At 54.9% G+C, this 56841-nt stretch carries 56 protein-coding genes, 1 riboswitch and 1 other annotated feature (1 of these 58 running past the window's edge); of the genes, 34 read left to right on the forward strand and 22 right to left on the reverse strand.

The annotated features are described in order from the left end of the window. Positions 1 to 79 precede the first annotated feature (79 nt). The 3 genes from ytvA to KHA84_RS11990 all read right to left on the reverse strand — a co-directional run bounded on the left by ytvA (position 80) and on the right by KHA84_RS11990 (position 3705). Entirely contained in the window at positions 80 to 859 is a 780-nt protein-coding gene (ytvA, locus tag KHA84_RS11980; RefSeq protein WP_213423752.1) for a YtvA family blue-light photoreceptor, read from the reverse strand. A 210-nt stretch (positions 860 to 1069) separates the two neighbouring features. Further along, positions 1070 to 2521, reverse strand: coding sequence for an SLC13 family permease (locus KHA84_RS11985; protein WP_213423753.1), 1452 nt, complete (start codon positions 2519 to 2521; stop codon positions 1070 to 1072). Further along, positions 2518 to 3705: a glycerate kinase family protein gene (locus KHA84_RS11990; RefSeq protein ID WP_213423814.1), complete on the reverse strand. Its 1188-nt coding sequence runs from the start codon at positions 3703 to 3705 to the stop codon at positions 2518 to 2520. The genes KHA84_RS11985 and KHA84_RS11990 overlap by 4 nt, the downstream gene beginning before the upstream one ends. 304 nt (positions 3706 to 4009) lie before the next feature. Between KHA84_RS11990 and KHA84_RS11995 the strand changes: the two genes are divergently transcribed. Next, positions 4010 to 4801 (forward strand): HAD family hydrolase, encoded by a 792-nt coding sequence (locus KHA84_RS11995; protein ID WP_213423754.1) that lies wholly within the window; start codon positions 4010 to 4012, stop codon positions 4799 to 4801. 50 nt (positions 4802 to 4851) lie between these two features. On the opposite strand, the gene serA is transcribed toward KHA84_RS11995, so the two are convergent. After that, complete coding sequence (serA, locus tag KHA84_RS12000; RefSeq protein ID WP_213423815.1) at positions 4852 to 6471, reverse strand: phosphoglycerate dehydrogenase; 1620 nt, start codon at positions 6469 to 6471, stop codon at positions 4852 to 4854. Then, a complete protein-coding gene (locus KHA84_RS12005) occupies positions 6471 to 7631 on the reverse strand; it encodes a pyridoxal-phosphate-dependent aminotransferase family protein (RefSeq protein WP_213423755.1) in 1161 nt (386 codons plus the stop codon). Before KHA84_RS12005 ends, serA begins: the two co-directional genes overlap by 1 nt. 63 nt (positions 7632 to 7694) lie before the next feature. Next, positions 7695 to 7916, reverse strand: a binding site (T-box leader). Positions 7917 to 8267: 351 nt separating this feature from the next. Between KHA84_RS12005 and KHA84_RS12010 the strand changes: the two genes are divergently transcribed. Next, the gene (locus tag KHA84_RS12010; protein WP_213423756.1) at positions 8268 to 8885 is read left to right on the forward strand and encodes a hypothetical protein; all 618 of its coding nucleotides are present in this window, start codon (positions 8268 to 8270) and stop codon (positions 8883 to 8885) included. Positions 8886 to 8942: 57 nt separating this feature from the next. Here KHA84_RS12010 and KHA84_RS12015 read toward each other — a convergent pair whose 3' ends face one another. Continuing rightward, entirely contained in the window at positions 8943 to 9119 is a 177-nt protein-coding gene (locus KHA84_RS12015; protein ID WP_336511147.1) for a TspO/MBR family protein, read from the reverse strand. 231 nt (positions 9120 to 9350) lie between these two features. On the opposite strand from KHA84_RS12015, the gene KHA84_RS12020 reads away from it, so the two are divergent. The 3 genes from KHA84_RS12020 to KHA84_RS12030 all read left to right on the forward strand — a co-directional run bounded on the left by KHA84_RS12020 (position 9351) and on the right by KHA84_RS12030 (position 11658). Beyond that, positions 9351 to 10199: an STAS domain-containing protein gene (locus tag KHA84_RS12020; RefSeq protein WP_213423758.1), complete on the forward strand. Its 849-nt coding sequence runs from the start codon at positions 9351 to 9353 to the stop codon at positions 10197 to 10199. A gap of 137 nt (positions 10200 to 10336) precedes the next feature. Then, positions 10337 to 11212: a KPN_02809 family neutral zinc metallopeptidase gene (gene ypfJ / locus KHA84_RS12025; RefSeq protein WP_213423759.1), complete on the forward strand. Its 876-nt coding sequence runs from the start codon at positions 10337 to 10339 to the stop codon at positions 11210 to 11212. Positions 11213 to 11412: 200 nt separating this feature from the next. Beyond that, entirely contained in the window at positions 11413 to 11658 is a 246-nt protein-coding gene (locus tag KHA84_RS12030; RefSeq protein ID WP_213423760.1) for a hypothetical protein, read from the forward strand. Positions 11659 to 11859: 201 nt separating this feature from the next. Here KHA84_RS12030 and KHA84_RS12035 read toward each other — a convergent pair whose 3' ends face one another. Next, positions 11860 to 13344 (reverse strand): peptide MFS transporter, encoded by a 1485-nt coding sequence (locus KHA84_RS12035; protein WP_213423761.1) that lies wholly within the window; start codon positions 13342 to 13344, stop codon positions 11860 to 11862. A 414-nt stretch (positions 13345 to 13758) separates the two neighbouring features. Here KHA84_RS12035 and KHA84_RS12040 point away from each other — a divergent pair, with 414 nt between their 5' ends. From KHA84_RS12040 to KHA84_RS12070, 7 genes are all read left to right on the forward strand, one after another. Next, on the forward strand, positions 13759 to 14979 hold the full coding sequence (locus KHA84_RS12040) for a carboxylate--amine ligase (RefSeq protein WP_213423762.1): 1221 nt from the start codon (positions 13759 to 13761) through the stop codon (positions 14977 to 14979). Positions 14980 to 15227: 248 nt separating this feature from the next. Further along, positions 15228 to 16292, forward strand: a complete 1065-nt coding sequence (gene cax / locus KHA84_RS12045; protein ID WP_213423763.1) for a calcium/proton exchanger — start codon at positions 15228 to 15230, stop codon at positions 16290 to 16292. Positions 16293 to 16376: 84 nt separating this feature from the next. Further along, positions 16377 to 16532 (forward strand): Fur-regulated basic protein FbpA, encoded by a 156-nt coding sequence (locus tag KHA84_RS12050; protein WP_213423764.1) that lies wholly within the window; start codon positions 16377 to 16379, stop codon positions 16530 to 16532. Between the two features lie 51 nt (positions 16533 to 16583). After that, the gene (locus tag KHA84_RS12055; protein ID WP_213423765.1) at positions 16584 to 18044 is read left to right on the forward strand and encodes an amidase family protein; all 1461 of its coding nucleotides are present in this window, start codon (positions 16584 to 16586) and stop codon (positions 18042 to 18044) included. 79 nt (positions 18045 to 18123) lie between these two features. Next, complete coding sequence (cuyB, locus tag KHA84_RS12060; protein ID WP_213423766.1) at positions 18124 to 18831, forward strand: cysteate racemase; 708 nt, start codon at positions 18124 to 18126, stop codon at positions 18829 to 18831. A 109-nt stretch (positions 18832 to 18940) separates the two neighbouring features. Next, the gene (locus KHA84_RS12065; protein WP_213423767.1) at positions 18941 to 20164 is read left to right on the forward strand and encodes a DEAD/DEAH box helicase; all 1224 of its coding nucleotides are present in this window, start codon (positions 18941 to 18943) and stop codon (positions 20162 to 20164) included. Further along, on the forward strand, positions 20161 to 21078 hold the full coding sequence (locus tag KHA84_RS12070; protein WP_213423768.1) for an SGNH/GDSL hydrolase family protein: 918 nt from the start codon (positions 20161 to 20163) through the stop codon (positions 21076 to 21078). The genes KHA84_RS12065 and KHA84_RS12070 overlap by 4 nt, the downstream gene beginning before the upstream one ends. Positions 21079 to 21259: 181 nt before the next feature. On the opposite strand, the gene thiT is transcribed toward KHA84_RS12070, so the two are convergent. Then, positions 21260 to 21823, reverse strand: coding sequence for an energy-coupled thiamine transporter ThiT (gene thiT / locus KHA84_RS12075; protein ID WP_213423769.1), 564 nt, complete (start codon positions 21821 to 21823; stop codon positions 21260 to 21262). An 87-nt stretch (positions 21824 to 21910) separates the two neighbouring features. Next, a riboswitch (TPP riboswitch) is annotated at positions 21911 to 22017 on the reverse strand. A gap of 107 nt (positions 22018 to 22124) precedes the next feature. Between thiT and KHA84_RS12080 the strand changes: the two genes are divergently transcribed. Further along, positions 22125 to 22466, forward strand: a complete 342-nt coding sequence (locus KHA84_RS12080; protein ID WP_213423770.1) for a magnetosome magnetite crystal formation protein family — start codon at positions 22125 to 22127, stop codon at positions 22464 to 22466. A gap of 67 nt (positions 22467 to 22533) precedes the next feature. Then, positions 22534 to 23289: a type I methionyl aminopeptidase gene (gene map / locus KHA84_RS12085; protein ID WP_213423816.1), complete on the forward strand. Its 756-nt coding sequence runs from the start codon at positions 22534 to 22536 to the stop codon at positions 23287 to 23289. Between the two features lie 49 nt (positions 23290 to 23338). Here map and KHA84_RS12090 read toward each other — a convergent pair whose 3' ends face one another. After that, positions 23339 to 24082: a hypothetical protein gene (locus KHA84_RS12090; protein ID WP_213423771.1), complete on the reverse strand. Its 744-nt coding sequence runs from the start codon at positions 24080 to 24082 to the stop codon at positions 23339 to 23341. 167 nt (positions 24083 to 24249) lie between these two features. On the opposite strand from KHA84_RS12090, the gene KHA84_RS12095 reads away from it, so the two are divergent. Both KHA84_RS12095 and KHA84_RS12100 read left to right on the forward strand, forming a co-directional pair. Next, entirely contained in the window at positions 24250 to 26052 is a 1803-nt protein-coding gene (locus tag KHA84_RS12095; protein WP_213423772.1) for a M3 family oligoendopeptidase, read from the forward strand. 6 nt (positions 26053 to 26058) lie between these two features. After that, positions 26059 to 26604 carry a GNAT family N-acetyltransferase gene (locus KHA84_RS12100; protein ID WP_213423773.1) on the forward strand — a complete coding sequence of 182 codons (546 nt, stop codon included), beginning with the start codon at positions 26059 to 26061 and terminating at the stop codon, positions 26602 to 26604. Positions 26605 to 26933: 329 nt separating this feature from the next. Here KHA84_RS12100 and mreBH read toward each other — a convergent pair whose 3' ends face one another. From mreBH to KHA84_RS12125, 5 genes are all read right to left on the reverse strand, one after another. Then, positions 26934 to 27938 carry a rod-share determining protein MreBH gene (mreBH, locus tag KHA84_RS12105; RefSeq protein ID WP_213423774.1) on the reverse strand — a complete coding sequence of 335 codons (1005 nt, stop codon included), beginning with the start codon at positions 27936 to 27938 and terminating at the stop codon, positions 26934 to 26936. A gap of 251 nt (positions 27939 to 28189) precedes the next feature. Beyond that, on the reverse strand, positions 28190 to 28342 hold the full coding sequence (locus KHA84_RS12110; protein WP_213423775.1) for a hypothetical protein: 153 nt from the start codon (positions 28340 to 28342) through the stop codon (positions 28190 to 28192). Positions 28343 to 28503: 161 nt separating this feature from the next. Next, on the reverse strand, positions 28504 to 29736 hold the full coding sequence (locus tag KHA84_RS12115) for an aminopeptidase (RefSeq protein ID WP_213423776.1): 1233 nt from the start codon (positions 29734 to 29736) through the stop codon (positions 28504 to 28506). Positions 29737 to 29841: 105 nt separating this feature from the next. Further along, positions 29842 to 30063 (reverse strand): DUF1128 domain-containing protein, encoded by a 222-nt coding sequence (locus KHA84_RS12120; RefSeq protein WP_213423777.1) that lies wholly within the window; start codon positions 30061 to 30063, stop codon positions 29842 to 29844. Positions 30064 to 30174: 111 nt separating this feature from the next. Then, entirely contained in the window at positions 30175 to 31560 is a 1386-nt protein-coding gene (locus KHA84_RS12125) for an alanine/glycine:cation symporter family protein (RefSeq protein WP_213423778.1), read from the reverse strand. A 201-nt stretch (positions 31561 to 31761) separates the two neighbouring features. Between KHA84_RS12125 and KHA84_RS12130 the strand changes: the two genes are divergently transcribed. After that, a complete protein-coding gene (locus KHA84_RS12130; protein ID WP_213423779.1) occupies positions 31762 to 32307 on the forward strand; it encodes a YtxH domain-containing protein in 546 nt (181 codons plus the stop codon). Between the two features lie 26 nt (positions 32308 to 32333). Next, positions 32334 to 33311 (forward strand): YihY/virulence factor BrkB family protein, encoded by a 978-nt coding sequence (locus KHA84_RS12135; RefSeq protein ID WP_213423780.1) that lies wholly within the window; start codon positions 32334 to 32336, stop codon positions 33309 to 33311. Positions 33312 to 33348: 37 nt separating this feature from the next. On the opposite strand, the gene KHA84_RS12140 is transcribed toward KHA84_RS12135, so the two are convergent. From KHA84_RS12140 to KHA84_RS12150, 3 genes are all read right to left on the reverse strand, one after another. After that, positions 33349 to 35193 (reverse strand): heavy metal translocating P-type ATPase, encoded by a 1845-nt coding sequence (locus tag KHA84_RS12140; protein ID WP_213423817.1) that lies wholly within the window; start codon positions 35191 to 35193, stop codon positions 33349 to 33351. A 241-nt stretch (positions 35194 to 35434) separates the two neighbouring features. Then, entirely contained in the window at positions 35435 to 35614 is a 180-nt protein-coding gene (locus KHA84_RS12145; RefSeq protein ID WP_213423781.1) for an SE1561 family protein, read from the reverse strand. A gap of 406 nt (positions 35615 to 36020) precedes the next feature. Next, positions 36021 to 36407 carry an OsmC family protein gene (locus tag KHA84_RS12150; RefSeq protein WP_213423782.1) on the reverse strand — a complete coding sequence of 129 codons (387 nt, stop codon included), beginning with the start codon at positions 36405 to 36407 and terminating at the stop codon, positions 36021 to 36023. Between the two features lie 82 nt (positions 36408 to 36489). Between KHA84_RS12150 and KHA84_RS12155 the strand changes: the two genes are divergently transcribed. Then, positions 36490 to 37659, forward strand: coding sequence for an MFS transporter (locus tag KHA84_RS12155; RefSeq protein WP_213423783.1), 1170 nt, complete (start codon positions 36490 to 36492; stop codon positions 37657 to 37659). A gap of 214 nt (positions 37660 to 37873) precedes the next feature. Here KHA84_RS12155 and KHA84_RS12160 read toward each other — a convergent pair whose 3' ends face one another. Then, positions 37874 to 38668, reverse strand: coding sequence for a polysaccharide deacetylase family protein (locus tag KHA84_RS12160; protein WP_213423784.1), 795 nt, complete (start codon positions 38666 to 38668; stop codon positions 37874 to 37876). 49 nt (positions 38669 to 38717) lie between these two features. After that, the gene (locus KHA84_RS12165; protein WP_213423785.1) at positions 38718 to 39617 is read right to left on the reverse strand and encodes a TIGR01777 family oxidoreductase; all 900 of its coding nucleotides are present in this window, start codon (positions 39615 to 39617) and stop codon (positions 38718 to 38720) included. A gap of 110 nt (positions 39618 to 39727) precedes the next feature. On the opposite strand from KHA84_RS12165, the gene recX reads away from it, so the two are divergent. The 3 genes from recX to KHA84_RS12180 are packed head-to-tail and all read left to right on the forward strand — an operon-like array spanning position 39728 to position 41142. Beyond that, positions 39728 to 40546 carry a recombination regulator RecX gene (recX, locus tag KHA84_RS12170; protein WP_213423786.1) on the forward strand — a complete coding sequence of 273 codons (819 nt, stop codon included), beginning with the start codon at positions 39728 to 39730 and terminating at the stop codon, positions 40544 to 40546. Continuing rightward, entirely contained in the window at positions 40539 to 40868 is a 330-nt protein-coding gene (locus KHA84_RS12175; RefSeq protein ID WP_213423787.1) for a YfhH family protein, read from the forward strand. The genes recX and KHA84_RS12175 overlap by 8 nt, the downstream gene beginning before the upstream one ends. Positions 40869 to 40872: 4 nt before the next feature. After that, a complete protein-coding gene (locus KHA84_RS12180; protein WP_213423788.1) occupies positions 40873 to 41142 on the forward strand; it encodes a YfhJ family protein in 270 nt (89 codons plus the stop codon). Between the two features lie 51 nt (positions 41143 to 41193). On the opposite strand, the gene KHA84_RS12185 is transcribed toward KHA84_RS12180, so the two are convergent. Continuing rightward, positions 41194 to 42180 carry a metal-dependent hydrolase gene (locus KHA84_RS12185; protein ID WP_213423789.1) on the reverse strand — a complete coding sequence of 329 codons (987 nt, stop codon included), beginning with the start codon at positions 42178 to 42180 and terminating at the stop codon, positions 41194 to 41196. A gap of 113 nt (positions 42181 to 42293) precedes the next feature. Between KHA84_RS12185 and mutY the strand changes: the two genes are divergently transcribed. The 9 genes from mutY to nikC all read left to right on the forward strand — a co-directional run bounded on the left by mutY (position 42294) and on the right by nikC (position 52092). After that, positions 42294 to 43346: an A/G-specific adenine glycosylase gene (mutY, locus tag KHA84_RS12190; RefSeq protein WP_213423790.1), complete on the forward strand. Its 1053-nt coding sequence runs from the start codon at positions 42294 to 42296 to the stop codon at positions 43344 to 43346. Between the two features lie 153 nt (positions 43347 to 43499). Beyond that, positions 43500 to 43754 (forward strand): gamma-type small acid-soluble spore protein, encoded by a 255-nt coding sequence (locus tag KHA84_RS15535; protein ID WP_213423791.1) that lies wholly within the window; start codon positions 43500 to 43502, stop codon positions 43752 to 43754. A gap of 137 nt (positions 43755 to 43891) precedes the next feature. Further along, positions 43892 to 44437: a nucleoside tri-diphosphate phosphatase gene (ntdP, locus tag KHA84_RS12200; RefSeq protein ID WP_092095774.1), complete on the forward strand. Its 546-nt coding sequence runs from the start codon at positions 43892 to 43894 to the stop codon at positions 44435 to 44437. A 58-nt stretch (positions 44438 to 44495) separates the two neighbouring features. After that, positions 44496 to 46253 (forward strand): ABC transporter ATP-binding protein, encoded by a 1758-nt coding sequence (locus KHA84_RS12205; RefSeq protein ID WP_336511149.1) that lies wholly within the window; start codon positions 44496 to 44498, stop codon positions 46251 to 46253. A gap of 229 nt (positions 46254 to 46482) precedes the next feature. Beyond that, complete coding sequence (locus KHA84_RS12210) at positions 46483 to 47499, forward strand: ABC transporter ATP-binding protein (RefSeq protein ID WP_213423793.1); 1017 nt, start codon at positions 46483 to 46485, stop codon at positions 47497 to 47499. Then, on the forward strand, positions 47474 to 48493 hold the full coding sequence (locus tag KHA84_RS12215) for an ABC transporter ATP-binding protein (protein WP_213423794.1): 1020 nt from the start codon (positions 47474 to 47476) through the stop codon (positions 48491 to 48493). Before KHA84_RS12210 ends, KHA84_RS12215 begins: the two co-directional genes overlap by 26 nt. Continuing rightward, positions 48490 to 50106: an ABC transporter substrate-binding protein gene (locus KHA84_RS12220; protein ID WP_213423795.1), complete on the forward strand. Its 1617-nt coding sequence runs from the start codon at positions 48490 to 48492 to the stop codon at positions 50104 to 50106. Before KHA84_RS12215 ends, KHA84_RS12220 begins: the two co-directional genes overlap by 4 nt. 73 nt (positions 50107 to 50179) lie before the next feature. Then, positions 50180 to 51184 (forward strand): ABC transporter permease, encoded by a 1005-nt coding sequence (locus tag KHA84_RS12225; protein WP_213423796.1) that lies wholly within the window; start codon positions 50180 to 50182, stop codon positions 51182 to 51184. A 17-nt stretch (positions 51185 to 51201) separates the two neighbouring features. Next, positions 51202 to 52092, forward strand: coding sequence for a nickel transporter permease (gene nikC, locus KHA84_RS12230; protein WP_213423797.1), 891 nt, complete (start codon positions 51202 to 51204; stop codon positions 52090 to 52092). 209 nt (positions 52093 to 52301) lie between these two features. On the opposite strand, the gene KHA84_RS12235 is transcribed toward nikC, so the two are convergent. Further along, the gene (locus KHA84_RS12235) at positions 52302 to 53390 is read right to left on the reverse strand and encodes an FUSC family protein (RefSeq protein WP_213423798.1); all 1089 of its coding nucleotides are present in this window, start codon (positions 53388 to 53390) and stop codon (positions 52302 to 52304) included. A gap of 88 nt (positions 53391 to 53478) precedes the next feature. Next, positions 53479 to 54774 carry a glutamate-1-semialdehyde 2,1-aminomutase gene (locus KHA84_RS12240; RefSeq protein ID WP_272875298.1) on the reverse strand — a complete coding sequence of 432 codons (1296 nt, stop codon included), beginning with the start codon at positions 54772 to 54774 and terminating at the stop codon, positions 53479 to 53481. A gap of 126 nt (positions 54775 to 54900) precedes the next feature. Between KHA84_RS12240 and bcp the strand changes: the two genes are divergently transcribed. The 3 genes in view from bcp to KHA84_RS12255 are tightly spaced (at most 13 nt apart) and all read left to right on the forward strand, a layout consistent with a single transcriptional unit that may run on beyond the window. Further along, positions 54901 to 55380: a thioredoxin-dependent thiol peroxidase gene (gene bcp / locus KHA84_RS12245; protein WP_213423800.1), complete on the forward strand. Its 480-nt coding sequence runs from the start codon at positions 54901 to 54903 to the stop codon at positions 55378 to 55380. 13 nt (positions 55381 to 55393) lie between these two features. Next, positions 55394 to 56341, forward strand: a complete 948-nt coding sequence (locus tag KHA84_RS12250) for a D-2-hydroxyacid dehydrogenase (RefSeq protein ID WP_213423801.1) — start codon at positions 55394 to 55396, stop codon at positions 56339 to 56341. A gap of 2 nt (positions 56342 to 56343) precedes the next feature. Next, positions 56344 to 56841 carry the 5' portion of a cob(I)yrinic acid a,c-diamide adenosyltransferase gene (locus KHA84_RS12255; RefSeq protein WP_213423802.1) on the forward strand. Its footprint extends 54 nt past the window's final position, so 498 of the gene's 552 nt are visible here — the first part of the coding sequence; it begins with the start codon at positions 56344 to 56346; the stop codon falls past the right edge of the window.

Raw genomic sequence — 56841 nt, forward strand, 5'->3', positions numbered from 1 at the left:
GCGCATGGCTTAGCAACGTCTAAAATACCCCTTTCCGCAAAACATGGGTTGCGGAAAGGGGTATTTGTATCGGGATGGTTCAGGAAAAAGAGCCGGCGACCTTTGCGGTTTCCACCGCCTGTTTAAACGAGGAGAAAGCGGTGAGCGGGCGTTCCGATCCCGCCTCCGTGGCAATATCCCGTGCCGCTTTGGGAGAAATCCCGGTGACGAACAGCCGGCAGCCCATCAGCCTCAGGACATCCTGGATATGCAGCAGGTCAAATACGGGTGTATCCTCATCCCAATAAAGTCCCGAAATATCGATGATCACCGAATGGGAGTGGTGTTCCTGGACGTATTCGCTCAACTTGACCGTCAACCGGCGATAGCGCTCGACACTCATTTCCCCGTTCAGGGAAATGGCCGCGATGCCGTCATCGATTTCCAGGACCGGCAGCGAGAGGCGTTCAATTTCACGTTCCTTTTCTTCCAGGCGCTTTTTCTGATGAATCTCCACTGTGACATCCGTCTGGGTGCCGATGAAGAAAAGACGTCCACCGGCACGGACAGGATCGATATGCACACGGTTCCAGAAAGGAGTGCCGTCTTTCTTATAATTTTTCAGGGTGACAGTGACGGAATTTTCTTGTCTGATCGACTCACGCATCTTCTCCACGGCTTCAGGGTCGGTATCTTTGCCCTGAAGAAACCGGCAGTTGTGGCCGATGGTTTCATCAAGAGTATATCCGGTCAATTTCTCGAATGTTTTATTGGCATAGATGATGGGGTGGTCTTCCTGTGAAGGATCGGTAAAAAGCGCGGCAGCCCGGCTGCCATCCAGCATGGCTTCCAGGAGTTTGATTTGAGTTTCCGGATCCATTCGTCTGATGATGCATCCCTCCAAAGTCTATCGTCTCGACTGTGTCTTATCGTAGCACAGTTCAGTAGAGAACTCAGACAAATATGAAAGTTTTTGTTGGTTCTATGGAATTTGCGGCTTGTGGGATGGTGTGCTTTCATTCACTGAAACTCTGCCCGGCTGATAAAGAAAGAAGCATGCAGCCGGACTCCGGGTGCACGCTTCCCTTCCTTATAACCCGAGCCCCGTCCACTTCCAGTAGGTGAAGTAGAACAGCACCATGATTGCGATATAGGCTGGCGCGAGAAGGCTGCTGAGCTTTGCCAGATCCCTGGCGCTGAAGGAGCCATCACCTTCCTCGTAAAACAGGAGCAGTGCCTTGGAACTGACCGGCATCGTCAGGCAATAGTTCATGCCGATCAGCCCCAGGAATACGGCTGCGGCCGGATCGGCGCCGATGCTTTTCGCAGTCACGATCAGCGTCGGCACCAACACCACGGCGCGAGTTGTGTGTGACGTGATGTAAAGGTGGCTCGATACCGACACCGCGGCGAGAATGAGAACAAGCAGCCACTCGGGAGCCTGGCCGGCAGCCAGAAGCAGTCCGGACAGCTTTTCTTCGGCCACACTGACGACACCTGTCTGGATCAGGGCTGTGCCAAGTGCCGTAGCGGCGGCTACAAAGAGAATCAGATTCCAGGAAACCGACCGGATCCCGTCTTTGAATGACAGAATTCCATATCCGGGAACCATCGCCAAAGCGGCCCCTGCCATCGTTACAAACGCAATCCCGTAGCCATGGAGGCCGTCCGTCATCCAGCCGAGCAACATGACAGAAATCAGAAGGAGTGTCCGCTTTTCCGGATCGCTCATTTTTTCCGGGGTTTGCGGTGCGGGCAGGGAGTCTTCCGGAACACTGGCTTCCGATTCTCTTTTCGGCCACATCGTCAGCCGGATGGCCGCGACCGTGACCACTGTTGCGGCCGCAGCAAAAGGCACACCCCAGACCAGCCAGCGGACAAAAGAGATCGACTGTCCGGAAGCCGTTTCAAGCAGCCCGATCCCGATCAGGTGTGAACCCGCTCCCAGAAGTGTCGCGGATGTGCTCATCAGGATCACCGAAGGGGCAAGGACCGAAAGAACCTGCCGTTCTCTGGGAGAAAAGCGGTTGCCGAGCTGGTTGAGAATGGGTCTGGCAAGCGCCGCCCGCCCGGACGTGGACGGGATGAAAAACGAAGTAGCGAAAAGCAGTGCGGTCAGCGCGTTCAGCAGGCTGCCTTTTTTCTCGAAGCGGCGAAGTGCCGAATGGGTCAGCCGGTCCGCAAGTCCCGAACGCGTAAAGGCTTCTCCGATGACAAAGGCCCCGATCATCAGCCAGACTACAGGCTCGGCCATCGACTGATAAAGCAGATCCGGTTCGCCCGCTTTCATCAGGATGATGAAGAGGACGAGGGAGAGGGCCACATACCCAGCGGGAAGCCGGGTGGCGGCCCAAAGGGTCATGGCGGACAAAAATGCAAAAAGTGATATTTTGGCATCATATCCGAGACTGCCCGCCGGCACGATGAGTGCGGCATACAAAAGGTGAAGACCGGAAACCACGAGTACCGGCTTCGGTACTTTTTCTAACGATTCCGCTGTCCAGGACCTCTGCTTCCGGTGAAGTTCTGCACGGGTGGTCATTGCGCAGCAACCCCGTAAACCATCCTGCTTTTCTCGGCAATCGAAAGGCCGATGGATATCTGCCGGATCACGCACTCCGTTGTGTCTTCAATCCATTTCGGGGCTTTCAGGATCGATTTCTCCAGTGTTGTCGGCTTTTGGATGATGCTCATATACGCATCGATGCCGGCATCATAGTTCAGGTTTGCCCCTTTTCCGATCGTCCCGGCGATGGCGACGACCGGGATATTGTACTGTTTGGCGATGCGGGCGACTTCAGCCGGAATCTTGCCATCGGGCGTCTGGAAGTCGAGGCTTCCTTCAGCTGTGATGACGAGGTCCGCACCTGCAATGACCCGCTCCATATTGATGTACTGGCGGATGATGTCGAAGCGGGAATGCAGACGGGCGCCGGTAAAAGCGGCAAGGCCCGCGCCAAGCCCGCCCGATGCGCCGCTGCCCGGCTGGAAGCGCACATCTTTGCCTAGTACATTCATGATCATCCCAGCATAGTGCTCAAGTGCCGCAGCCAACTGTCCGACCTGCTCGGGCGTCGCGCCTTTTTGCGGGCCGAACACACGGGCGACACCGCGTTCGCCGCATAGAATGTTCCGGTGGTTGCAGGCCACATCGATTTGGACCTGCTCCAGGCGAGGGTCGATGCCGGAAACGTCGATCCGCTCTGCCTTGGAGAGGTCGCCGCCCCCTGCGATGGACACAGACAGGCCATGCTGATCAAGAAAGCGGACACCCAGTGCCTGGGCCATCCCGGCGCCGCCGTCCGACGTACCGGAATCCCCGCATCCGATCAAAATGCGCTCCGCACCCGCGTCCATTGCCGAGCGGATCAGTTCACCGACGCCATAGGTCGTGGTCAGGAGCGGATTCCTCCTGTCACGCGGAACGAGGGAAAGCCCGGCAACCGCGGCCATTTCAATCACGGCGGTTTTGATTCCATGCTCCGTAAACAGCCCGAAATAGCTTGGCACGGGTTCCCCGACCGGCCCGGTGACAGTTCGGTAGAGCAGCTTTCCGTTTTTCAATTTTGTGATCGCCTTTGCGAAACCTTCTCCGCCATCGACCATCGGCAGCATTTCCACCTGGATCCTGCTCCCGGCCCGTCTCGCACCTCTTGCCATTGCTTCTGCCACTTCTTCTGCTTGCATGCACTCTTTGAATCCTGAAGGCACCATTACAATTTTCATATCCATTTGAATTCCTCCCGTTTCTCTTTCATGTCATCGCCACTTTAACCGCTGAAGGGAAGAATCCACTGAGAGAATCATGAGGAAATGATGAGAAGGATAAAAATGGGGCTAACGGACCGGAAGGAAGGAGGTGCAAATTGAAATTTATCTGAAGCAGGCGGACCAAAGAGGTACATGTGATGAATCCAATCAGTACAATTATCAGGAGCTGATAGGAGGGAGAGCAGAACATTCCAACTTTTACGCCGGCTTAACCTGAAATCCGGTATAATGGGTAGCAGTAGAAAGGGGGGCGTTCCCGATGATCCGGACGATTATTTTCGACCTGGACGATACGATTCTGTGGGACAAGAAAAGCATCCAGACGGCATTTGACCGCACATGCGAGTTTGCAGCGGAAAAAGCAAAGGTGGATCCGAAAAACCTGGAGGAAAAAGTGCGTGAATCGGCACGGGAACTTTATTCCTCGTATGATACATACGAATTCACCCAAATGATCGGCATTAATCCGTTCGAGGGTCTTTGGGGATCGTTCGAAGATCCGGGCGATGATTTCCGCCGCATGCGCGACATCATCCGCACTTACCAGAAAGACACGTGGACAAAAGGGCTGAAGAAAGTCGGCGTGGAAGATTACGAGCTGGCGAATGAACTGGTCGCCAAGTTTATCTCGGAACGCCGGAAAGCTCCGTTCGTCTATGAGGAATCGTTCGAGGTATTGGAAACCTTGAAAAACGACCACCGGCTCGTGCTTCTTACAAATGGTGCGCCGAGCCTGCAAAATGAGAAACTGACCATCACGCCTGAGATTTCACAGTACTTTGACCTGATCGTCATCTCGGGAGACTTTGGACGCGGCAAGCCGGATGCTTCGATTTTTCATCATGTCCTTGAACGAACGGACACGCGTGCCGAAGAAGCGCTCATGGTCGGCGACAACCTGATGACCGATATTCTCGGCGCAAACCGGGCCGGCATCCGCTCCGTCTGGCTGAACCGCGAAGGCAACGAACCGCACGCGGAAGTAAAACCGGCCTACGAAATCAGCCACCTCGGCCAACTCGCCGACGTGATCAGTGACGCAAACCGATAAAGAAAGCCAGAAAAGGCTCCCGCTTGCTGCGGGAGCCTTTTTTCCTTCTATTAAAGATCAATCGTCCGGACTGCGTGGATGTCTTCGATTTCGAGGAGTCGGCCGACTTCTTCGGGTTTGACTTCATTGTCGACGGTGATCATCATGATTGCATCTCCGCCTGCAGTTGAACGGCCTACCTGCATGGTCGCGATGTTGATGTTTTCTTCTGCAAGAAGGGTGCCGACACGGCCGATCGCACCCGGCTGGTCTTTGTGCTTGATAAGAAGCAGATGGCCGGCCGGAACGACGTCAACGACATAATCATCCACTTTGACGATCCGTTCGCCGAGCACGTTGAGCAGTGTGCCCGACACGCTGTGCGTCTCGTCACCGGCTTTCACCTCTACGGTGATCAGGTGCTGGAAGCCCTTTGTCTGTGCAGATTTATGCTCGGTGACCCCGATGCCGATCGAATCGGCGAGGTACTTTGCGTTCACGTCGTTTACATGTGTGCCGAGGTTGCGCTTCAGGATTCCTTTCAGCGCATTGCGCGTGAGCGGGCGGACGTCGAATTCGGCCAGGTCGCCGGCATATCGGATGTTCACTTCGGTCAGCGGCTTGTCGGCCAGGTGAGAGATGAAGGCGCCGAGATCTTCGGCCAGGTCGAAGAACGGCCCGATTTTTGCCAGCACCTCGTGCGACACGGACGGCATGTTGACCGGATTGCGTACCGGATTGCCGCCGAAGAAGCGGACGACATCCCGGCCTACATCAATCGCAACGCTTTCCTGGGCCTCGATTGTGCTCGCGCCGAGGTGAGGCGTGGCGATGACCTGAGGCAGGTCGAGCAGGCGGTGGCCTGTGAATGGTTCGGTCTCGAATACATCGAGCGCCGCTCCCGCGACTTTGCCCGATTCGATTGCATCATAAAGCGCAACCTCGTCGATAATGCCGCCCCGGGCGCAGTTGATGATGCGCACGCCGTCTTTCATTTTGGCAAACCGGTCCGCATTGATGAGGTGGCGGGTTTCCTTCATGAGCGGCGTGTGGACGGTGATGAAGTCGGCTGCGGCCACGACTTCATCCAGCGTGCCGACTGCAATGCCCATTTCCTTGGCGCGCTCTTCTGTCAGGAACGGGTCATAGGCGATGACCGACATGCGCTGTCCCTTGGCACGGCGGGCGACTTCCGCGCCGATCCTGCCGAGGCCGACGACGCCGAGCGTCTTTTCCTTGAGTTCGACCCCGACGAACCTTTTCCGGTCCCATTTGCCTTCCTTCAGAGATAGGAAGGCTTGGGGAATGTTCCGGGCGAGGGCGGTCATCATGGCGATCGTATGCTCCGCGGCAGAATTTGTGTTGCCGTCGGGCGCATTCACAACGATGATGCCTCGCTCGGTCGCCGCTTCCAGGTCGATGTTGTCGACGCCGACACCGGCGCGTCCGATGATTTTCAGGTTGCCGGCCGCTTCGATCACTTCGCGGGTCACCTGGGTCTGGCTGCGGACAAGAAGAGCATCAACTTCTTTCACGGCAAGGAGGAGTTCAGCAGGTGTCATGCCGGTCCGGATCTTGAGTTCGACGCCTTCCGCTTCACGGAGCGGCTGAAGCCCTTCTTCGCTGAGCGGGTCGCTGATGAGGATGACGGCGTTTTTCACTGCGTTTTCCTTTTCGATTGTTGTAGTCATCATTGTGGATCCCCTTTCCCTAAATAAATCTGCTGAGCTGCGGCGACGCCTGTGCCAAGCTGAATGTTCTGCCCCGCTTTTTGAATGCCGATTTCGATCAGTGCAAGTGTCTGGAGCACATCACCCGGAGATGCATAGCCCATATGCCCGATCCGGAAGATGGCATCCTTCAGGTGTTCCTGGCCGCCTGCGATGACAAGGTTAAATTCTTCCTTGAGCACTTTTCGCAGCTTGGCGGCATCGAAGCCATCCGGCCGGACCGCCGTGACGGTCGGGGAGGCGTCTTCGTCATTGGCGAGAAGCGGGATGCCGAGTGCCTTGAACGCGGCGCGGGTCATGTCTTTCATGAGTTCGTGCCGGGCGATGACTTCCCCGAATCCTTCTTCCTCGATCAGCTGGAGTGCCTGCTCGAGACCGTAGAGGAGGGAAGTGGCAGGAGTGAACGGCGTCGAGTCTTTTTTCAGGTTATCCCGGTATTTCGTGAAGTCGAGATAGAAACCGCGGCGCGGGTTCGCCTCGATCACTTTCCAGGCGCGGTCGCTGCAGGCGGCGAACATGAGGCCGCCCGGGAGCATCATCGCTTTCTGGGAGCCGGTGACAAGAATGTCGATTCCCCATTCATCCATCTTCGATTCAACACCGCCGATGCACGAAACGCCATCGACGATAAACAGTGCGTCCGATTCATCATGGACCGTTTTCGCCAGTTCGGCCACCGGGTTCAGAACTCCGGTTGACGTCTCGCAGAAAGTGGCGAAGACTGCTTTGGTTTCCGGGTTCTTCTTTAAAGCTTCGCGGATTTCGCCGGGCGAGACCGAATGTCCCCATTCCGTTTCAATCTCATGGACGGTCACGCCGTAAGCATCGAGAATCTTCACGAAGCGCCTGCCGAAGGCGCCGGTGACGGCAACAATGACCTCATCGCCTTCGCCGACCGTGTTGACGACCGCCGCTTCAAGTCCGGACGTTCCGCTTCCCGCGAAAATCATCACGTCCTGTTCTGTGCCGAACACGTTCTTGAGTCCCGGGCGGATACGCCGGATCAGTTCGGCCGTCTCGCTGGCACGGTGCCCGACCATCGGCTGCGCCATCGCGCGCTGCACGCTCGGCGGTACCGGAGTCGGTCCTGGAATTCGAAGAAATTGTTGGTCTTTCAGCATGTCTGTTTCCTCCTCGGTCTGATGAAAATTGAATGAAAAAAGCCATTCGTCCCCCTGCAGTCTGCAAGGGGCGAACGGCATTTAGCCACGCGGTGCCACCCTCATTCACCGCCGGAATCCGGCGGTCTTCATTGACATGGATAACGGCCATGACCGGACAGGCTTACTTGGTTCAGCCCGCCAATATCAGGAGCGGAACGTCCGGGGTGGATCGCCGGTTCGCACCATCCACCGGCTCTCTTGGGATCCCCGATCCCGGACGCATGTCTCCTTCAAAATTGTTGAACGATTGCTTAAGTTGTGACTATCATAACACGCTGAAATCGGATGTCAACCCATCATTCGTGTTTTGGAGGGTTGAATTTCTTGTGACTCACTTTTGTAAGGGTTTTCACCTTGAAAACATATCTTTATCGTCATTTCATTCTTTAATGTTCGGTTTTAGCGATTCAAACATCGGGGCAGGACGTTCGATAGAAATCTTGATCGGCTGCCGCCCGCCAGCACTGGGCAGTTGGCATGCTTTACTCGATTGACTCTTTTTCGCACTGATCAGAATCCGTTGGCTTGAATTTCCGTGAAGCGGGAATACCAAGAAAGATCAGAGGATTTTACAGGCGAAAGGAGTTTATCACGTTGGAAAATGTCATTGTAGGTTATTTCAGCGAAGAGCAGGCCGCGCTTGATGCACTGGCTAAACTGGAAAGTATGCAGAATGCGGGAGGTGAGACGCAGATTGCGCAGGTCGGCATTTTCAAGAAAGATCATGGAATGATCAGCCTGCGCCGTTCATTCGATTCGGGAGCGGAGGCGGATGAATCCATTATTGGCGGAATTATCGGAGGCATCACTGGTGTCGTTGCCGGGCCTGTCGGAACGCTGCTCAGCGTTGGTGTCGGAGGCTCTGTCGGCACGGAGGAAAACGCGCCTCACATGATGCCTGACGCCAATCTTTTCTGGTCGATGACACTGCGGATGAAGGACGAGCATATCGCCATCATCGCGGTTGTGCAGGAATTGGACCAGACACCGGTTGACCAGCTGTTCGGCGGCTACAACGTTGTTACCGAGCGGTTCGGCGCCGCGGAAGTCCAGGAAGAGATCGAGCATGCCCGAAACCTTCAGGACCGGCTGGAAAAAACCGTCCGCGATGAACTTGCGGCAAAACGGACGGCCCAGCGAGACAAAAGAGTACAGGATCTGAAAGTTACCGTAAAATCGGATTTTGCCAACCTGATGGCTGAACGGCAATAACCACGATATCTATAAACAATCCGGCACGCTCCACGCAGGAGACGTGCCGGATTTTGCTTACTTCCAATCATTCTTTTTCCAGATGGAGGCATTCAGCGCAAGCGCGTACAAAACCCACCCCATATAAGGGATGATCAGCATTCCGGCGGTCTTGTCTACCTTGTAGACGCGTTCCGCTGTCAAGGCGATGGCGCCAAGCAAGATCGTCTGCCATTCCGGTTGGCCAGCCAGCACACTGCGGCGCCGCCGAAAACCGGCCCGGCGAGGCCGGAAGCCCATTTTTTGCCGTCAATCTTTCCGTTGACGTGAAACCGTTCCATCGGATCCCTTCTTTCTAAGTTTATACGTCTCTGCCCCTGTCCGCATTAGGGCTTGTCGCCTGCTCTGAAACGAAACGAAGATAATGGTAGACTGAAGAAACAAGGGCAATGTGAAACACTAAGCGGAGAAGGGGGAAATGTTCTGATGAAGACGCTCAACGAAAAGCTTTACGAAAATCTGCTGGAGAATGCGGATAAAATGACCGACGAGTGGCTGTCGAATCGCATACTTAAACTTGGCTCCGTCTATTCGGCGGCAGCCGGCGATGATGCGGTCAAGATGCTCCGTAAACAAAATCGGCTGACGATCCGTTCCATCGCAACCCGGTTATCAGGCCAGACAGGCCAGTTTGAGGCGATGAAAAGAAAATGGGCGGAGTTGGTGGCGGAAAGCCGCATCAGGAGCAATACGCCGATCCATGAAGTGTTCGACGCAGTCATGCGGTTCCGCACGGTCTACTGGTCATTTATCGAACGGTTTATTCGCGCGAATAATGAAGAGGTCCAGCGTACGGATGTCCTGAGGTGGGGCAGCGAGATGAATCAGGCTTTTGACGAGCTGTTCCATGAGTTCTCCAGAAGCTATCATGAAATGACAGAAGAACGGCTGATTGCCCAGCAGACGCTGATCCGGGAGCTTGGTACGCCTGTCATCAAGATTGACTGGGAGAGGGGCATTCTTCCGCTGATCGGTGACATTGACACCGATCGGGCACGTATCCTCAAGATGACCGTTCCTGAACGTTGTGCGCAATTGGATATCATCCATCTGTTCATCGACCTGTCGGGCGTGTCCATTATCGATACGATGGTTGCCCAGCAGATGTTCGAGTTTACCCAAATCTTGAGCCTGCTCGGTATCCGTTCCACTATCACAGGAATCCGTCCCGAAATTGCACAGACATCCATCCATCTTGGGCTCGATTTCAACTCAATTGCCACCTACAGCTCTCTCCAGCAGGCGTTGGAAAATACCCCTGATTCAAAAAGGTAGATCGAGGAAATCCGCCGTCCGGCACTTCCCGGAGTCGTCCGATACAGTAAATCCTCACCTCAAGTATGACCCGGGCGGTTTTTGGGTAAAGGACAATTAACAACAGCCGCAACATGATCGGACGGGGAGGAAGCATCATGAAGACCAGAGGCAGAAGACGCAGTTCAAATATCGAGGACCGCAGAGGGCAGGGCGGAGCGGGCGGTTTAGGCGGCCCGGTTGCAATAGGAGGCGGAGGTCTCGGGATTGTCGGAATTATCTTGTTTCTGCTGTTCGGAGGCGGTCTGGACGGCCTGTTCGGGGTGGGCGGTTCTGACGAGTCCGGAGCGGGCATCCAGGACGGCGGCAGCGGTTATGTGGAAACTGCAGAGGAAGAGGAACTTGCTGACTTTGTGGCCGTCGTTCTCGCAGACACCGAGGAAATCTGGGGCGAGGTCTTCGAGGAAAACGGAATGGCCTACCAGGAGCCGACACTGGTCCTGTATACCGGAAGCGTCCAATCGGCCTGCGGATTTAACAGCGCTGCGGTCGGCCCGTTTTACTGTCCGGGAGACCACAAGCTCTATATCGATTTGAGTTTTTACAACGAATTGAAAAACCGCTTTAATGCGCCGGGAGACTTTGCCATGGCGTATGTCGTAGCCCATGAGGTCGGCCACCATGTCCAGACGCTTCTCGGCGTCAATGAGGAAGTGAACCGGATCCGCCAGCGGGTGAGTGAAGAAGAGTACAACCGCTATTCGGTGGCAATGGAACTTCAGGCCGATTACCTGGCCGGTGTCTGGGCAAAGCATGCCCAGGAAAAAGGATATCTGGAGGAAGGCGATTTCGAGGAAGCGATGAATGCGGCCAGCGCCATCGGGGACGACACCATCCAGCGCCGCGCCCGCGGATACGTGGTACCGGAAAGCTTTACCCACGGATCCTCGGCACAGCGGATGGAATGGTTTAACCGCGGCTTTAAATACGGTGACCTCGATCACGGCGACACCTTCAGCGAACTTTTGAAATAACAGGAAAAGACGTCCGGCCCAAATGAGGCCACTGAAAAGCTATTTGAATATCCTATGGGCTAAAAAGAGCCACCATTGTTATCCGGTTTCCGGATGAAATGGCGGCTCTTTTTATATGGAAACACCAGAAAGTCACGTTATAGTCCCTTCTTTGTGTCCAACAGTTTCAAGATTCTTTTCAGATTGACTGAGAATATTGCATGATCCGCAGATTTATGACCGACACGGGCATTTTCATCTTCAGAGGCTCGCAATTGCTCCACGTCATCAGCAACGATTTCTTTCAGGCGGTTCAGCCGTTCCTTGACCTTAGGGACATTCGGAAGGGTTTCCTCCTGTTCGATGACGTCGATCAGTTGGTGACAATAGTCCAGCTCATCGTCAGTACATCGGACAGGTTCCTATATATCTTGAGATATTTATTGATTGAAGCGGAGGGTGCTTGACTCCTTGTCGGGAAAAGTGGGCCAGGCGAGACCCCGCAGGACCCCGCAGAGGTCTGAGGAGGCTCGCGGACCGCCCGCGGAAAGCAAGCACCCGCAGCGGAAATCAACCGGATGCTATAGAAAGGAGCCGCCACGCTGAATGACGGCTCTTACTTCGGACTTTTTCAGCGGTCCCGCCACAATGGCCGGACATCTTTCGCATTAGTCTTTGATGAATCGGACGATTTTCGGAGCAACGAGGAAAAGGATGATCCCGAGGACAATCGACAGTCCTCCGATGGTTCCGAAGTAAAGGGTTTCCGTTTCCGGTGTGTTCAGCTTGACGATCTGGGCGTTGATCGCCTGTGCTGCTGCGTTTGACAGGAACCAGAGGCTCATCGTCTGTGCGGAAAATGCCGCAGGCGCCAGGCGCGTGGTAGCGGCAAGGCCGACAGGCGACAGGCAAAGCTCACCAAGGACAACAAGGAAGTAGCTCAATACAAGCCACATCGGGTTGACGAGCGCGTCTCCACCGCCGAGCATGCCCGGAAGCAGGATTACGAGGAACGACAGGCCCGCAAACAGGAGTCCGAATGAGAACTTACGCGGAATCGATGGGTTCCGGTCACCCAGACGTGTCCACATCCAGGCAAACACCGGTGCCAGGACGATGATGAACAGCGGGTTTAGCGACTGGAACCAAGCCGGCGAAATCTCGAAGCCGAATGCGTGAAGGTCTGTCCGCTTATCCGCGTACCGCGCGAGGATCGTCGAGCCCTGTTCCTGGATGGCCCAGAACATCACCGACGCGATGAACAGCGGGATATAGGCGATCAGCCGTGACTGCTCTGTCGGTGTCGTCTTCGGACTGCGGTACATGACGATGAAGTAAAGAGTCGGAATCAGGATCCCGAGCACACCTACAAGCGCGATGACACCTTCGATTGTGACCCAGCCCTGCGGAATCATCACAGCCAATACAACTGCGATAACCACCAGGCCGATGATCGTGTATTTGATCCAATTTTTCTTTTCTTTAGAAGAAAGCGGGTTCGGCACCTGTGTGCCGGCAAGACCGAGATTTTTCTTTTTTGTCATGACAAACATGACCAGTCCGATAAACATCCCGACAGCTGCTACGGCAAATCCGAGGTGGAAGCTCGTTTTCATGAGTTCCCCGACGATGAGCGGTGCAAGGAAACCGCCCAGGTTGATCCCCATGTAGAAGATGGAGAAGCCTGCGTCAAGGCGGTGGTCATCCTTCGGATAAATCTCCCCGACAACACTCGATACGTTCGGTTTCAGGAGACCCGTACCGATGACAATCAGCACCATCGAGACGAAGAACAGAGCGATATTTCCCGGAATGGCAAGGGCGATATGACCGAGCATGATAAGGACTCCGCCATAAAATACGGCTTTTGATGTACCGAAGACCCGGTCGGCAAGCCAGCCGCCAATAATACCGGACATGTAGACGAGCGATCCGTAGATCGACATGATCGAAAGGGCAAGCGGTTCACTCAGGCCAAGGCCGCCTTCCGAAACTTCGTAATACATATAGAATACGAGGATGGCCCTCATCCCATAGTAAGAAAAGCGTTCCCAGAATTCCGTGAAGAAAAGAGTGAACAGTCCTTTCGGGTGTCCGAAGAACCCTTTTTGAGGGACACTCTCCACAATTTCACGGTGCGATAGACGCGACATATTGTGCTACCTCCTTAATTGTAGACCATATTATACTACTCCCCGCATTTTCAATTGTCAAAAATAATTTATTCCAATAAATATGAGAGAATTAAAGGGGATTCTGAATAGAATAATTATACTTGAATAATTAAAACACAAAATCAGCCCTATTATTAATAATAAATATCCTTATGAATCCGTAAGATGAAGCAGTCGTCAACATCTGCTGCAGCCAGGCGGCTTTACCTTTCTCCCGGAAATCCCCTTTGCTCCGTTAAATATGGCTTTTAGAGATGGGCGTGCCGCTGATAGAAGTGATTGGTGGATAAACGAGTAATCATTGACGAATTAAAACCTATTTCATATGATTGAGTGGAATTTAAAGCGTCGGCAGCTAGCAGAAGAGCGGATCGGCGTGAGAGGGGTCCATTAATGAAAAGCAAGTCTGAATCAACCATTCAATTCATCCCGGTCATCGTAGGAGGCAACAGGGGTGCATACAGCCTGGCGCGTGCATTTTACGAAGCCTACCATGTGAAGACGAATGTGATTAGCCCCATGATCATCGGGCCAATAAAAAATTCCAAGATTCTAAAAAACTATGTACAACCGGAAATCAGCCAGCCCGATCGTTTTTTTGAAACGATCGGAAAAATCGACCGGGACTTTCCAGGAATGAAGAAAATTATCCTTGGTGCGGATGACCGCTACGCCGAGATGCTTGTCCATCTTCAGCACAACTTTCCGGAGCATTGGATTGTTCCGTACGTCTCCGAAGAAGTATTTGAACGGGCAACCAATAAGGAAAGTTTTTACGCGGCGTGTGAAAGAGCCGGCGTGCCTTACCCGAAGACATTGGTGATTACGGAATTCGAAGAGAAGTTGCCCTTCGAGTTCCCGATTGTGATGAAGCCTGCTGACTCGCCGTCCTACCAGGCGCTCTATTTTGCAGGAAAAGAAAAAGTGTTTTTTGCGAAATCCGAAGACGAGTATCGCCGATTCTACCGGATGATGAGAGAAGGCGGCTACCAGAAGCCGATTGTGCTGCAGGAATATATACCCGGTGATGACCGGTCGCTTGCCGTGGTAACGGCATATACCTCTCCTGAAGATCGGGAAGTCAAGCTGATCGTGTTCGGTCAAATCCTGCTGGAAGACCACACTCCTTCAGGCATCGGCAATCACCTCGCCATCCTTGCAAGGCCGGAAGACAGCGTCGCGGAAGACGTGCGGAAACTGATCGCCGAAACTGAGTTCACCGGATTCTCGAACTTCGACCTGAAATATGATGAGAGAACAGGCAAGTACGTGTTCTTCGAACTGAATGGCAGGCTCGGTGTCAGCAATTACTACGTCACAGCAGCCGGGCATAACCCGGCGACCTATTATGTCGATGACCGGATCAGAAAGCTGAACCTCGGCGCGGTCGTGAACAAAGAGGAAGCGCTTTTCAATGTCGTACCGAAACGTCTACTCCTGAAGCAGATCAAGTCGGCGAAGCTCCGTTCGAAAGTGAAAATGCTTTACAGGCGGGGGCGGGCGTTTCATCCGCTAAAGGCGGACTTTGAGACCAATCTAAAGCGCAGGGCGGTCGTCTGGGCCTCCACAGTGAATTACTACAGGAAGTTCCGGAAGCATCCTCCGAAAGTTTAAAACACTGCCGAAGTCACACCACCCTACCCGGCCAATTCAAGCGGCCTCAGTCCTGTATCTATAGGACTGGGGCCGCTTAGCTGTTTTCAGGGCAACCCCGCTTTGGTCATACATAGCATGATACCGCTTTTCCGCCTGATTTGGGGTCGCCTGCTGACTGCTCTTGATTGAAGGCCCCAACTGATGTTATTACCCAAATGCAGCGGGGTATAGTTCACCATACGGCCGAGGTAACGGAGGGAATAGAGTTGAATAAAATCTTCACAATCGTTTCTTTCATTGGTGTCCCGCTCGTAGTAGCGGGCTCTTTCCTGCACTGGACCAGTCTGGTGATGTTCATTCTTTGCTGTGTGAGCATCATCGGCCTGTCGGCGATCATGGGGAGGGCGACGGAATCGCTCGCCATCATTTCGGGACCGCGGATCGGCGGGCTGCTGAATGCGACGTTCGGGAATGCGGTCGAGCTGATCATTTCGATCTTTGCGCTCAAGGCGGGACTGATCGGCATTGTGCTGGCTTCCCTCACCGGTTCGGTGATTGGGAACCTGCTTCTTGTGCTCGGGCTGTCATTTTTCCTCGGCGGGCTTAAGCATAAGCGGCAGAACTTCAGTTTGCGGGATGCCCGCTATAATGCCGGGCTCCTGATTTTTGCCATCATTGTTGCGTTCGTCATCCCGGAGATTTTCTCCCAGGGGATGGATGACCGGGGCACCATCAGCCTGAGTGTCGGGATCTCGGTGATCATGATCCTCCTTTACTTGGCGGGTCTGTTCTTTAAGTTGGTCACCCACCGCGGGTTCTTCACGGGTTCCGACAAAGAAAGTGGCGGCAAGCCGGAAGAAGAGGAAGAAGCGGAATGGTCAAAGGGCAAGGCGATCCTCGTTCTGCTGATGGCAACCGCCGCAGTGGCATTTGTCTCCGAAAACCTTGTACATACATTCGAGGATATCGGAGAGCGCTTTGGCTGGTCGGAGCTCTTTATTGGGGTCATCATCGTTGCCATCGTCGGAAATGCTGCGGAGCATGCCTCTGCCCTGATCCTGGCTGTCAAGGACAAGATGGATGTATCCGTCGAGATTGCCGTCGGTTCGACACTCCAGGTCGCGATGTTCGTAGCACCTGCCCTTGTTCTCGTCTCGCTGATGATGCCGGTCCAGATGCCGCTGGTGTTCACTGTTGCGGAATTGGTTGCGATGATTACGGCAGCACTTCTTACGGTCGTCATCACGCTGGATGGGGAGTCAAACTGGTTCGAGGGGCTGACCCTGCTTGCCGCCTATCTGATCATGGGCATCGGGTTCTTCTTCCTTTGACCGATGGAACAAATCCGGTTTCGTTTTCGTCCAATCGGGGAATTATGAAATCGGTATCATCATGAGCAAGGAGAAGAATGCACCATGAGAGAATTGCAAGAAGGTCCGATGGATGAGAAAAAGCAGTCCATCATCGATAAACTGGTGGATGAAGGGGTTTTCAAGATTGACGGCAAGCAACTGTACGAGCTGCCTATTTATACATTGCTGAAACAATATACCGAACTGCAGGAACAATAATCATTGCCGGACGGCCATCAGCCGGCCGGCTTTTGTTATGGAGGGATGAGGATGCACAACGAACGACTGGAACGCATCCGGGACAAATGGCTGGATGAGGCAAGCATCCGGGAGATGCAGGTAAAGATGGAGAAAGGGGAGGTCACGGCCGAGGAACTGACGATTATGTATCTGTCCCGGATTTCGGAATATGGCCAAAATGTCAATGCCGTCCTCGAAGTGAACCCTGACGCACTCCAGATCGCCAAGAAGCTTGACTATGAGCGAAAGATGAAGGGCGTCCGTTCGCCGCTCCACGGCATCCCGATCCTGCTAAAGGATAATATGGACACCGGGGATAAGATGCACACCAGCTGCGGGTCGCTTGCCCTAGCAAACCATTACGCGGCGGAAGATGCCTTCCTCGTCAAGAAGCTGAGGGAAGCGGGGGCGGTCATTCTCGGTAAAGCGAACATGACCGAATGGGCCAACTTCATGTCCGACAAAATGACGAACGGCTACAGCTCAAGGGGCGGACAGGTCAAAAACCCTTACGGCCAGTTTGACTGCGGGGGCTCAAGCTCGGGATCGGCCGTGGCCGTTGCTGCAAATCTGGCGGCAGCATCGATCGGTACCGAAACAACCGGATCCATCATCGAACCGGCCGTGCAAAACAGCCTTGTCGGAATCAAGCCGACTGTCGGCGCCATCAGCCGGACGGGGCTCATTCCGCTATCCATCACGCAAGACATTGCCGGCCCGCTTGCCCGGACCGTGGAAGACGCGCTGCTTGTATTCCGTGAAATGATCGGTGAGGATCCGGCAGACCCCGTCACTTCCCTGAGTAGTGTATGGGAGGGGCGCGACTGGGAAGCCTGCCTTGACCCAGACGCGCTAACGGGAACACGGATCGGTGTCGCCCGCAACATTTTCGAAAATGAAGCCGACAGTGAGATTCAGGAAGTGTTCGACCAAAAGCTGGAAGTCCTAAAAGCGTGCGGTGCGGAAATCATCGAGGACATCGATCTCGGCGTTATGGAAGATGACCTGGGCTACGATGTGCTCATGCACGAATTCAAGGCGGCTGTGAACGCCTACTTGGGCAGGACGCCTGCAAGCAATCCGATCCGGACCCTATCCGACGTGATTGAATTCAACAGCCGGCATCCGGAGGAAACGCTGAAGTACGGCCAGAACATGCTGGAGCAGTCGGACCGGACTTCGGGGACATTGACGGAACGGGCCTACTTGGAAGCGCTTGAGCGGAACCGGCATCTGTCATCCGAGGTGGCACTGGAACGGGCATTCCGGGAACATGACATCAGCGCGCTTGTCTTTCCCCACTACCACGGGCTCAGCTTTGGCGCCGCAGCCGGATATCCTGGCGTTGCGGTTCCGGCAGGAAAGACGGAGGAAGGCGAGCCATTCGGCATCGCTTTCTATGGCAGGGCGTTTGCAGAACCGCTCTTGATCAGTTTTGCCTATGCCTTTGAGCAACGGGAACACGGGCGGATCAAGCCACCGAATGAGTGATGGCATTTCTATCGGAACGAATGCCTTCTGTGATATAATTTACACCCATAAACTGATAGACAGCAAAGGATTGGACAACATGGAGAAGAAAACACTTGGAATCCTGGGAGGAGTCGGACCGCTCGCCACTATGTATATCGGGGAGATGATAGTCCGGCATACGGATGCCGATCGTGATCAGGATCACGTGGACATGGTGATTACAAATAATACCGCCATTCCTGACCGTACAGCCTTCATCATCGATCCGGAAATGACTGACCCGGTTCCTTTTATTGTACGCGATACAGAGAGACTTGCTGCGGCCGGAGCGGATATGATTGCTATCCCATGCAATACCGCCCACACATTCTATCGGGAAATCGCAGCTGTTTCACCGGTGCCGGTTCTGAATATGATTGAAGAAACGATAAAACGTGCCGCTGAAGAGGGAGCCGAGACGCTAGGTATCCTGGCAACAGACGGAACGATCATCAGCCGGGTTTACCAGGATGCGTGTGAATCCAAAGGAATCATGCCAGTATTGCCGGATGCAGATATTCAGGAAGCCGTCATGTCAATAATTTATGATTATGTAAAGGCTGGACGCCCGGCAGACCCTGCTTTGTGGGCGAAGGTGGAAGAGAATATGAAGGAAAAAGGCTGTGACAAGATCGTGCTTGGCTGCACCGAATTGTCGATTGTAAAAAAGGAGCTGTCGTTGAATGAACATTACATCGATTCGCTTCTCGTCCTTGCAGAAAAGGGCATACTGGCATGCGGCCACAGTCTCAGAAAGCATAAATAAAGATCATGCGGATGGTAAACGTTCTCTGCCATCCGTTTTGTATATCGTTGATTAATCCGGAGAAACACTGGAATGGAGAAAAATATTGTTGTGAAACGGGGAATGGAAGATGAATTGGATTGAACGGCTGGAACCGCAATTCCGGGAAAAATGGACATTTGAAGAGGAGATGCCGATCCAGTCCAAGATGATTCCTGCGATGATCGACGGACGGGACATCGTGGCGAAATCGCCGACCGGATCGGGCAAGACGCTCGCCTATGTAATCCCGCTATTGACGCTCGCTGACGGAACGTCAAAGAAAACGGAAGCGCTTGTGATGGCGCCATCGCAGGAACTCTGCATGCAGATCGTCGAAGTATTCCGCGAGTGGACGGAAGGCACCGATGTCACGGTCACGCAGCTGATCGGCGGCGCGAACAAGCAGCGCCAGATCGAAAAGCTGAAAAAGAAGCCGACGATTGTCGTTGGAACGCCGGGGCGCGTCTGGGAACTCGCCAATGACCGGAAGCTGAAAATGCACGACATCCGCCACATCGTCCTGGATGAAGGTGACCAGCTTCTCGGGCGCGACCACCGGACCGATGTCAAGTCGCTGGTCGCAGCCGCGGCATCCGACTGCCAGGTCGCGGTCGTCTCGGCGACGATCACCGATGAGATCCGGCTTGTTGCAGAGCGTTTCATGGATGACCCGCTACAGCTGAGCGTGACTGCCGAAGAGCTTCCGAAAAAGGGGAAAATCACCCATTCCTATATCAAGGTCGACGAGCGCGATAAAACAGACCTGATCCGCAGGCTTTCCCATGTGGAAGGTTTGCGGGGACTGGCCTTCATCAATAACACGGACCAGCTCGTCATGAAAGAGTCGAAGCTGAAGTTCCAGGACGCGCCGGTTTCCGTCCTCCACTCCGGTATGAACAAGATGGAGCGGAAACAGGCGCTGGACGGATTCCGGGACGGCACAGTGCGCATCCTGATCGCGACCGATGTGGCTGCCCGCGGCCTCGATATTACAGGCCTCACGCATGTGATCCATGTCGATGTGCCCCGCACCGAGGAGCAGTACACGCACCGTTCGGGCAGGACAGGCCGCGCAGGCGCCGACGGTGAAGTGCTGTCGTTTGTATCCTATCCGGACGAAAAGACATACCGGAAGCTGACCCGTGCACTGCCCGGCAAACCGGTCCAGAAAGTCTGGCACAAGGGAGGCCTTATTGAAGGCTCATCCAAGACCGTGCAAGCTGCAGGTGCCGGAAAACCCGCGGGCAATGCCGGGAAAGGCCAGCGCAGCGGACAGAGAAAGGAAGGGAACAAGGGCGGAAAACGGCGATGAGGCGGCTGGTGCTCCTTGTCGGCACGCTGTTGTTGCTATTCCCGCAGCCAGGTCCCGCACAGGCAGCCGCTCCGGCATCTTATGTGGCACTCGGCGATTCGCTGGCTGCAGGGCAGACGCCGAACCGCGCGATTGACCTCGGCTACGCGGACATGATTGCGATGAAGCTGCGGCAGCACATCGGACTCGCCTTTTATTCGAAGGACCTCAGCTATCCGGGATTCACGAGCGGCCAGGTGCTGGAGCGGATCCGGTCTGATGAAGCTCGGCCTGTTCTGGAAAGGGCCACACTGATCACCGTTTCCGCGGGCGCCAATGACTTGCTCAGCCTCGTGCGCCATGATCCCAGATCCGGCACGCTCGCCTATGACCGGATACCGGCAGATTATGCGCTGAACGGAGTAAGGAAGAATATGGCGGCCATCCTGGATGAGCTGGCGGAGCGGGCGCCAGGGGCGAAAGTATATATCATGGGCTATTATTTCCCGTACCCCCATGCACGTGACAAGATGAAGCCGGGCCTCCGCAAAGAATTGGGCAGGCTCAATGCCCTCTTGAAGCAGGAGACGGAAGCTGAGGGAGCTGTTTTCGTACCGGTTGAAGAGACATTTGCCGCTGAAGGCAGCCAGTTGCTTCCGAACCCGGCGGACGTCCATCCGTCACTGGAAGGGTACCGCCGGATGGCGAACGCCTTCTTTGAAAACTCTCCCTACCGGCTGTCCGTACAGCCATGGGAAGTGCCGCAGCCGAACCCGGTCTCGTTTGAGGAAATGAATCGCCGGATGAAGCAAGCGGACGGGCGCAGTGCCGATTCCGGCGATGCAACACCGTCCCGAATAGCACTCGATAAACACCTTCAGGACATCCATGCCATCTACTTTAACCCCTCCGATTTGCCGGAGGGGTTTTTATAAGGTGTGAAACGAAGCCTTGCGAACTGGGGTGTTGCCATACTCTTGTGAGACACTGCTATACTCGAGAAAAACGTAGGCCGTTCCAGCCCCATACACACAAAACCCCCGCCGATTCCGGCGGGGGGTGGGTCTGTCCATCTGAATTCCGGTTTATTCCAGATGGCAGGCGGGCAGACTGGACTTATCGCTTGAGGAGCCGCGGCGCGGTGCCGAACAGGAGGGCGCAGGCGGCGGCTGTCAGGATGATGGACGGGATCATGTAGCCGGCGTTGTAGACGATTGAATACCACCAGACATTGTCGCCCGCATCAAGCGCCGCGGCACCGAAGAATACGACGCCCGACAACACATGCATGATGTAGCGAAGCAGGCCGCCGATGACTGTGCCGATCACGATGCCGGTCACCATCCGGCCCTTTTCGCCGGAGTCGGCACCGCGCAGCACCATCGGCCGCAGGAAAGCGGCAGCGCCGATCACGACAAATGCCGCGATGTAATCCAGGAAGCCTTGCACCGGGTGGATGATGTAGGCGCCGGCAAATGTCTGGAGAATGCCGAGGACCAGGCCGGTGAGCAGGCCGCCCCCGAGCCCCCAGCGAAAGGCCATCAGGACGATCGGCACCATTGTGAGGCTGATAGAGCCGCCTTGAAACCAGAGTTTGATGGAAATCTGATCAAGTACGAAGCCGATTGCGGAAAAGATCGCGACCTCGATCAGCAATTGAAGACGTTTATTGCGTTGCATCGGAAGATTCTCCCCCATTTTTATAATGTCGCAGAAGGGGATGGCCAATGGAAAAGGCGTCCGGGACAGAACCGGACGCCTTCGGGCATCGTTTTCCATCCACATCCCTGCGCAAGCATGACCTTACAGGTTCAAAGGGTCTGGGCGCCGGCCGCCCACTCTCAGCCGCATCCGCGGCTCCCCTCGTGGTTCAACTATTCAGTATGGACCCTTCAAGTGTAGACTACCCGCCCGCTGTTTTCAAGCCGCCCCGGCATAGGATGGAGACAGCTGTGCCACGTTTCTGAAGGAGGGCATCACCATGGACAATCCGCGCCTGATCGCCTCATTCAACTACTTCAGCATCCTTTTCGCTCCCGTCCTGTTCCCGCTTATCCTCCTTTTCGCTTCGGGAGACGGGCTTGTCCGGCGCCACGCAAAGCGGGCGCTAGCCATCCAGCTTCTTCCTGCCGTACCGCTCGCAGCGCTTCTTATGACAACTTTCATCGCGGCCAACGAAGTGAGGGAAGCGGCGTTCACCGGTATGGCGCCGACACTCGGCCATGCAGGGACGGCGGCCGTGCTGTCCTTGCTGTATGCCGTTTTTCAGGGAGCTGCGTTTGTCTGGTGTGCCGCGGCGGGGATCCGCGCGCTGAAAACGTGACTGTTTGGCGGCGGTCCGGTCTGTGGTATAGTGGAATCTGAATCCACAGAAGGAAGTGCTGAATCGAATGATCGCGAAGACGACCGAAGACTTCGAGAATCTCAAGAAAATTGGGCGCATCTGTGCGGAGATCCGCGATGCGCTGAAAGATGCCGCGAAACCCGGCGTCACAACCAAACAGCTGGATGACATGGCCGGGCGCATGTTCGAGGAAAAGGGAGCCATCTCCGGTCCCAAAGGCGAGTATGATTTCCCGGGCTTTACGTGCATCAGCGTCAACGAAGTGGTGGCTCACGGCATACCGGACAACTATGTGATCAAGGACGGCGACATGGTCAACATCGATGTGTCCGGATCGTACAACGGCTACTTTGCCGATACCGGCATTTCGATCGTGGCCGGGGAGCCGGACGAAGAAAAGCAGAAGCTGATCGATGTCGCGAAGTCTGCTTTTGACAAGGCGATGGAGAAAGTGAGGCCCGGCGGCAGGCTGAACCAGCTCGGCAAGGCGGTCAGCCGGGAAGCGAGCGACCACGGCCTTCACGTCATCAAAAACCTGACGGGCCACGGTGTCGGCCGCTCCCTGCATGAAGAACCAAGTCATGTGCTGAACTATTATGACCGCTGGGATACCACCCTGCTGAAAGAAGGCATGGTCCTCGCGGTCGAGCCGTTCATCTCCCAGAAGGCGGAGCACATCATCGAAGGCGGCGACGGCTGGGCGTTCATTACGCCTGACAAGTCGCTCGTGGCCCAGATCGAACACACCGTCATCGTCACGGCGGACGGCCCGCTTCTGATCACTGACATCAGCGAAGAGTAAAAACGGTCCCGGGGAAAAATCCCGGGACCGTTTTGCATATGTTGAATCATTAATCTTCCGCCGTTCGCGGCACATTTCTGCTTTGTCTTTTGCTGATGATCATCCAGGCAATCACAGCACCCGCAAGGAATAGGGAAGCTGCGGATACAAGTGGCTCGTCCAGCCCGTTCCTCAATGCGACCATGAGAGACATCCACGCAAAGACCCCTGCAAACACATCGTCCTTATGATGGTAAAGGAAATGAAGCGCGACTGCAGCTGCAAAGGTGAGCGTAATGATTGCCCATAGTGCATCACTCAGGCCAAGACCGCCCCAGTCATTCTCCTCAAGCGTATAATGAATTCCTACCAGGAGGCTGAAGAAGAAATAGGAGAAGATCCCCGATATGGGAACCCGTCCGGAAAGGCGATTCTCCGTTTTGGGATAAGTAAAGTAGAGAGCGGCCAGTACCGCCAGCATGGCAACATCAGATACGAGGAACAGGAGAAAGCGTTCTTCCTGCCAAGCGATGAGTTCGATCATATGGAACATGGAGGCGGCGATGAAAAGAGCAGTTCGCAGATTGGCGGTTGCCGGGCGCTCCGCCGGCCCGCCGCCGCGTATGACATACAATCCCAGAAGCGGGACAAGGATCAGCAAAATCAGCGATGCGTATATTGACGGCATGAAGACGACCGGAAGCCGCGCAGCAATCTCCCCGACGGGCCGCCCGAATGCCGGCATGAACATCGCCGATGCATGAAAGCCGACCGCCGCCAGCAGGGCGATCCCCATCAACAGTTTTCGGATCAATCTTCTTCACCTCCTACCCGTATTAGTATACATGGGATTTTCGGTGTTAACGGCGGAAAGTGTGACGCTTTTTTGCCAGATGGCAAGTTTCGCCTTCCGAACAACCGTGTTATAATTGTAAAGGAAATTGTTGTTAGAAAATTGGCAAACAGTCAGGGGGAATTGGGATGTCAACCACTACGTATCCGGTCACCTGGGACCTGGAGGCATTTTTCAGCGGCGGCAGCGAATCGGAAGAACTCCGTGCCCATCTTGATGAAGGGGCTAAAAAGGTCCGCGGCTATGCGGAAGCGGTCGCGGATTTCCGCACGCCTGAAACTGCAGACGCTGCAGAGAAAGTCGGGGATCTGATCGAAGAGACGAAAAACACCTCGGCCCACCTGAGAGAATCCGGCGCCGTCATCGGCTGCTTCCTGGCACAGGACACCACAGATAAAAAGGCGCACCTTCTGCAGGGAGAATCGTCCGCGCTCGGCGCAAAGTTCCAGACGGCGTTCATGTCGTTCCAGCAGAAGCTGTCAAAGACCGATGAGAAGGTATGGGAAGAACTGCTGGCCTCCGAGGGATTAAAGGAATTCTCGTTCATCCTGGGTGAATGGCGCAAAAAAGCCGGGGCCAAGCTCCCGGAAGAGCAGGAAGCGCTCATCACGGCGCTGTCGGTCGACGGCTACCACGGCTGGGGCGAACTGTACGACCTGCTTGTCGGAGACATGCATGTGAAGGTCACGGTTGACGGAGAGGAGAAGGTTCTTTCCGTCGGACAGGCGAACAACCTCGGCACCCATCCCGATCCCGCTGTCCGCAAAGAAGCGTTTGAAAAGCTGGAAGCGGCATGGGCCGAAAAAGAAGAGTTCTTCGCAAAAACACTCAACTCCCTTGCAGGGTTCCGCCTTCAGGTTTACGAGAAGCGGGGCTGGGACCATGTCCTCCGCGAACCGCTTGAGTATAACCGCATGAAGCAGGAGACGCTTGATGCGATGTGGGGCGCGATTTCGGCGAATAAGCAGCCGTTTGCAGAATATCTGAACCGGAAGGCCGCACTTCTCGGCAAGGAACGGCTTGACTGGCATGACATGTCTGCGCCGGTTTCCGAATCCACGGCAAAAATGGATTATCAGGAAGGCGCGGAATTCATCCTGAAGCATTTCGGGAAGTTCGGCCCGGAACTTGAATCGTTCGCGCGCATGGCGTTCGAGAACGGCTGGATCGAGGCGGAAGACCGGCCGAACAAGCGTCCGGGCGGATTTTGCACCGGCATGCCGCTGTCCGAGGAATCGCGCATCTTTATGACCTACAGCGGTTCGATGTCGAACGTCGCTACACTCGCGCACGAGCTTGGCCACGCTTTCCATTCCTATGCGCTTCGGCCCGTCCATCAGCTGAACAGGCAATATGCGATGAATGTGGCGGAGACTGCTTCGACATTCGCCGAGATGATCGTGGCGGACGCGGCGGTAAAAGAAGCACAGTCCAGGGAAGAAAAGATTGCCCTCCTTGAAGACAAGGCTCAGCGCAGTGTGGCCTTCTTCATGAACATTCATGCGCGCTTCCTGTTCGAAACGCGTTTCTATGAAGAACGGAAAAAGGGCGTCGTCTCTTCTGAACGCCTGAACGAACTGATGGAAGAAGCGCAGCGCGAGGCATATGCCGGCGCAATTGGCGAAGCCCATCCACACTTCTGGGCCTCCAAATTGCACTTCTACATTACGGGCGTTCCGTTCTACAACTTCCCGTACACGTTCGGCTACCTGTTCTCCCTCAGCATCTATGCGAAAGCGCTTGAGGAAGGGGAGTCGTTCGAAGAAAAGTACATGGCACTCCTGCGCGACACGGCCGTCATGACAACGGAGGACCTGGCGATGAAGCATCTCGGCGAAGACATCACAAAGCAGGACTTCTGGGAAAAGGGTGTCCGGCTCTGCATCCGTGATGTGGAAGAATTCCTCAGCCTGACATCCGATGAAGGGTGATCCGCCTTGATTACGCTGAAAGGCGAGAAGATCATTTTGCGCGTCCTGACCGACGATGACGCACTTGCCATGACAAACCTCGTATCCAGGAACAAGCACTACTGGTCGGTGTATGAGCCGCGGCACGACAGTTCGTATTACACAGTCGGCGTCCAGCGGGAAAAAATCCGCGAATCGCTCCAGCAGCTCAGGGAAAAGCGGGAGTACAGCTTCGGCATTTTCCGGGCGGAAGACGGCCGGCTGATCGGCCATATTTCCCTGTACGGGCTGAAACGCCTGCCTTTCCTGAGCGCTTTTGTCGGTTACTCGGTCGATCAGGGGGAGGCAGGACGCGGCATCGCAACCGAAGCACTGAAACTCGTGCTGAAGTTCGGCTTCGAACGCGCCGGGCTCCACCGGATCGAGGCCTATGTATCACCGAGAAATCAGGGGTCGGTCCGTGTGCTTGAAAAAGCCGGCATGCAGCGGGAAGGCCTCCTGCGCCAGCTGCTTTTTATTAACGGTGTATGGGAGGATCACTACCTCTACGCCATTCTTGAGGACAGCCATTGAAAGGGTAAGGCCGCTCTGCGGAAACCCATTGCAAAACTAAGGACCCTGTTCCGGCCATAAGCCGGGACAGGGTCCTTGTTGCGACCAAAAGCAAAGCGTTGGTAAGCAGGGTCCTTGTTGCGACCAAAAGCGGAGCGTTGGTAAGCAGAGCTCTTTTTGCGACCAAAAGCAAAGCGTTGGTAGGCAGGGTTTATTTGTGTCCGGTAGAAGGTGTGCGGGGTAACCACTCAGGTGTCCCGGGTAACCACTCGCGCTGGTAAAGATCCGTTGGACGGAATCCGTACTTAGCACCTCTCAATACAGCTCTTCACTCCTGGAGGATCACCAGTTCAGTTAGCCACTTTACGCATCGTTTTGATTGTTCCCAGTGCTTTCCCAGTGCCGAACACGACTGCCTTCATCGGATCAGGGGAGGTGTGGACCGGGACAGAGATCACTTGTGACAGCCAGTCCTGCATGCCGTTCATAAGGGCGCCGCCCCCGGTGAGGACGATCCCCTGGTCGACGATGTCGCCGGAGAGTTCCGCCGGGCATTGCTCAAGCGTTGTGCGGATGGCTTCAAGGATCGTTCCCATGCCTTCTTTCAGGCATTGCTGGATATCGCGGGAGTGGAGTGTGATCGTCTTCGGCAGGCCGGTGACGACGTCGCGGCCACGGATGTCCATCGTTTTCGCTTCGTGGGCGATTGGCGCAAACCCGATTTCTTTTTTGATGGCTTCCGCTGTCTGCTCGCCGATGATGAGGTTGTGGCGTTTCCGGATGTGATGGATAATTTCCTCGTCCATCTTATCGCCGGCGAATTTTACGGAGTTGGAAGAGACGACTCCTCCGAATGAGATGATGGCCACTTCGGTTGTGCCGCCGCCGATGTCGACGATGACGTTCGCAATCGGTTCGCTCACCGGAAGCTCCGCTCCGATAGCCGCAGCGACCGGTTCTTCGATCAGGTGAACTTCTTTTGCGCCGCCGGATTTTACGGCGTCCACGATCGCGCGCTGTTCGACGGAAGTTGCGCCGCATGGGATTGAAACGACCACTCGGGGCTTCCGGAGGGTTTGTCCGAGTTTCTTGGATGCCTTGGCCATTGCGGATTTAAGCAGTTCGGCAGTCATGTCATAGTCCGCGATGACGCCATCACGAAGCGGACGGATGGCGGTGATCTGCTCGGGTGTTTTTCCTAGCATCACTTTTGCCTCGTTGCCGATGGCAATCAGCCGTCCGGCCTTGTCAATGGCGACGACAGACGGTTCGTCAAAAACGATTTCTTTGGAGTTTGTATAGATGAGTAAATTGGCTGTGCCAAGATCGATGCCGATATCAGTAGAATTCCACATTTAAATTGCCTCCCGGTGACGGTACTTTCTGCTGATGATAAGTATAGTGGAAAATAGATTGTCCGCAAATTAGTAGTTATTGGATTATGACGACAGGTTTTGGGTCTTTAGTTTCACCATCATCCTTAAAGTGGAACTTTATTAAAGCGATAAGAGCAAAATATTACAGAAACAGTCACCTTTTGAAATCAGATTGTAAGAGAAATTTCATCTGAAATAAAAAAGAACTGCCGGAAAAACCGGCAATTCTTTTAGGAATCGAAGTTGTAATTTGTTTCAGGTCTTTCGTCGATAGTCGTCGAGTCTTCCGCGATCATGCTCCTCTTAAGGAAGTGCATCATGATCATCATACCGAAGATCATTAGCACCATAAAACCGAAAACGGTTGTATACAACAGCCACATAGCAGAATGCTCCTCTCTAAAGCGTAGTCCTATCTATATCTATAGCTCATTATACTACAGAATACGCCTGTTTTTAATAGGACATTGCTGGAATCCGGCTGAAATGTGACAAATGTGAACCGGCCGCATCCATCGTGGATGATTCTGCCGGGGAACAGGAATCAGAATGCCCACTCGCCGCCGCGGAGAATCGGTTCAGCAGTCCCGTCTTCAAGGATGCCGTCGATGTCCATTTTGTCGGAGCCGATCATGAAATCGACATGGGTGATGCTTTGGTTCAGCCCGTGCTTCTGTAGTTCCCCGCTGTCCATTTCCTTGCCGCCTTCGATGCAGAATGCATATGCGCTTCCGATAGCAAGGTGGTTTGAGGCGTTTTCATCAAACAGCGTATTGTAGAAGAGCAGTCCGGACGTCGAGATCGGGGAAGAGTGGGGGACCAGCGCTACTTCACCCAGGGATTTGGCCCCTTCATCCGCTTCAATGAGATGTTTCAGGACATCTTCGCCCTGTTCGGCTTCAACTTCTGTGATTCGTCCGTCTTTGAACGTGATCTTGAAATTATCGATGATATTGCCGCCATAGCTGAGCGGCTTTGTGCTTGAGACATAGCCGTCAACGCGTTCCTTGTGAGGAACAGTGAACACTTCCTCCGTCGGCATGTTGGCCATGAACGTAGCACCCTGTGCATTGATGCTGCCGGCACCGGCCCAGATATGGCCTTCCGGCAGGCCGATGGTCAGGTCGGTTCCCGGAGCTGTATAATGAAGCTTCGCATATTTTTTCTTGTTCAGGTGGTCTGCTTTTTCGTGAAGCGTTTCATCATGCATTTTCCAAGCCGCGACCGGATCTTCAACGTCGGCACGTACAGCCTTGAAGATGGCATCCCAAAGGGCAGGGATCTGGTCCTGTTCAGGAAGGTCGGCAAACACCTTTGCGGCCCATGCCTTTGACGGGGCCGCGATGACCGTCCAGCTCACCTTGTCGGACTGGATGGCCTGGCGGTATGACTCCAGAGCCTGGCCTGCAGCCTTCTGGAAGTTGGCAATCCGCTTCGGGTCGATCCCTTTCAGGAGATCGGGGCTTTGCGAAACTATATTCATGAACGCAGCATTCATCCCGACCAGTTCTTCGCGCATTTTAGGAATCCAGGATGGGAAGTCACTGAAAGAATCTTCCGGTGCCATCTCATATCGGAGGCGCGAAATTTCATCATCCTGCCAGTCGACAAAGACATGCCGGGCACCGGCCTCATACGCCTTTTTCGTAACAAGCCGTACGAATTCCGCTGACTCAGTCGAGGCGCCGATATAGAGAGGCTGCCCTGGCTGGATATTGACACCGACTTTAACTGCCAACTCTGCGTACTTCTCAAGATTCTCTTCGAAATTCCCCATTGTCCAAATCCCCTTTCTGTTCTAACAATAGTTTACCAATAGCCGGCTATGGCAGGCAACGGAAAATCCCCCGGCTGCCGAAGCAGTGCGGGGGATCAGAATAGCTTATTTACGAAGGCTGCCGAGTTCGGCTGCAATCGCCTGCATTTCGCTCGGGCTGAAGTTGCTGCGTTTCATGACCATGTCGTAGATATCGCGCAGATCCTCGTAGTCGGACGTGTTGAAGTGCTCGGACTTCATTGCATCGACATTGACCATCCGAAGCTTATCCTTGATCGCGCTGATCATATGCTCCACATTTTCCGCAGAGGGATTGGTAAGGTCCATAGTTGGTGTTCCTGCCTTTCATCGGATTGCCATCATTCTCACACTAATAGAATGCAAAGTCAAACAGCCTCCGGGAAGCAAGAATTCCGGAGGCTGTCTGAAGGGAAGCGATCAGTCGTTGGATGGCTCGACAGCCGGCACAGCGGCCAGCTCGGCTGCTTTTTCTTCCTTGATCTTGTTCTGGAAGCGTTTCGTTTCGGCTACGATGACACCGGACAGGCCGAGGAGGCCGATCAGGTTCGGAATGGCCATGAGTCCGTTCATGACATCGGAGAAGAGCCAGACGATATCAAGCGAAGCCGTTGCGCCAAAGTAGATGACGGCAACGAAGACCAGCCTATAGAACAAGAGGAGTCTCGGATTCGGGAAAAGGTACTGGAAGCACTTTTCTCCGTAATAAGCCCAGCCGAAGATTGTGGATGCCGCAAAAAATACGATTCCCACACCGACGATGTACTGGCCGGTCTGGCCGAAGAAGGTCCCGAATGCAGTGGCGGTTAGTGTGCCCGCTTCGACGTCTTCTGCCATGTAGGCACCGGACATGACGATGGTGACTGCAGTGATCGAGCAGATGATCAGAGTGTCAAAGAGCACTTGCGTCATGGAGATAAGCGCCTGGCGGCCTGGCATATCAGTTCTGGCTGCAGCCGCCGCAATCGGTGCGGAACCGAGCCCGGCTTCGTTGGAGAAGAGACCGCGGGCAATTCCATACCGGATAACAGCGCCGATCGCGCCCCCTGCAGCTGCCCCAAACCCGAATGCCTCCTGGAAGATGATTCCGAACGCGCCCGGAACGAGGCTGAAGTTCGTAATCATGACGACCAGGCCGGCCCCGAAGTAGAAGACCGCCATGATCGGCACGAAAAAGGCCGTAACCCTTCCGATCGATTTGATGCCTCCGAGGATGACTAGCGCCGCGACAATCATCAGGATGAGACCCGTAATCCAATAAGGCGTGTTGAAGTTCATGTTCATGGCATCCGCCACAGCCTTGGACTGGGTCCCGTTTCCGATTCCGAATGCGGCCAGCATGCCGAACAGGGCGAAGCTGACACCGAGCCAACGTGCCTTGAGGCCGTGTTCGAGGTAGTACATCGGTCCGCCGGCCATTTGGCCGTTTGCATCGGTTGTCCGGTATTTGACAGCAAGAATGGCTTCACCGTACTTGGTGGCCATTCCGAAGAAGCCGGCAAGCCACATCCAGAAGACTGCCCCCGGCCCCCCGAGGACGATCGCCGTGGCAACCCCGACGATGTTACCGACCCCGACGGTCGCCGCCATTGCGGTGGTGAGTGCTTGGAACTGGGAAATATCCCCTTCCGCTTTTTTGTCGTGCTTGCGGGAAAATACCTGCTTCAGGGAGTAAGGCAGTAAACGTACTTGGATAAATGCGAGCCTGAAGGTGAGGTAAATCCCGGTGCCGACAAGCAGGACGAGGAGCGGCGGCCCCCAAATCAGACTGCTGGCGGAACCCAGAATGTTCTCGATTGCTTCCATCTTTTTCCCCCTTTTCTCTCATTTTTGTTAAGCAAGAGGCATCTGTTGTATATCACCCCTTTCTATATATTCCGAAAGTTCGGCCTGCCAGTCAAGACCCAATTTTAAAAAAGGGCATCCGTCCTCCTTGTTTGTCTCTGCAAGGGTGAGGGTATAATGGAGTATGCAAATAGTCTAATCACAGTAATGGAGGGATTTTTGATGGCAGGAAGCAAGTTTGGCAAAATGGTCTTTATTGGTGCGCTTACCGGTGCGGTCATCAGCATGTTCGACAAAACAACAAGGTCTGAAATGTCACGCCGCGCCCAGGGACTCAGCGAGGATGCCAAGTATTACATGAAGAACCCGGACGTTCTGCGTTGGAAGCTCCAGGACAAGTCGGACAAGCTGAAGGCGCTCTATGAACAGTTTGACTCGGACAAGCGCTACCTTCAATCGAAGGCTTCGGAACTTAAGCAACTCACGCCGACCGTCAAGACTCTGGTTGAGGACACCAAGACGGCATTCGTCGACTCGAAGGATGCAGTCATGGAAGCCAAAGACGACTACAAGCAGATGGCGACTGAAGCGATCAAAGGCGGCCATCCGGGCACGGATCAACCATTTGTGCCGGAAGAGGCATACGCTGAAGGCCAGGTGGACGGCGGCTCGATGGGCGGAGGGACCTCCAAAGGAACCTTCGTGCCCGATGCGGCGTATCGTGAAGGCCAAGTGGCCGGAGAAGCACGAGATAATATGAAAAACTGATTGAACGGGAAGGGGGCGGATAGCAGATGACCGATGACAAGAAGTTGAGTACGGGTGCGGAAAACCCGGATAATGGGGACGACAGCCTGAAAGACAAAGTGATGGGTTTTGTCGAAGATGTGAAGGAAGGCGATCTGGAGCGTTTCGACGTGACGACGCGCCAGGGCTTCTTTAAAGAACTCATCACCCGGATCAAGCTGGTGGATGTCGTCGGATTGGGTTCACAGCTCGCTTACTTCTTTCTTCTATCCCTGTTTCCGCTCCTCATCTTCCTGCTGACGCTTTTGCCGTACCTGAACATCGACCAGTCGGCACTATTCGACTTCATTAAGGAGTATGCGCCGACCAATGTGTTTAATGTCGTTGAAAATACATTAAGTGAGGTGCTGAACAACCGCAGCGGCGGCCTGCTGTCACTCGGTGTCATCGGTACCATCTGGTCGGCTTCAAACGGCATGAATGCCCTGACACGGGCGCTTAACCAGTCGTATTTCTCACATGAGAAGCGCTCATTCGTCAAGAAAAGGGTCCTGTCGATCGTGTTTACTCTCATGCTGATCGGCGTGGTGGCGGTGGCCCTCGTGCTCCCGGTTTTCGGCGAGCAGATCGGAAAAACAATCTTTTCCTACATGGGGCTGGATGAAGAATTCCTGACGGTGTGGAACAGCATCCGCTGGACGATTCCGCCGCTCTTGATCTTTGTTGTATTCACGCTGGTCTATTGGCTGGTCCCGGCGGTGAAAATGAGAATCAAAGATGCGATTCCCGGAGCGGTATTCGCGACAGTAGGGTGGATTCTTGCATCCCTGGCATTTTCGTTCTACGTCGGGAACTTTGCGAACTATTCGAACACGTACGGCAGTATCGGGGGCATCATCGTGCTGATGGTCTGGATGTATTTCTCGGCCATCATCCTCATTCTCGGCGGGCAGGTTAATGCCGTCATGCAGGAAAGACGGGAAGAAAAGGAAGCGAAAGCCAAAAGCGGCGCTGTCGGGGCATGACCCCCGGCACCGCCGCTTTTCTTATGCCTTTTTTCATTCAGCCGTCATTTCTCAGCAGCCGGAGACCGTTCAGAATGACCAGGATGGTGCTGCCTTCATGCCCGAGAACACCGAGTGGCAAGTCGATCACCTGCAGGAAGTTGGTCAGGACAAGGAGCATGATCACAGAAATCGAAAAGACTACGTTCTGCTTGACGATCCGGTTCATCTTGCCGGACAGTCTGCGGGCGTATGGAAGTCGTCTCAGGTCGTTTTTCATGAGGACAACGTCCGCGGTCTCCAGTGCCACTCCCGTGCCGTCGCCCATCGCGATTCCGATTGATGCGGTGGCAAGAGCCGGGGCATCATTGATTCCATCGCCGATCATCGCGACCGGTCCGTATTTGTGTTCAAGCTCCTTAAGCCTGGCGACCTTCGTTTCCGGCAGGCATTCCGCCGTGTATTCATCGATTCCCGCTTCCTTGGCGATCGCATGTGCCGTCTGTTCATTGTCTCCGGTCAGCATCACCGTGCGGATTCCTAGTGCGCGCAGGGACTCCAGAGCTTCGGGAGCTTCCGGGCGCAGTGTGTCTTTAAGAGCGGCCAGGGCCAGAATCCCGTCTTCGTCACGCAGAAAGACGACTGTCTTCCCTTCGTTTCCGAGCCTTTCCAGCGCGCCGTCGGCAAATTCGGCAGCTTCGGCCTTGCCGATGAATCCAGGCTTTCCGACGCGGTAGGTTTTTCCTTCCCAATCCGCTTCGAGGCCCGAACCCGGCACGTCAAGGATTTCAACGCCTTTCAGCAGACCGGCCCCTTCTTGCTCCGCGAAAGCCTGAATGGCCACGGCGAGCGGATGGGAGGAGAGCGATTCGATTGTGCCAAGCAAGGACAGCGTCTCCTTGCGGTCCAAGCCGTCCCTGACAATCAGATCGGTCACCGCGGGACGTCCTTTTGTCAGTGTGCCGGTTTTATCGAACGCAATGACTTTGACCGAGGACAAGCTTTCCAGGTGGCTGCCGCCTTTAAACAACACGCCATGACGGGCGCCATTTGATATGGCGGATAAAGTGGCGGGCATAATCGAAGCGACCAGTGCACAAGGCGATGCGACAACGAGCAGCACCATCGCCCTGTAAATTGTCGTCGTCCAGTCCCAGCCGAACAAGTAATGGGGCAGGAACAGCATTAGCGCGACGATGCCGAGCACCACATAGACGTAGGCGCCCTCGAACTTCTCGATAAACTGCTGGGAAGGTGAGCGCTGGCTTTGTGCCTCTCCTACAAGATCGATGATTTTCTGGAAGAGCGTATCTGAGCTGTTTTTGTTGACCCGGACAGTCAGCGCGCCGCTGAGGTTCACTGTTCCGGCAAACACTTCCTGGTCCCTGCCTTTTTCGAGAGGCAAGGATTCGCCGCTGATGGCAGATTCGTCAATTGAGCTGATACCGCTCAATATCTGGCCATCGACCGGAATCCGTTCTCCGGGCCGGACAAGCACTGAATCGCCGATCCGGATGTCAGCGACTGGGATGCGCTCGGTCGACCCGTCTTCTTTCAGCCGCCAGGCCTCTTCCGGCTTCAGGTTAAGCAGGGCCGATATCTCTTTACGGCTCTTTTCCATCGAGTACGTTTCAAGTGCCCCGCTCACGGCGAAGATGAAGATGAGGATGGCACCCTCCGTCCAATAGCCGATTGCGGCGGAGCCGACTGCGGCAAGAATCATCAGAATCTCCACGTTAAGCGATTTGCTGCGGATGGTTTCGGTCATTCCTTCTTTCGCCTTGGCATAGCCGCCGATCACAAAAGCGAGAAGGTAGATAATGGCTGATGCCTTCCCAAAGCCGGATGCTCCGGCGAGATAAGCCGTGACAATCAGAGCACCTGCACCCAGGGCGGCAAGCATTTCACCATTCAGCCACGCGAAACGTTCCGGCTTTGCATGAGCGGCAATCCCGTCGGCAACTGTCAACGCAAATCCCTCCTATCATTGAGAATGAGAGTGGTTATCAGAGTCCCCCATATAGCGCAAAAGCCGGCTTCCCGGGTCGGGAAACCAGCTTTTATTCTATATCTCGTGCCAATGCTCAATTTGATACCTTTAGCTTACCTCCATATTATGGAGCCGGCACGGTTTTTGCCCAGGTTCAGTTTTCGCTGTTCCTGAGCTGTGCCACTTTGGCGTCGATCTCGTCAATCATCAGGATCAGCCGGTCGATTTCCTCCAAGTCGGCGGTTTCCGGTTCCAGATGATCAAGCGTCTCGAGAAAATCGTTCAGCCGTTCTTTGAGCAGGTTCACCTGCTGTTTGTGTTCATTCGGTTTCATCAGTACACCTCAATTCCTATTGTTGATTTTAAAGGGAAACTGTTTGTGATTCAACGGCAGGAAGACATGCGTGCATGAAAAGGGCGTTGCTTCACTTTACCCGGCCATACAGAGAAGGATGCCGGCCGGAAAAAGAAATTCGAAAAAATGATGTTTGAATATTTACAAGAGTTTAATAACGTGTTAATATGTACTTAACTTAAACACAGAGGGGAGGCCAAGGTGAAAAAGTCGGAATTGAAATCCTGAACGAAAGCGAAGGAGGGGATTCGGACATTTCACGGGAGCACGCGTCCCTTGAATACGATAAAAAATGGACAATTTAAATAGGTGCAATAGAAGCTGAAGCCCAGCCGTCCGGAACGCCGGAGGGACTGGGCTTTCTTGGTGCGCTTCTTATAAATGTTCAGCGGATAACTTCATAAGTCTCCCGGATTTCGATGGCGTCTTTGACGGACTGGACCATCGAGCAGTTTTTTGACGTCAGCTCCATGATCCTGGGCATCTTGGCTTCATCGATGTCCGCTCCCCTGATCGTGAAGTGGAGATGGATGCGTTCAACGCGGTCCGCAATGTCGGGGTTGCGGTGCACTTCCTTCACTTCAATCTGGATGTCCTCTGCAGGCATGCGCATTTTTTGAAGCACTTTCCTCATGACGCCTCCGCTGCAGACTGCCACCGATGAGACGAGCAGCTGATAGGGCCTGAAGCCGTGTTCGTCTTTGGGCGAAATGGCCAGCGTGCCGTATTGAGTGGTCGTTTCAAAGCCGTGATCAGTCATCGAAAACTTCATCTGAATCCCTCCTCGGTATGATAGAATTGTACAGGATTTAACTGCCGGATTCGAATGGAATGCCGGCGCGGGAGGCTTTGTCATGGCTGCAGTAAGATCGGGAAGGGCGAGATTCTGGATTCTCGTCATCATCGTATCCATATCCGGGTTCTCGCAGGGAATGCTCCTGCCGCTGATCTCTGTTATTTTCGAGCAAGACGGAATCTCCTCCACGCTCAACGGCCTTAATGCAACGGGCCTATATATCGGAACGTTGCTGATTTCCCCGTTCATGGAAGCGCCGCTCCGGCGGTTCGGCTACAAGCCGGTCATTATCTTGGGCGGCCTGGCCGTGTTCCTGGCGCTTTTCCTGTTTCCCCTTTATAAAAGCGTGACCTTCTGGTTTGTCCTTCGGCTCCTGATTGGCATGGGGGACAATGCCCTCCATTTCGCCACCCAGACGTGGATCACGAGCACTTCACCACAGGCGAGGCTCGGTCGCAACATCGCCGTCTACGGACTGATGTTCAGTGCGGGGTTTGCGGTCGGCCCGCTTTTCGTGCCGCTCATCGGCATTTTTGAAGGCCTGCCTTTCATCGTGTCGGGTGCACTTTGCATGGCGGCCTGGTCGCTCGTCTTTTTCCTCGATAATGACCGGCCGGAAGCGGTTCAGGAAAAGGAAGCCGCGATGCCGTTCCACAAAAGGGTGCGTGCGACGATGGGATATGCATGGGTCGCGTTCATCCCTCCATTCGGCTATGGGTTTCTGGAGTCTTCCCTGAACGCCATCTATCCGGTGTATGCCCTCCGGACGGGAATTGACGTGGGCATGGTCTCTGTTATTCTCGCATCCTTTTCGGTCGGGGCGATCCTGTCCCAGATCCCGCTCGGCATGCTGAGTGACCGGATCGGGCGCCGCAATGTGCTGCTTTTTGCACTGATCGGGGGAACGGCCGCATTCTTCGCGGGCGGCCTTGCAGGAAGCAGCGAATGGGGCGTGCTGGCTGCCGTCATGATTGCAGGCATGCTCGTCGGCTCCACATTCACCCTTGGCATCGCCTACATGACCGACCTTACTCCGAAGCCATTCCTTCCGATGGGCAACCTCCTGTGCGGAATCTTTTTCAGCATCGGCAGCCTGACAGGCCCGATTCTTGGCGGTGTCATCGTCGAATCGGGCACGGACTATCTGACCTTCATTTCGCTGTTCATCGCTGCGCTGTTCGCGGTTTTCCTGTTGGGGAAGCCGAAAACGAAGGAATGTGTTTCATAGTACATACATAAGAAACGGGGCTGTCCAATAAGTCATTAATACGATAAAAACAGCAAACGGCACGGACTCTGGTCGCTTACCGCGGGCCGGCGCCGAGCCCCGCGTAAAGCGGGTCTCGACAGCCCGGCTTTTCCCGCAGGTGTCTCCCGGCGTCCGTGCCGTTTGCTATATCATGTGCTGAATCCGACTTTTCGGACAGCCCCGTTTCATTGACTTACAGGTCCGGCATAAATGCTTCTTCCACCAATTCATCGAGCGTGCCGAACGTGTAGCCCTGCTTTTTGGCATCTCGGATAAAGTCAGGCAGCCCGTCCGAGTTATCGGGGGAAACGGTATGCATCAGGATGACTGCACCCGGATGAAGCTGCTTCATCAGCTCATTATAAGCATACTGGCCGCCCAGTTTCCGGTCCCGGTGCCAGTCGACGAACGCCACCGACCAGAAGATGTGGCGATAGCCAAGCTTATTGCCTGTCTTTAGAACCTGCTCGTTGAAGATCCCTTCGGGAGGCCGCGCATAGTGTGTTCGCTTCACTCCCGCGACTTCCCGCAGGCGGTCATCGAACTTTTTCCACTCGGCTTCCATCTCAGACGGGGACATTTGCGCCATATTCGGATGCCCGTATGAATGGTTCCCGATCGTGTGTCCGTCCTTGACCATCCGGTTGACGAGGTCGCCCGCGCTCTCCAGGTAATGGCCTGTGAGGAAGAAAGTCGCCGAGATGTTTTCCTCTTCTAGCGTATCCAGGATCGGCTCAGTATATCCGGCTTCATAGCCGTTGTCGAACGTGAGATAGACGATCTTTTTGTCGGGCGACCCCTTGTAGAGAGCGCCGTTGTTCTCAAGGAGGGTGTTCATCTCCGCACCCGCATCAGGAGGGATTCCGTCTGTCGCCTTTTTGAAGCCCCAGTGGAATTCGCCCGCTTCTGCCGTGAACGGGCTCATTACCAGTCCCGCGGCAACGAGCACCGCCGCCAGCCCGAGTCCGGCAAGATGGTTTCTGAACATAAAAAACGCAACCTTTCATTTTTCGTTAGGTTGCGCATACGGTTCGGGATTATTCGCTTTTTAAAATATCCAGGAGTGCCTCTTCCGCGTCGGGAAACAGAAAACGGAAACCGTGGCTTCCAAGCCTTGACGGGGCGACGCATTGGCCTTCAAGGACAAGTGTGCTTTTTTCGCCGAGCACCGCTTTCAGTGCAAATGCCGGGGCCGGCAGGAAGTGGGGCCTGCCGAGCACACGTCCCACCGCCTGTCCGAACTCTTTCATTCGGAGCGGGTTCGGCGCAACAGCGTTAACAGGCCCAGCGAGAGATTTGTCTTCGATAGCAAATAGGATGGCGCGCGCGGCATCCTGCACATGGATCCAGCTGATCCACTGACGGCCGGAACCGACCGTTCCGCCGGCGTAGAGCCGGTATGGCAATGCGATGAGAGGAAGGGCGCCTTCTTCTTTGCCGAGAATGACGCCAAACCGCATGAATACGGTCCTCACGCCTTCTCTTCCGGCTTCTGCCGCGCGGTGCTCCCAGGCTTTCACAACATCTGCAAGAAAATCGTTGCCGGATGGGCTATCTTCATTATAGATGGCGGTTTCGGACGTCGGGTAAAGGCCGATCGCACTTGCATTTACAAGCACGCCAGGCTTTTTTTCCATCTTGCTGATGATCCTGACGACTTCATCCGTCGCCGTAATCCGGCTTGAAAGGATGTCCTGTTTTCTGCGCTCCGTCCACCTGCCGGCATTGATTGACGTGCCGGCCAGGTTGACAAATGCATCGACTTTTCCGAGTTCCTGTTCGGGGCAGGCACCTTCATTGAGGTAACCGACCTTCCGGAACTCACCTGAAGTCTCCTGCCGCCTCGTCAGGACGATGGCCTCATGTCCGTTTTCTTCCAGCAGTCTTGCAAGGACGGAACCGAGAAAACCTGTTCCTCCAGCGATTGCCACTCTCATGTCCGCATCCCTCCATTTTCAACCAGTATACCCGTTTTCACGCCCGTGCCGCATGGATGAAGGAATCTCCCCGAACAGGTATAATGGAAAAGAAGATGGGGGGTATGGCAATGCCCGAAATCACAAAGATTTCAACGCAGAAAAACAGCGCGGAACGATACAATATCTTCCTTGACGGAAAATACTCATTCAGCGCCGATGAACAGGTGCTGATTCAATATGGCCTCGTGAAAGGGAAGGTTCTCGACGACTGGGAGATTGATGAGATCATTTTTGGAGACGAGATCCGCAAAGCTTATAACAAGGCGCTCCATTTTCTTGGATTCCGCATGCGCAGCGAGCTGGAGGTAAAAGAGAAGCTGTTGGCGTCCGGATTCGGCGAAGCAGTCGCTCTCGAGGCGATCAGCAAGCTGAAGGAGCAGAAATTCCTGGATGACGACTCGTTTTCCAAAGCGCTTCTCGAGACCCGCAAACGGACCGCCAAAAAAGGTCCTGGGGCGATCAAGCAGGAACTGGCCAGAAAAGGGATCAGCAAGGAACTCCAGGAAGAGGCCCTCGAATCGTTTCCACGGGACGAGCAGCTGGAACTGGCGGAAGAGCTGGCAAGGAAAGTGGCCGCGCGCTCTTCCGGAAGAACGCCGCAGCAGATCCGCCAGAAAATACAGGACTCGCTCATGCGAAAAGGCTATTCCTACGACATCATCAGCACGGCCATCGAGCGAATCGAATCCGAACTCGAGCCGGAAGAAGACGAATGGGACGATCTGACGGAAAAGACAGGCGAAAAAGCATGGCGCACCTACAGCAGAAAGCACAGCGGCAACGAGCTCCGTCGCCGCGTGCAGCAGGCGATGTACCAAAAAGGGATTCCACCGGAGAGGATCAGCCGGTTCATCGAGGCGAAGGAGGAAGAATTGAAAGATGAATGAAAAAAACTATAGCGAGATGACCGAGCACGAACTCAGGCAGGAAATCGCCCGCCTGAAAGAAAAGGCCCGAAAGGCCGAGCAGCTCGGCATCATCAACGAATTTGCCGTCTATGAGCGAAAGGCGCTGATGGCGCAGGCTTACATGATGGACCCGAAAGAAATCGTGCCGGGGGAAGTGTACCGGATCCTGGGTGACGAAGGGAACTTTTTTCAGGTGGATTATCTGAAAGGACGTTTTGCCTGGGGCCACCGACTCGGCGGCGAGCTGCACACGGAAGCTTTGCCGATTTCGATGCTCCAGAACCTCAAGAAAGGGAAGTGATCGGATGTCACCGGATCTGATCGAACAACTGGCCGTCCGCCTGATGGAGGGAAACGAACAGCTGTCCGCCCACAAGGCGAGGAACTGGATCGAGCTCATGGCATCAGATATCGAGTCCTCCTATGCCAAGGCCGGATACGGAATGATGGACGAGGAACAGGTGACCCAGATGATTCTTCGTTGGATTGATGCCTACGGGAGCCGTCTTGATGAATTTGTCGCCTCGAACCCGAGGATCAGGGAACTGCTCGGTGAAGACGGCCCGCTTCACTGAATCCATGAACGAAAAAACCGCCTGGCCATCCCGGCCCGGCGGTTTCCGTGTTCAGCCCTCTTCGTGTGCAAAGCTCAGTTTCTTCCTTAATTTATCCTCGCTGAAGATCCAGCCGGTGAACGAATTGCGAATCTCCATTTCGTCATCGATATGGGCAACTGCGACAAACGGATAATATTCTTTGCTGCGATAGCGCAAGTCAATCAGCCGCACTTCGCAGACCGTCCCGAGATCAGTGATCTCCCAGCGGTAAATCGGGGAGAACGCGATAAACGCCCGGAAATTCGGGTCTTTGAAAGCGGTCCTGACGAGTTCGTTGTCAGGAATCGGCCGACGCGGGAATTTGTCGAGGATTGTGATGGAACGGCCATACGCGCGGCCCACGTAATGATGGGTATCGGAGCAGGCCGCAATCCGCCACTGGTAAAACCGCATCGTCGGGGCGATGATGATATCGCCCGCGTCCGGGATCGTATTCCGGACGGCGCGGCGGACGGCTGCCTGGACGGAAAACCTGACGACATAGTAAAGTGCCAGCAATGCGTACAGCATCAGCATCGTCAAGACAGGGTCCGCTCCGAAAAACCATGCGGCAAGCGCCACGATATGTGCAAAGAAAATGACCGGATCGAAGGTGTTGATGACACCGAGTGCCACCCACCGATTGGAAAAAGGCCGGAGAGCCTGCGTCCCGTATGAGTTGAAAATATCCACGAACACATGGAGAAAGACCGCAAGCTGTGTCCAAAGCCAGAGATGGAGAAGATCCGCCTCAGGCAGGATCAGAGCGAGGGGGAGCGAGATGATGAGCGGCCAGGCGAGCACCATCGGGATCGAATGGGTGAATCCCCGGTGGTTCCGGATATAGACCGCATTGTTCCTGAGCTTCAGGACCGTGTCCACGTCCGGCGCTTGTGAGCCGAGCATGAGCCCTGCATAAACGGCGGTCGCCGTCGGCACATGTTCCGCCACAAGAGGGTCGGCCTGTGCCAGACCGCAAAGCGCAAGCCCCATAACGATATGGGTTCCTGTGTCCATCCGCGGCTTCCCCCTTTCCGTCCGGGCGCCTTTTTGGCATCCGGAATCTACACAATAATATACCCTTGAATGTTTCAGCGTAATCGTAGCATACCACGAACAGGAGGCAACACGTGAAGCCGTTGAATTGGAAAGAAGATTTTCGGGACGCACTGACCGGATGGTACCGTGAAGAAAAGCGGGACCTGCCATGGCGGCGCACCCAGAACCCGTACCATATCTGGATTTCGGAAGTGATGCTCCAGCAGACACGGGTCGATACGGTTATCCCTTATTATGCCCGGTTTACCGAGCGCTTTTCCGATATGAAGGAACTTGCCTACGCACCGGAAGAAGAACTGATGAAAATGTGGGAAGGGCTAGGCTATTATTCACGGGCCCGCAATCTGCAGTCGGCCGTCAGGGAGGCCTACGAGACTTACGGAGAAGTGCCGGCCGATCCTGAAAAGTTCGGAAAGCTGAAGGGCGTCGGGCCTTACACAGAGGGCGCGGTCATGAGTATCGCCTACGGCATCCCGGCGCCTGCTGTGGACGGAAACGTCATGCGTGTTTTATCCCGTGTCTTATTGATTGATGAAGACATCGCAAAGCCAAAAACCCGCCGCCTTTTCGAAGAGGCCGTCATGGAGCTGATCGACACAGTTGATCCGTCTTCGTTTAATCAGGGACTGATGGAGCTTGGAGCCGTCGTTTGCACGCCGAGACGGCCAAAGTGCCTGCTCTGCCCGGTGAGGGAATATTGTGGCGCTTATCATGAAGGCAGGGAAGAGGAGCTGCCGGTGAAATCGAAAAAGAAAAAGCAACAGTCGTTCCCGCATACCGTCATCGCCGTATGTGACGGAGAAGGCCGCTGGCTTATGGAACAGCGGCCCGAAGAAGGGCTTCTGGCAGGCATGTGGCAGTTCCCCACGTCAGAAACGGCCGATCCTGACGAGGCTGCCCGGATTATTTCAGATCGCCATGGCCTGTCGGTCGGCCCTCTTGAAGAAGTAGTCCGCTTCCGGCATGTGTTCACCCACCGGATCTGGGAAGTTACCGCATACATTGCATCCGTTCCGGACGGAGGAACACCTGGCGGGCGCAGCGGATGGTTCCGCCCGGAACAACTGGACACCCTTACGTTGCCCAATCCGACGAAAAAAGTGCGGGCAGCGCTCGGTATATAGGCACTCAGGCCGTAAACTGCCGGCTGGGAACAATATACTTTTTGAAAAAGGCTCTTTACTGGCGGATTGTCCACATTAAAAAATGAAAAATAATCCAGATGAATATTCCACTCGTCTCCGAGCCATCTTAATGAGCACGGAGGTGAGAAATCCATGACGAAGAACAACGACAGGCAGCGTAACCAGCAGGATGAGCGCAACCAACGCAACAACCAGCGCAACAACCAGCAGCAGCCTCAGCGCGAAGAATTTGGCTCGGAGACGGACATCCAGCAAGTTCGCAAACAGATCCGTAACGAAGAGTTCGGTTCTGAAACGGACGTGCAGCAGGTTCGTCGCCAAAACCAGCAGTCTGAAGCCAAAAAGCAACAGAACTCTGGTCGCGCGAACAATCGCTTCAACAAATAACGGAATGGATGGAAACCACCGGCCGGCGGGGCAATAAGCCCTGCCGGCTCTTTTTGATTTCGCTTTCATGGGTTCATTGTTATAATAGGTAGATACAAAAACATTCCGAGCAGCCGTCAGACAAAGGTGGGTTGATTATGGCAAACCCGAAAGAAGGGGAAACGATCCAGATACACAGCTACAAGCACGATGGGAAAATCCATCGGGTCTGGCAGGAAACGACGGTGCTGAAAGGAACGCGCAATGTAGTGATCGGAGCAAACGAGCGGACGCTGGTCATCGAATCCGACGGACGCACATGGCTGACGAGGGAACCGTCGATCGTCTATTTCCATGCACAGCACTGGTTCAATATCATCTGCATGCTGAGGGACGACGGCGTCTATTACTACTGCAACATGAGTTCTCCATTCGTCTTCGACAACAACACGGTCAAGTATATCGACTACGACCTGGATGTGAAGGTATTCCCGGACATGTCGTACAACATCCTGGATGAAGATGAATATGAAGACCATAAGGCGAAGATGAAGTATCCCGACGTCATCGATAAGATCCTGAAGCGCAACGTCGATAAGCTGATCGGATGGATCAAGCAGCGGCGCGGACCGTTCGCACCGGACTTTATCGACGTCTGGACATCCCGTTATGAATTCCAGAAACAGTTCCAGACACGGAAATGACAGCCTGCCCCCAACCGGGCGGGCTGTTCCGTTGTCTTCTTTGAAAGGATGATGCAGCATCGGCAGCATGAAACGGTACATGGCGTTCGTCAAGCCGTACACCTGGATGATCATTTTCACGTTACTCATCGGGATCTTGAAGTTTGCAATCCCGCTTTTTATCCCTTACCTCATCAAACTCGTCATTGACAACATCATCATCGCGGATACGCTGAGCGCAGCGGAAAAGCGGGAACAGCTTCTCTGGTGGCTCGGCGGCACGATGCTGCTGTTTTTCCTGATCCGTCCGCCGGTCGAGTATTTCCGGCAGTACTACGCCCAGTACACATCGAACAAAATTCTTTTTGATATCCGGAGCCAGATTTACGAACATCTGCAAAAATTAAGCCTCAAGTATTATTCCAATACCCGGGCGGGAGAGGTCATCTCCCGGGTCATCAACGACGTCGAGCAGACCAAGAACTTTGTCATGATCGGACTCATGAACGTCTGGCTCGATCTTGCCACGATCCTGATCGCTGTCGGCATCATGCTGACAATGGATGTGAAGCTGACACTCGTAACGCTTCTCGCATTCCCGTTCTACGCTTGGAGCGTCAAGCACTTTTTTGGCAGACTGCGTGAACTGACACGGGTGCGTTCCCAGGCGCTTGCGAATGTGCAGAGTTATCTTCACGAACGGGTGTCCGGGATGAGTGTCATCAAAAGCTTTTCCCTTGAAAAGCGGGAAAAGGGGCTGTTCGATGAGACGAACGGCGAATTCCTGGATGCCGCGATCGACCATACAAAGTGGAATGCCAAGGCGTTCGCAGTCGTCAACACGATTACCGATGTTGCGCCGCTTCTCGTCATCGCCTATGCGGGATGGCATGTGATCGGCGGGGATCTCACGATTGGGACGATGGTCGCGTTTATCGCCTACATCGACCGTCTGTACAGTCCGCTCCGGCGGCTCGTCAACTCGTCCACGACACTTACCCAGTCAGTCGCGTCGATGGACCGGGTGTTCGAACTCATGGATGAGAACTATGACATCACCGACAAACCGGGAGCATCCATCATGCCGGAAGCCAAGGGCAAAGTGGAATTCGACAATGTCCGCTTCCGGTATGAAGAAGAGGACGGAGATGTGCTTAAGGGCATCAACCTCACCGTCCGTCCGGGTGAAACGGTCGCATTCGTCGGCATGAGCGGGGGCGGAAAGTCGACGATCATCAGCCTGATTCCGCGGTTTTATGATGTTACCGGCGGAGCGGTCCGGATCGACGGCCATGATATCCGCGATGTGACCGTCCGGTCGCTCCGTAAAAATATCGGGATTGTCCTGCAGGATAACCTGCTGTTCAGCTCGTCGGTCAAATCAAACATTCTGATGGGCAAGCCGGATGCCACCGATGAAGAAGTGATCGGGGCAGCGAAAGCCGCAAACGCGCACGACTTTATCATGGGCCTCCCGGAAGGCTATGACACGGAAGTCGGGGAGCGAGGCGTCAAGCTTTCAGGCGGGCAAAAACAGCGCATCGCGATCGCCCGCGTGTTCCTGAAAAATCCATCGATCCTGATCCTCGATGAAGCAACATCCGCGCTCGACCTTGAGAGCGAAGCACTCATCCAGGACTCGCTGGAACGGCTCGCGCATGACCGGACGACGATTATCGTGGCCCACCGCCTTTCCACGATCACCCATGCCGACAACATTTTCGTCATCGACCACGGCGAACTCAAGGAAAGCGGCACACATGCCGAACTGCTGGAGCGTGGAGGCATCTATCACGACCTGTTCCAGGTCCAGGAACTTGGTGTGCCGGAACAATAATCCCGTCTTGGTTTGTATCCGTGTTATTCGATCCCGTTTCTCACATGAGAAGCGGGATTTTTGTCGTTTCGGGACTTTTTCTCCATGTTAGAGGTATGACTTTCAAAGAAAGTCTTGAATCTCACGGATAGATTTGTATAATAAGATAACGCAGAATCATCTGAAAAATGTAAGCGCATGCAATTCATATGGCAATCAACCTGCAGAGAGACAAAGGGGGGAGACGGCATTGGACAGCCGACAGAAAGTGCTCGAGGTGAGCGGGCTGCGCACGTCATTCTTCACGGACGGCGGCGTCGTGCCGGCGGTGGACGGAGTGGACTTTGACCTGTACCGGGGCGAGGTGCTCGGCATTGTCGGAGAATCGGGCTGCGGCAAGAGTGTCACATCGCTCTCCGTCATGGGACTGGTCCCCAATCCGCCCGGCAAAGTGACCGGCGGGGAGATCCTGTACGGGGGAACGGATCTCCTGAAGCTGAATGAGCGGAAAATGCGAAAAGTCCGGGGAAATGAAATCGCCATGATTTTTCAGGAACCGATGACTTCACTGAACCCGCTGTTCACAATCGGCGACCAGATGATCGAACCGCTCCGCATTCACCGGAAAACCAGCAAGAAGGCCGCCCGCAAAAAGGCAATCGACATGCTCCGGCTCGTCGGGCTTCCTCGGGCCGGGGAAATCATGGACGACTATCCGCATCAGCTGTCGGGCGGAATGCGGCAACGGGTCATGATTGCGATGGCACTGATCTGCGAGCCGAAAGTGCTGATCGCCGATGAGCCGACGACTGCTCTGGACGTGACGATCCAGGCGCAGATCCTCAAGCTCATGAAAGACCTGAACGAGAGGCTGGATACGGCGGTACTGCTGATCACCCACGATCTCGGAGTTGTCGCGGAAACATGCAGCCGGGTCATCGTCATGTATGCGGGCAAGGTGGTCGAGGAAGGCCCGGTCAGGGAGATTTTTCAGAATCCGCAGCACCCGTACACGGAAGGGCTGCTGAAATCGGTTCCGGACATGCGGTTCAAGCAGGAGCGGCTCGACCCGATTCCGGGCAATGTCCCACGCCCTGGTTCGATCCGAACGGGATGCCGTTTTGCGGCGCGCTGCCCGTATGCTTTCGGACGGTGCACCGAGGAAGACCCTGAACTTTACGATACGGGAGATGGCCACAGTGCCCGCTGCTTCCTGAGAGAAAGAAAGGAGGCGGCTGCATATGAAGGAGCCCTTGCTGAAGGTTGAAGGGCTGAAAAAGCACTTCCCCGTGAAGAAGGGGGCGCTCGGCCGCGTGAAAGGGCATATCAAGGCGGTCGACGGTGTCAGTTTCGATGTGCTGCCTGGTGAGACGCTCGGCATCGTCGGCGAGTCAGGATGCGGGAAGTCAACGACAGGCCGGCTTTTGATGAGACTTCTGGAGCCGACGGAAGGGAAAGTCACTTTCAACGGCAGGGAATTGACAGCACTCGGGAATGACGATATGAGGAAGATGCGAAGGGATATCCAGATGGTGTTCCAGGACCCTTATGCATCGCTTAACCCTCGGCACACAATCGGTAAGATCTTGGAAGAGCCGCTGCTTGTGCACGGGGTGAAGGATCCGAAAGAACGGAAACGTAAAGTGCGGGAGTTTTTGGAGATTGTCGGGCTGAGCGGCTACCATGTCAACCGGTATCCGCACCAATTCAGCGGGGGACAACGACAGCGGATCGGCATTGCGAGAGCACTCATGACGAACCCGAAGCTGATCATCGCCGACGAACCGGTATCGGCGCTTGATGTTTCGATACAATCACAGGTCCTGAACCTGATGCAGGATCTGCAGCGGGAGTTCGGGCTGACCTACATTTTCATCTCGCACGACCTTAGCGTCGTCCGGCACATCAGCGACAGGGTGGCGGTCATGTATCTTGGCCGTATCGTCGAGATGGCGGAAAGCGACAGGCTCTATGAGATGCCGCTCCATCCGTATACGCAGGCGCTGCTTTCAGCAGTGCCCGTGCCGGATCCGGGGTTCGTCAGGGAGCAGATTGTCCTTGAAGGCGACATTCCGAGCCCGGCGGATCCGCCTCTGGGCTGCCCGTTCCATTCCCGCTGCCCATTCAGGATGGATATCTGCCAGTCAAAGGTTCCGGCACTTACGGAACAGGAAACCGGTCATTCTGTCGCGTGCCACCTCTACACGGAGGAAGCGCGAGGCGATGATAATAAAACACTAGTGACGGAGGGGTCATTGTGAAAAAGGGGAAATTATGGACGCTTGCCGTCCTGCTGATCGTCTCCATGGTCCTTGCGGCTTGCCAATCAGGCAACGGCGGTGAAGCCGGGACGGAAGATGAAAGTGCAGGAGAGAGCAGTGGGGGAAGCAAGACACTTGTCTTCGGACGCGGCGGTGACTCTGTCTCGCTCGATCCGTCCCGTGTGACGGACGGCGAATCGATGAAAGTCGCAGCCAATATCTTTGAGACACTGATTAATTTCGGGGAGCAAGATACAACGCTCCAGCCGGGTCTCGCCAAGGAGTGGGAAGCATCCGAGGACGGCCTGACGTATACGCTGCAGCTTGAGGAAGGCGTCAAGTTCCACGATGGCACCGACTTCAACGCGGAAGCGGTTGTAAAGAATTTCGAGCGCTGGGCAAATGGTGATGCGGACACCTTCCCTTACTACCAGTCGATGTTCGGCGGATTCAAAGGGGATGAGAGCCATGTCATCGAATCAGTGACCGCTGAGGGCGATCATACCGTAATCTTCACACTGAAGCGCCCGCAGGCTCCATTCCTGAAAAACCTGGCGATGACGATGTTCGGTATCGGAAGCCCCGACGCATTCGAGGCGGACCCCGAAGCATTCGGTGAAAATCCGGTCGGTACGGGACCGTTCAAGTTTGTAGAGTGGAAGCGCAACGATTCCATCACGATCGAGAAAAACGAAGACTACTGGAAGGAAGGTCTTCCGAAACTGGACCGCGTCGTCTTCCGCTCCATTCCGGACAACGGAGCGCGGCTGAACGCGCTCATCACAGGTGACATCGACCTTGCGGACGGCATCAATCCATCTGACCAGGCGACCATCAGCGGCGATGACAACCTGCAGCTGTTCGAGCGCCCGTCGCTCAATATCGGATACCTCGGCATGACCGTGACGCGCGAGCCGTTCGGCGACAAGCTCGTCCGCCAGGCATTCAACCACGCGATCGATAAGCAGGCAATCATCGATGCATTCTTCGAAGGTGCGGCAGAGCCGGCAAAGAACCCGCTCCCGCCGTCGATTCCTGCATACAACGACAGCATCGAAGGCTATGAGTATGATCCTGAGAAAGCGAAAGAACTCCTCGCCGAGGCAGGCTACCCGGACGGTTTTGAAATGGAACTGTGGGCCATGCCGGTCCCTCGCCCGTACATGCCGGACGGCGCCAAGGTGGCGGAAGTCATCCAGAAGAACCTGGCCGATATCGGCGTGACGGCAGAGATCGTCTCCTATGAGTGGGCCACATACCTTGAAAAGGCGAGCAAAGGGGAAGCGGACGCATTCCTTCTCGGCTGGACAGGGGACAACGGGGATGCGGACAACTTCATCTATGCCCTTCTTGACGGGGACAATATCGGCAGCAACAACTATACGTACTACGACAACGATGAGCTTCACGACATCCTGATCGAGGCTCAGACCGAAGTGGATGAAGACAAGCGGAATGAGCTGTATGCCAAGGCACAGGAACTCATCCATGAGGATGCTCCGTGGGTGCCGCTCGCTCACTCCACACCGCTCCTTGCAGGCTCGGCTGACATCACCGGCTTCAAGGCGCATCCGACGGGTTCGGACATCTTGAGCAACGTCGACTTCAACTGATGGAGGAGGGGAAGGGCGTGACCGCCTCTTCCCCTTTCCCGTTTATAGAATCTGAACTCAGGGAGTGGTAACCATGCTCCAATACATCGGAAAGCGGCTGCTGCAGCTGATCCCGGTACTTCTTGGCATGACATTCATCGTCTTCATGATCATCCGGGCGATTCCGGGCAATCCGGCGCAGGTCATTCTCGGCCAGCAGGCATCCCCGGAGGCGGTTGCCTCGCTTGAAGCCAAGCTCGGCCTCGATCAGCCGTGGTATACCCAGTACTTTGAATTCCTCGCGGGCATCCTGACCGGTGACCTCGGCGAGTCACTAAGGACGCGGGCTCCCGTAGCCCAGGAAATCTGGCCGTATCTCGCGGCGACCATCGAACTTGCGGTGTTCGCCATGATCATCGCAGTGATCGTCGGAGTAAATGCCGGCATCATCTCCGCCTGGTTCCAGAACTCGTGGTTCGACTATGCCGCGATGGTGATCGCGCTGATCGGGGTGTCGATGCCGATCTTCTGGCTCGGCCTAATGGAGCAGTGGATCTTCGGAATCGAGCTGAACATGCTTCCGACGACAGGCCGCGAGGAAGTGCGGAATCCCGTCTCGGCGATTACCGGGCTGTATGTAATCGATACGATCATCCAGGGACGCTTTGACCAGCTTGGCGAAGTGGTCCGGCACCTGATTCTGCCGGGAATCGCGCTTGCGACCATCCCGATGGCGATCATCGCACGGATGACGCGCTCAAGCATGCTCGAGGTCATGCGCTCGGACTTTGTCCGCACGGCACGCTCAAAGGGCCAGCGGATGTCGCTTGTCGTGTACAAGCACGCGCTCAAAAACGCGATTATCCCGGTGCTTACGGTCATCGGCCTGCAGATGGGAATCCTGCTCGGCGGGGCCATACTGACCGAGACGATCTTCGGGTGGCCGGGGATCGGCCGTTACATTTACGATGCGATCGGATTCCGGGACTATCCGGTGATCCAGTCGGGAATCCTCGTTGTCGCGTTTATCTTTGTCATGATCAACCTGCTCGTCGACATTCTTTACAGCGTGGTCGACCCGCGCATCAAATATGACTGAGGAAAGGGGGATGCGCCATGTCTGAAGCAGTCACACAGCCGGTACCCGAGGCGCCGGAAGAAAAAGCGGCCGGCCCCTGGAGGGAGGCCTGGACAGGTTTCAGAAAAAGCAAGGCCGCCCTCTTTGGCGCGGCGATTGTCCTGATGTTTGTTTTGCTCGCGTTTGTCGGTCCGCTGATTGCGCCTGAAGGCATCAATGAACAGGACATGTCCAAACGGCTGATGGCACCGGGCGCCGAGCACTGGTTCGGCACGGATGACTTTGGGCGCGATATTTTTTCCCGGGTCATCCACGGGGCCAGGATTTCACTCTGGGTCGGATTCTTCTCGGTGATCGGATCGGTGATCGTCGGAAGCCTTCTCGGAATCATCGCCGGTTATTACGGGCGATGGGTGGATACGATCATTTCCCGCCTGTTCGATATCATGCTCGCGTTCCCGTCAATCCTGCTCGCCATCGCAATCGTGTCCGTTCTCGGGCCTTCGCTACAGAACGCGCTCATTGCAATCGCCGTCATCAACGTCCCGAATTTCGGGCGGCTCATCCGTTCCAGGGTGCTGAGCATCAAGCAGGATGAATACATCACGGCGGCAAAAGGAATCGGCATGAGAGATTCGAGAATCCTGTTCTCGCATATCCTTCCGAATTCGATGGCACCGGTCATCGTCCAGGGGACGCTTGCGGTCGCCACGGCGATCCTCGAAGCGGCGGCGCTCGGATTTCTCGGCCTCGGTGCCCAGGCACCCGCTCCGGAATGGGGTAAAATGCTGTCGGATGCCCGCAACTACCTGCGCGACGCCCCATGGACAATGATCTTCCCTGGACTCGCCATCATGCTCACCGTCCTAGGGTTCAATCTGATGGGGGACGGGCTGCGGGATGCGCTTGACCCGAAGATGAAGAACTGATCTCAATTGCTGACAGCCAGTAAGGATAGATAGAGCCGCCGCAACCCGTAGTCAGGGCCTGCGGCGGCTATTTGCCGGTGGTCGATATTGTTGCGGAAGTGATCGATATCTCCGGGGAATTGCACGATATTTCCTGATGAATGCTCGATATCTATAGGGGCGTAATGCAGAAAAAGCCCGGGCATCCATTGCCTCGGGCCTTTTCAACATCAGATGATGTCTTCCTGCAGTTTTTCGTCCATCTCGTCTCCATGCCGTTTCACATACCGGACGATCATCCGGTCGAGATCTTCCAACTGCTCTTCATATTGAAGGAGCGAAGAAAGAAGGTGCAAAAGATGATAGGCGGAGAAGTCTTGCTCCTCTTCCTGTTTGGCGATATTGATTTCCTTGACGAAGATGTCCATCACTTCATGCCGGTCCATCCTGCCGTCCAGTCCGGTATGGCTCATCCGGTCATCCTTCAGCTTGCCTGCAAACTTCAGCAGAATCTGCTCATGATAGGTAAGCAGCTCATCCAGCAATTCCTGGATCATCATCCGGAAATGCGGCGGCATGTCGATCAGCTCATTTTCGTAGAGGTGAAGCTGCTTCAAGATATCAAAGCCGTCACGGGACGTGGCGAGCATCTGCCGGTAGATGACGAGCTTGCGCGCTTTCTGGAAGGTGAATGCCTTCGATAGGCCGCGCTCCTCCTTGAAAAGGGAAAAATACGTGTCGATCTTGTCGTACCGTTCGCTGATTTTGGCCATGGCCTTTTTCGTTGCGGAATGCTCGGAGGCCTGGCGTCCCGTCAGACGCGTCCAGCGGATGATTTCATCCTGCACGTCGTATAGAGACTGGAACAGTCGCGGCTCGTATTTTGGCGGCAGGAATAACATATTCACCAGGAAAGCGGAGAAGATACCGGTCAGCATCGTTGAAAACCGAAGCACGGCATACATGATGAAGTTTTCATCCGGCAGTTCCATGATCCCGATCATCATGACGAGCGCGAGTGTCACCGCATCGCCCAGCTTCAGCTTCAGCATGATGGCGATGATCGTGACGGCTGCGAACCCCACGCCGATCAGGTGGTCACCGAAGATCAGGGCGAAAATGATCGCGATAAATGCTCCGATGACATTTCCCTGGACTTGCTGGATGATTGTCCGGAAAGAGCGGTAAATCGAAGGCTGGATCGCGAAAATTGCCGCAATCCCAGCGAAAAGAGGTGTCGGCAGCCCCATCATCTGGGCAAGGAACAGGGCGAGGACGATCGCGACACCGGTTTTTAAAATTCGTGCACCGAGTTTCATTCAGTGATTGTCCTTTCCGCGCTGTTTATTTGTTCTCATACTTTACCCCAACGGCGGAAGGGAAATCAATCGTTCCCTTGCATCCCGGTTATCCGCGCGCCATTTCGGCGAAGGATTCGTCTGCAGCCTTGATGGTTTCGCGGATATCTTCTTCTGTATGGGCGGTTGTGAGGAACCATGCCTCATACTTTGAAGGGGCAAGATTGATGCCGCGTTCCAGCATGAGGCGGAAGAATTCCGCGAACTGTTCACCGTCGCTGTCTTCGGCCTGCTTGTAGTTTTTAACGGTTTGGTCCGTGAAGAACACGGCGAGCGCCCCTTTTAGCCGGTTGATCGTAATCGGGATGCCATGCTTCCGGGCGGATTCGAGAAGGCCTTCCTCTAGGATGGCGCCGAGACGATCCAGTTCATCGTAGATGCCCGGCTTTTTCAGCACTTCCAGGCAGGCGATGCCGGACAACATCGATGCCGGGTTGCCGGCCATCGTACCTGCCTGGTAGGCAGGGCCGAGCGGCGCAACATGGTCCATGATTTCCTTCCGGCCGCCGTAAGCACCGATCGGCAGGCCGCCGCCGATGATCTTGCCCATCGCGGTAAGGTCCGGTGTCAGGCCGAGGAGGTCCTGTGCGCCGCCATAGTGGAAGCGGAACGCCGTGATCACTTCATCATAGATCGTAAGCGCGCCATGTTTCTTCGCAAGCTCATGAACCAGTTCGAGGAAGCCCTTCTCCGGCTCGACAATCCCGAAGTTGCCGACAATCGGTTCGATGAGGATGCACGCCAGCTCGTCTCCCCACTGTTCCATCGCTTTGCGGTAGGACTCCTCATCGTTGAACGGGATCGTGATCATCTCTTCCGCAATCGATTTCGGAACTCCCGCAGAATCCGGTGTGCCGAGTGTCGCAGGACCAGAGCCCGCCGCAACAAGAACGAGATCAGAGTGCCCGTGGTAGCATCCGGCAAACTTCAGTACTTTCGTCCGGCCGGTATAGGCGCGGGCGACACGGATCGTCGACATGACGGATTCCGTTCCGGAGTTCGTAAAGCGCACCTTATCCAGCGAGTGGATGGCTTCCTTCAGCATTTCCGCGAACTTCACTTCATGGCGGGTCGGCGTCCCATAGAGCACTCCCGTCTGTGCGGCACGCGTGATCGCTTCTGTAATATGCGGGTGCGCATGGCCGGTGATGATCGGGCCGTATGCTGCGAGGTAGTCGATGTATTTGTTGCCGTCGACATCCCAGAAGTACGCACCTTCCGCACGCTCCATCACAGTCGGTGCACCGCCGCCGACCGCCTTGTATGCGCGCGACGGGCTGTTGACCCCGCCCACAATATGCTTCAGCGCTTCGCTGTAGACCTGTTCAGACTGTTTCCGTTCCAATGGAACCCCTCCATTCATATTCTCCGATTCTTATTGTAGACAAAGAGGACGGGGAACACCAAAAAAATTGTCATGCCCCGTGCGCTCCGGTACGATGAAGAAAATGACTTAACGGAGGGATTGGGAATGGCAGAAACATTGGAAGGGCTGTCCGCACCGGACTTTTCACTAAAAGACAGCGAAGGGAATACGGTCTCGCTGTCCGAATTCAAAGGGAAGCAGTATGTTGTGCTTTATTTTTATCCAAAAGACAACACGCCGGGCTGCACGACCCAAGCATGTGACTTCCGCGACAGCCACGATGAGTTTGAAAAGCTGAATGCGGTCATTCTCGGCGTAAGCCCGGACAGTGAGACATCCCATGCGAAATTCATCGGCAAGCACGGCCTGCCGTTCAGGCTGCTGGTGGATGAAGATCATAAGGTGGCGGAACAGTATGGGGTCTGGACGCTGAAAAAGAACTTTGGAAAGGAATATATGGGGATCGAGCGGTCGACATTCCTGATCGACCCGACAGGCACGGTCGTGAAAGAATGGCGGAAAGTGCGTGTGAAGGGACATGTCGAGGATGCACTCGAAACGCTCAGGCAACTGACGGATAACTAAGGGGGAGTCGGGCATGGACGTATTGTTTTTGTTCAGAATCAAAGAGCATCAGGAAGAAATGCTCAGGAATGAGTTTCCGGAGAACAATTTCCTGTTCGGACGGAAAGCGGACGATCCTGCAATCGAATCGAGTGAAGTCATCGTCACGTACGGTACGGATATCGATGAAAGCGTCCTGGCTCGCGCCAAAAACCTGAAGTGGATCATGGTTGCTTCGGCCGGGATGGAACAAATGCCTCTGGGGCAGATTGCGAATATGGGCATACAGGTAACAAATGTGCGGGGAATCCATAAAACGCCGATGGCAGAAACCATGCTTGCGCATATTTTGGCATACAGGAAAAAGCTGCAGGATGTGTATGCGCAGCAATCCAGAAGCGAATGGAACAAGAAAATACGCGGGACAGAGCTGCTCGGCTCGAAGGCACTGATTTTGGGGCCGGGGGCAATCGGCGGCGAGACGGGCAGGCTTCTCCAGGCGTTCGGTGTCCGGACTTACGGATGCAACCGTTCCGGCAGGCAGGCGGAGCATATGGATGAGATGGTTTCTTTTGAGGGGCTTTTGGAGGCACTCCCAGAGATGGATACCATCATCTCGGTTCTTCCGAGCACCCCGGAAACAAAAAGGCTTCTGGGCCGCGAGCATTTTGCGGCAATGAAGGACACGGCGTTGTTCCTCAACTTCGGAAGAGGCGACCTTTACGATGAAAAGGTGCTGATCGAAGGACTGGAGCAAGGCCGCCCGGCCGCTGCAGTTTTGGATGTATTCGAAACCGAGCCTCTTCCTTCGGACAGTCCCTTCTGGAAGATGGGGAATGTGACGGTTTCCCCGCATATCTCGGCGCTGTCCGGCAAATACGTCGAGCGGTCGCTTGAAATCTTCATGCCGAACCTCCGCGCCTATCTGGATGGCAGGACGGATGAAATGGTAAACCGGGTCGATCCGGAAAGGGGATATTAAATATGAAGATTTACACGCGGACAGGTGATAAGGGGCAGACTTCCCTCATCTACGGGAAGAGGGTATCCAAGACGGATCCGCTCGTCGATGCTTACGGCACTTGCGATGAAGCCAACAGCGCAATCGGTCTTGCGCTTTCACATCTCCACCAAGAGTTCTTTGACGGGAAAGACGAGCTTTTGGCCGCTTTCCGCCGGATTCAGACGGTGCTGTTCCATGTCGGCGCGGAGCTGGCGACGCCGGAGGGGAAAGAGGTCAAGTGGAAACTGGAAAAGACCGAGATTGAACAGCTCGAAGAATGGATCGACGGATATGACGCAGAGCTGGCACCGCTTAAGAATTTCATCCTGCCGGGCGGACACCCGGCATCGGCGGGACTTCACTACGCAAGAACAGTGGTCCGCAGGGCGGAGCGGGCTGCTATCCTTACCGGCGACCATGTGAATCCGGATGTTCTTGCCTACCTGAACCGCTTATCGGATTTCCTGTTCGTCGCAGCA

It is taken from the genome of Bhargavaea massiliensis (assembly GCF_018390575.1).
Taxonomy (GTDB): domain Bacteria; phylum Bacillota; class Bacilli; order Bacillales_A; family Planococcaceae; genus Bhargavaea; species Bhargavaea massiliensis.

Bases quoted from the DNA above. Each gene is read 5' to 3' on its own strand.
- ytvA (WP_213423752.1), bottom strand. From the start codon at position 859: ATGGATCCGGAAACTCAAATCAAACTCCTGGAAGCCATGCTGGATGGC.
- KHA84_RS11985 (WP_213423753.1), bottom strand. From the start codon at position 2,521: ATGACCACCCGTGCAGAACTTCACCGGAAGCAGAGGTCCTGGACAGCG.
- KHA84_RS11990 (WP_213423814.1), bottom strand. From the start codon at position 3,705: ATGAAAATTGTAATGGTGCCTTCAGGATTCAAAGAGTGCATGCAAGCA.
- KHA84_RS11995 (WP_213423754.1), top strand. From the start codon at position 4,010: ATGATCCGGACGATTATTTTCGACCTGGACGATACGATTCTGTGGGAC.
- serA (WP_213423815.1), bottom strand. From the start codon at position 6,471: ATGACTACAACAATCGAAAAGGAAAACGCAGTGAAAAACGCCGTCATC.
- KHA84_RS12005 (WP_213423755.1), bottom strand. From the start codon at position 7,631: ATGCTGAAAGACCAACAATTTCTTCGAATTCCAGGACCGACTCCGGTA.
- KHA84_RS12020 (WP_213423758.1), top strand. From the start codon at position 9,351: ATGAAGACGCTCAACGAAAAGCTTTACGAAAATCTGCTGGAGAATGCG.
- ypfJ (WP_213423759.1), top strand. From the start codon at position 10,337: ATGAAGACCAGAGGCAGAAGACGCAGTTCAAATATCGAGGACCGCAGA.
- KHA84_RS12030 (WP_213423760.1), top strand. From the start codon at position 11,413: ATGATCCGCAGATTTATGACCGACACGGGCATTTTCATCTTCAGAGGC.
- KHA84_RS12035 (WP_213423761.1), bottom strand. From the start codon at position 13,344: ATGTCGCGTCTATCGCACCGTGAAATTGTGGAGAGTGTCCCTCAAAAA.
- KHA84_RS12040 (WP_213423762.1), top strand. From the start codon at position 13,759: ATGAAAAGCAAGTCTGAATCAACCATTCAATTCATCCCGGTCATCGTA.
- KHA84_RS12050 (WP_213423764.1), top strand. From the start codon at position 16,377: ATGAGAGAATTGCAAGAAGGTCCGATGGATGAGAAAAAGCAGTCCATC.
- KHA84_RS12055 (WP_213423765.1), top strand. From the start codon at position 16,584: ATGCACAACGAACGACTGGAACGCATCCGGGACAAATGGCTGGATGAG.
- cuyB (WP_213423766.1), top strand. From the start codon at position 18,124: ATGGAGAAGAAAACACTTGGAATCCTGGGAGGAGTCGGACCGCTCGCC.
- KHA84_RS12065 (WP_213423767.1), top strand. From the start codon at position 18,941: ATGAATTGGATTGAACGGCTGGAACCGCAATTCCGGGAAAAATGGACA.
- KHA84_RS12070 (WP_213423768.1), top strand. From the start codon at position 20,161: ATGAGGCGGCTGGTGCTCCTTGTCGGCACGCTGTTGTTGCTATTCCCG.
- thiT (WP_213423769.1), bottom strand. From the start codon at position 21,823: ATGCAACGCAATAAACGTCTTCAATTGCTGATCGAGGTCGCGATCTTT.
- KHA84_RS12080 (WP_213423770.1), top strand. From the start codon at position 22,125: ATGGACAATCCGCGCCTGATCGCCTCATTCAACTACTTCAGCATCCTT.
- map (WP_213423816.1), top strand. From the start codon at position 22,534: ATGATCGCGAAGACGACCGAAGACTTCGAGAATCTCAAGAAAATTGGG.
- KHA84_RS12095 (WP_213423772.1), top strand. From the start codon at position 24,250: ATGTCAACCACTACGTATCCGGTCACCTGGGACCTGGAGGCATTTTTC.
- mreBH (WP_213423774.1), bottom strand. From the start codon at position 27,938: ATGTGGAATTCTACTGATATCGGCATCGATCTTGGCACAGCCAATTTA.
- KHA84_RS12110 (WP_213423775.1), bottom strand. From the start codon at position 28,342: ATGTGGCTGTTGTATACAACCGTTTTCGGTTTTATGGTGCTAATGATC.
- KHA84_RS12115 (WP_213423776.1), bottom strand. From the start codon at position 29,736: ATGGGGAATTTCGAAGAGAATCTTGAGAAGTACGCAGAGTTGGCAGTT.
- KHA84_RS12120 (WP_213423777.1), bottom strand. From the start codon at position 30,063: ATGGACCTTACCAATCCCTCTGCGGAAAATGTGGAGCATATGATCAGC.
- KHA84_RS12125 (WP_213423778.1), bottom strand. From the start codon at position 31,560: ATGGAAGCAATCGAGAACATTCTGGGTTCCGCCAGCAGTCTGATTTGG.
- KHA84_RS12130 (WP_213423779.1), top strand. From the start codon at position 31,762: ATGGCAGGAAGCAAGTTTGGCAAAATGGTCTTTATTGGTGCGCTTACC.
- KHA84_RS12135 (WP_213423780.1), top strand. From the start codon at position 32,334: ATGACCGATGACAAGAAGTTGAGTACGGGTGCGGAAAACCCGGATAAT.
- KHA84_RS12140 (WP_213423817.1), bottom strand. From the start codon at position 35,193: ATGCTTGCCGCCCTGGGTGCAGGTGCTCTGATTGTCACGGCTTATCTC.
- KHA84_RS12145 (WP_213423781.1), bottom strand. From the start codon at position 35,614: ATGAAACCGAATGAACACAAACAGCAGGTGAACCTGCTCAAAGAACGG.
- KHA84_RS12150 (WP_213423782.1), bottom strand. From the start codon at position 36,407: ATGAAGTTTTCGATGACTGATCACGGCTTTGAAACGACCACTCAATAC.
- KHA84_RS12155 (WP_213423783.1), top strand. From the start codon at position 36,490: ATGGCTGCAGTAAGATCGGGAAGGGCGAGATTCTGGATTCTCGTCATC.
- KHA84_RS12160 (WP_213423784.1), bottom strand. From the start codon at position 38,668: ATGTTCAGAAACCATCTTGCCGGACTCGGGCTGGCGGCGGTGCTCGTT.
- KHA84_RS12165 (WP_213423785.1), bottom strand. From the start codon at position 39,617: ATGAGAGTGGCAATCGCTGGAGGAACAGGTTTTCTCGGTTCCGTCCTT.
- recX (WP_213423786.1), top strand. From the start codon at position 39,728: ATGCCCGAAATCACAAAGATTTCAACGCAGAAAAACAGCGCGGAACGA.
- KHA84_RS12175 (WP_213423787.1), top strand. From the start codon at position 40,539: ATGAATGAAAAAAACTATAGCGAGATGACCGAGCACGAACTCAGGCAG.
- KHA84_RS12180 (WP_213423788.1), top strand. From the start codon at position 40,873: ATGTCACCGGATCTGATCGAACAACTGGCCGTCCGCCTGATGGAGGGA.
- KHA84_RS12185 (WP_213423789.1), bottom strand. From the start codon at position 42,180: ATGGACACAGGAACCCATATCGTTATGGGGCTTGCGCTTTGCGGTCTG.
- KHA84_RS15535 (WP_213423791.1), top strand. From the start codon at position 43,500: ATGACGAAGAACAACGACAGGCAGCGTAACCAGCAGGATGAGCGCAAC.
- ntdP (WP_092095774.1), top strand. From the start codon at position 43,892: ATGGCAAACCCGAAAGAAGGGGAAACGATCCAGATACACAGCTACAAG.
- KHA84_RS12215 (WP_213423794.1), top strand. From the start codon at position 47,474: ATGAAGGAGCCCTTGCTGAAGGTTGAAGGGCTGAAAAAGCACTTCCCC.
- KHA84_RS12225 (WP_213423796.1), top strand. From the start codon at position 50,180: ATGCTCCAATACATCGGAAAGCGGCTGCTGCAGCTGATCCCGGTACTT.
- nikC (WP_213423797.1), top strand. From the start codon at position 51,202: ATGTCTGAAGCAGTCACACAGCCGGTACCCGAGGCGCCGGAAGAAAAA.
- KHA84_RS12235 (WP_213423798.1), bottom strand. From the start codon at position 53,390: ATGAAACTCGGTGCACGAATTTTAAAAACCGGTGTCGCGATCGTCCTC.
- bcp (WP_213423800.1), top strand. From the start codon at position 54,901: ATGGCAGAAACATTGGAAGGGCTGTCCGCACCGGACTTTTCACTAAAA.
- KHA84_RS12250 (WP_213423801.1), top strand. From the start codon at position 55,394: ATGGACGTATTGTTTTTGTTCAGAATCAAAGAGCATCAGGAAGAAATG.